General features: G+C 60.2%; 48 protein-coding genes and 1 tRNA gene (1 of these 49 running past the window's edge). 16 read left to right on the top strand and 33 right to left on the bottom strand.

Translation table 11 applies throughout. From position 1 onward, the window contains the following. Positions 1-188 precede the first annotated feature (188 nt). Positions 189-2,366, bottom strand: a complete 2,178-nt coding sequence (locus tag QMX86_RS06815) for a malate synthase G (protein WP_071173836.1) — start codon at positions 2,364-2,366, stop codon at positions 189-191. A 623-nt stretch (positions 2,367-2,989) separates the two neighbouring features. Between QMX86_RS06815 and QMX86_RS06820 the strand changes: the two genes are divergently transcribed. Continuing rightward, entirely contained in the window at positions 2,990-3,508 is a 519-nt protein-coding gene (locus QMX86_RS06820) for a glycine cleavage system protein R (protein ID WP_282387375.1), read from the top strand. A 223-nt stretch (positions 3,509-3,731) separates the two neighbouring features. On the opposite strand, the gene rarD is transcribed toward QMX86_RS06820, so the two are convergent. The 5 genes from rarD to QMX86_RS06845 all read right to left on the bottom strand — a co-directional run bounded on the left by rarD (position 3,732) and on the right by QMX86_RS06845 (position 9,481). After that, complete coding sequence (rarD, locus tag QMX86_RS06825) at positions 3,732-4,619, bottom strand: EamA family transporter RarD (protein WP_041476730.1); 888 nt, start codon at positions 4,617-4,619, stop codon at positions 3,732-3,734. A gap of 160 nt (positions 4,620-4,779) precedes the next feature. After that, positions 4,780-5,754 (bottom strand): serine/threonine protein kinase, encoded by a 975-nt coding sequence (locus QMX86_RS06830; RefSeq protein ID WP_016772856.1) that lies wholly within the window; start codon positions 5,752-5,754, stop codon positions 4,780-4,782. Between the two features lie 165 nt (positions 5,755-5,919). Beyond that, entirely contained in the window at positions 5,920-7,821 is a 1,902-nt protein-coding gene (locus tag QMX86_RS06835; protein WP_024014570.1) for a PhoX family phosphatase, read from the bottom strand. A 69-nt stretch (positions 7,822-7,890) separates the two neighbouring features. Beyond that, the gene (locus QMX86_RS06840) at positions 7,891-8,655 is read right to left on the bottom strand and encodes a TOBE domain-containing protein (RefSeq protein ID WP_282385590.1); all 765 of its coding nucleotides are present in this window, start codon (positions 8,653-8,655) and stop codon (positions 7,891-7,893) included. A 91-nt stretch (positions 8,656-8,746) separates the two neighbouring features. Continuing rightward, the gene (locus QMX86_RS06845) at positions 8,747-9,481 is read right to left on the bottom strand and encodes a ComF family protein (protein ID WP_282385588.1); all 735 of its coding nucleotides are present in this window, start codon (positions 9,479-9,481) and stop codon (positions 8,747-8,749) included. Positions 9,482-9,572: 91 nt separating this feature from the next. On the opposite strand from QMX86_RS06845, the gene bioB reads away from it, so the two are divergent. The 10 genes from bioB to QMX86_RS06895 all read left to right on the top strand — a co-directional run bounded on the left by bioB (position 9,573) and on the right by QMX86_RS06895 (position 21,959). Next, complete coding sequence (gene bioB, locus QMX86_RS06850; protein ID WP_016772860.1) at positions 9,573-10,628, top strand: biotin synthase BioB; 1,056 nt, start codon at positions 9,573-9,575, stop codon at positions 10,626-10,628. Between the two features lie 160 nt (positions 10,629-10,788). Then, positions 10,789-11,967, top strand: a complete 1,179-nt coding sequence (gene bioF, locus QMX86_RS06855; RefSeq protein ID WP_282385586.1) for an 8-amino-7-oxononanoate synthase — start codon at positions 10,789-10,791, stop codon at positions 11,965-11,967. Next, positions 11,960-12,691, top strand: a complete 732-nt coding sequence (locus QMX86_RS06860; protein WP_282385584.1) for an alpha/beta fold hydrolase — start codon at positions 11,960-11,962, stop codon at positions 12,689-12,691. The genes bioF and QMX86_RS06860 overlap by 8 nt, the downstream gene beginning before the upstream one ends. Next, complete coding sequence (bioC, locus tag QMX86_RS06865; RefSeq protein ID WP_282385582.1) at positions 12,684-13,493, top strand: malonyl-ACP O-methyltransferase BioC; 810 nt, start codon at positions 12,684-12,686, stop codon at positions 13,491-13,493. The genes QMX86_RS06860 and bioC overlap by 8 nt, the downstream gene beginning before the upstream one ends. Then, complete coding sequence (bioD, locus tag QMX86_RS06870) at positions 13,490-14,170, top strand: dethiobiotin synthase (RefSeq protein WP_282385580.1); 681 nt, start codon at positions 13,490-13,492, stop codon at positions 14,168-14,170. The genes bioC and bioD overlap by 4 nt, the downstream gene beginning before the upstream one ends. Positions 14,171-14,278: 108 nt before the next feature. Beyond that, positions 14,279-14,575 (top strand): pyrroloquinoline quinone biosynthesis protein PqqE, encoded by a 297-nt coding sequence (locus QMX86_RS06875; RefSeq protein ID WP_243242396.1) that lies wholly within the window; start codon positions 14,279-14,281, stop codon positions 14,573-14,575. Between the two features lie 275 nt (positions 14,576-14,850). Beyond that, positions 14,851-16,656, top strand: a complete 1,806-nt coding sequence (locus QMX86_RS06880) for a phenylacyl-CoA dehydrogenase (protein ID WP_024014564.1) — start codon at positions 14,851-14,853, stop codon at positions 16,654-16,656. A 191-nt stretch (positions 16,657-16,847) separates the two neighbouring features. Then, the gene (locus tag QMX86_RS06885; RefSeq protein WP_039757672.1) at positions 16,848-18,137 is read left to right on the top strand and encodes a GGDEF domain-containing protein; all 1,290 of its coding nucleotides are present in this window, start codon (positions 16,848-16,850) and stop codon (positions 18,135-18,137) included. An 89-nt stretch (positions 18,138-18,226) separates the two neighbouring features. After that, positions 18,227-20,023 carry an acyl-CoA dehydrogenase C-terminal domain-containing protein gene (locus QMX86_RS06890; protein WP_282385577.1) on the top strand — a complete coding sequence of 599 codons (1,797 nt, stop codon included), beginning with the start codon at positions 18,227-18,229 and terminating at the stop codon, positions 20,021-20,023. A gap of 157 nt (positions 20,024-20,180) precedes the next feature. Further along, positions 20,181-21,959, top strand: a complete 1,779-nt coding sequence (locus QMX86_RS06895; protein WP_016772869.1) for an acyl-CoA dehydrogenase C-terminal domain-containing protein — start codon at positions 20,181-20,183, stop codon at positions 21,957-21,959. A gap of 228 nt (positions 21,960-22,187) precedes the next feature. Here QMX86_RS06895 and QMX86_RS06900 read toward each other — a convergent pair whose 3' ends face one another. Beyond that, complete coding sequence (locus QMX86_RS06900; protein WP_282385576.1) at positions 22,188-23,102, bottom strand: LysR family transcriptional regulator; 915 nt, start codon at positions 23,100-23,102, stop codon at positions 22,188-22,190. Between the two features lie 169 nt (positions 23,103-23,271). Between QMX86_RS06900 and QMX86_RS06905 the strand changes: the two genes are divergently transcribed. Then, entirely contained in the window at positions 23,272-24,498 is a 1,227-nt protein-coding gene (locus QMX86_RS06905; RefSeq protein ID WP_282385575.1) for an aminotransferase class III-fold pyridoxal phosphate-dependent enzyme, read from the top strand. Positions 24,499-24,690: 192 nt separating this feature from the next. Further along, positions 24,691-24,849, top strand: coding sequence for a YqaE/Pmp3 family membrane protein (locus QMX86_RS06910; protein WP_003228885.1), 159 nt, complete (start codon positions 24,691-24,693; stop codon positions 24,847-24,849). Positions 24,850-24,991: 142 nt separating this feature from the next. On the opposite strand, the gene QMX86_RS06915 is transcribed toward QMX86_RS06910, so the two are convergent. The 16 genes from QMX86_RS06915 to rpsU all read right to left on the bottom strand — a co-directional run bounded on the left by QMX86_RS06915 (position 24,992) and on the right by rpsU (position 45,475). Continuing rightward, positions 24,992-26,791, bottom strand: a complete 1,800-nt coding sequence (locus QMX86_RS06915; protein WP_282387640.1) for a S9 family peptidase — start codon at positions 26,789-26,791, stop codon at positions 24,992-24,994. Beyond that, positions 26,757-27,917: a pyrroloquinoline quinone biosynthesis protein PqqE gene (gene pqqE / locus QMX86_RS06920; RefSeq protein WP_071173825.1), complete on the bottom strand. Its 1,161-nt coding sequence runs from the start codon at positions 27,915-27,917 to the stop codon at positions 26,757-26,759. Before pqqE ends, QMX86_RS06915 begins: the two co-directional genes overlap by 35 nt. Beyond that, on the bottom strand, positions 27,889-28,164 hold the full coding sequence (gene pqqD, locus QMX86_RS06925) for a pyrroloquinoline quinone biosynthesis peptide chaperone PqqD (protein WP_071173824.1): 276 nt from the start codon (positions 28,162-28,164) through the stop codon (positions 27,889-27,891). Before pqqD ends, pqqE begins: the two co-directional genes overlap by 29 nt. Beyond that, entirely contained in the window at positions 28,161-28,913 is a 753-nt protein-coding gene (gene pqqC / locus QMX86_RS06930) for a pyrroloquinoline-quinone synthase PqqC (RefSeq protein WP_042606685.1), read from the bottom strand. Before pqqC ends, pqqD begins: the two co-directional genes overlap by 4 nt. Before the next feature lie 139 nt (positions 28,914-29,052). Next, positions 29,053-29,964 (bottom strand): pyrroloquinoline quinone biosynthesis protein PqqB, encoded by a 912-nt coding sequence (gene pqqB, locus QMX86_RS06935; RefSeq protein WP_243242401.1) that lies wholly within the window; start codon positions 29,962-29,964, stop codon positions 29,053-29,055. 81 nt (positions 29,965-30,045) lie between these two features. Next, on the bottom strand, positions 30,046-30,120 hold the full coding sequence (gene pqqA / locus QMX86_RS06940; protein WP_003444522.1) for a pyrroloquinoline quinone precursor peptide PqqA: 75 nt from the start codon (positions 30,118-30,120) through the stop codon (positions 30,046-30,048). A gap of 156 nt (positions 30,121-30,276) precedes the next feature. Continuing rightward, the gene (pqqF, locus tag QMX86_RS06945; RefSeq protein WP_282384350.1) at positions 30,277-32,688 is read right to left on the bottom strand and encodes a pyrroloquinoline quinone biosynthesis protein PqqF; all 2,412 of its coding nucleotides are present in this window, start codon (positions 32,686-32,688) and stop codon (positions 30,277-30,279) included. A 38-nt stretch (positions 32,689-32,726) separates the two neighbouring features. Further along, complete coding sequence (locus QMX86_RS06950; protein ID WP_071173821.1) at positions 32,727-33,521, bottom strand: carbon-nitrogen hydrolase family protein; 795 nt, start codon at positions 33,519-33,521, stop codon at positions 32,727-32,729. Between the two features lie 12 nt (positions 33,522-33,533). Beyond that, a complete protein-coding gene (locus tag QMX86_RS06955) occupies positions 33,534-35,216 on the bottom strand; it encodes an NAD(P)/FAD-dependent oxidoreductase (RefSeq protein WP_024014552.1) in 1,683 nt (560 codons plus the stop codon). A 224-nt stretch (positions 35,217-35,440) separates the two neighbouring features. Further along, complete coding sequence (locus tag QMX86_RS06960; RefSeq protein ID WP_073476545.1) at positions 35,441-35,902, bottom strand: Lrp/AsnC family transcriptional regulator; 462 nt, start codon at positions 35,900-35,902, stop codon at positions 35,441-35,443. Positions 35,903-36,208: 306 nt separating this feature from the next. Then, the gene (locus tag QMX86_RS06965; RefSeq protein ID WP_073476547.1) at positions 36,209-36,649 is read right to left on the bottom strand and encodes a hypothetical protein; all 441 of its coding nucleotides are present in this window, start codon (positions 36,647-36,649) and stop codon (positions 36,209-36,211) included. Between the two features lie 279 nt (positions 36,650-36,928). Next, positions 36,929-37,005: transfer RNA gene (locus QMX86_RS06970), tRNA-Ile, on the bottom strand. Between the two features lie 15 nt (positions 37,006-37,020). Further along, on the bottom strand, positions 37,021-40,767 hold the full coding sequence (locus tag QMX86_RS06975) for a bifunctional diguanylate cyclase/phosphodiesterase (RefSeq protein ID WP_282384338.1): 3,747 nt from the start codon (positions 40,765-40,767) through the stop codon (positions 37,021-37,023). A gap of 126 nt (positions 40,768-40,893) precedes the next feature. Then, positions 40,894-42,741, bottom strand: coding sequence for an RNA polymerase sigma factor RpoD (rpoD, locus tag QMX86_RS06980; protein ID WP_282384336.1), 1,848 nt, complete (start codon positions 42,739-42,741; stop codon positions 40,894-40,896). A gap of 67 nt (positions 42,742-42,808) precedes the next feature. After that, positions 42,809-44,773 carry a DNA primase gene (gene dnaG, locus QMX86_RS06985; RefSeq protein WP_122705726.1) on the bottom strand — a complete coding sequence of 655 codons (1,965 nt, stop codon included), beginning with the start codon at positions 44,771-44,773 and terminating at the stop codon, positions 42,809-42,811. Positions 44,774-45,259: 486 nt separating this feature from the next. Beyond that, complete coding sequence (gene rpsU, locus QMX86_RS06990; protein ID WP_002551877.1) at positions 45,260-45,475, bottom strand: 30S ribosomal protein S21; 216 nt, start codon at positions 45,473-45,475, stop codon at positions 45,260-45,262. 199 nt (positions 45,476-45,674) lie between these two features. Here rpsU and tsaD point away from each other — a divergent pair, with 199 nt between their 5' ends. Beyond that, positions 45,675-46,700 carry a tRNA (adenosine(37)-N6)-threonylcarbamoyltransferase complex transferase subunit TsaD gene (gene tsaD, locus QMX86_RS06995; RefSeq protein WP_016772883.1) on the top strand — a complete coding sequence of 342 codons (1,026 nt, stop codon included), beginning with the start codon at positions 45,675-45,677 and terminating at the stop codon, positions 46,698-46,700. A 23-nt stretch (positions 46,701-46,723) separates the two neighbouring features. Here tsaD and plsY read toward each other — a convergent pair whose 3' ends face one another. After that, positions 46,724-47,293 (bottom strand): glycerol-3-phosphate 1-O-acyltransferase PlsY, encoded by a 570-nt coding sequence (gene plsY, locus QMX86_RS07000; protein ID WP_024014548.1) that lies wholly within the window; start codon positions 47,291-47,293, stop codon positions 46,724-46,726. A 74-nt stretch (positions 47,294-47,367) separates the two neighbouring features. Here plsY and folB point away from each other — a divergent pair, with 74 nt between their 5' ends. Both folB and folK read left to right on the top strand, forming a co-directional pair. Then, positions 47,368-47,724 (top strand): dihydroneopterin aldolase, encoded by a 357-nt coding sequence (gene folB, locus QMX86_RS07005; RefSeq protein WP_016772885.1) that lies wholly within the window; start codon positions 47,368-47,370, stop codon positions 47,722-47,724. Then, positions 47,715-48,233, top strand: coding sequence for a 2-amino-4-hydroxy-6-hydroxymethyldihydropteridine diphosphokinase (gene folK / locus QMX86_RS07010; protein WP_110646318.1), 519 nt, complete (start codon positions 47,715-47,717; stop codon positions 48,231-48,233). The genes folB and folK overlap by 10 nt, the downstream gene beginning before the upstream one ends. Positions 48,234-48,318: 85 nt before the next feature. On the opposite strand, the gene QMX86_RS07015 is transcribed toward folK, so the two are convergent. The 9 genes from QMX86_RS07015 to pdxA form a co-directional block, all read right to left on the bottom strand. Then, on the bottom strand, positions 48,319-49,548 hold the full coding sequence (locus tag QMX86_RS07015) for a multifunctional CCA addition/repair protein (protein WP_282384331.1): 1,230 nt from the start codon (positions 49,546-49,548) through the stop codon (positions 48,319-48,321). A 63-nt stretch (positions 49,549-49,611) separates the two neighbouring features. Next, complete coding sequence (locus QMX86_RS07020) at positions 49,612-51,174, bottom strand: SpoVR family protein (RefSeq protein WP_073476558.1); 1,563 nt, start codon at positions 51,172-51,174, stop codon at positions 49,612-49,614. Further along, complete coding sequence (locus QMX86_RS07025) at positions 51,171-52,442, bottom strand: YeaH/YhbH family protein (RefSeq protein ID WP_039757709.1); 1,272 nt, start codon at positions 52,440-52,442, stop codon at positions 51,171-51,173. Before QMX86_RS07025 ends, QMX86_RS07020 begins: the two co-directional genes overlap by 4 nt. 119 nt (positions 52,443-52,561) lie before the next feature. After that, the gene (locus QMX86_RS07030; RefSeq protein ID WP_016772892.1) at positions 52,562-54,484 is read right to left on the bottom strand and encodes a PrkA family serine protein kinase; all 1,923 of its coding nucleotides are present in this window, start codon (positions 54,482-54,484) and stop codon (positions 52,562-52,564) included. 296 nt (positions 54,485-54,780) lie between these two features. Then, the gene (glpE, locus tag QMX86_RS07035) at positions 54,781-55,110 is read right to left on the bottom strand and encodes a thiosulfate sulfurtransferase GlpE (RefSeq protein ID WP_282384328.1); all 330 of its coding nucleotides are present in this window, start codon (positions 55,108-55,110) and stop codon (positions 54,781-54,783) included. Between the two features lie 34 nt (positions 55,111-55,144). Continuing rightward, positions 55,145-56,026: a symmetrical bis(5'-nucleosyl)-tetraphosphatase gene (locus tag QMX86_RS07040; protein ID WP_282384326.1), complete on the bottom strand. Its 882-nt coding sequence runs from the start codon at positions 56,024-56,026 to the stop codon at positions 55,145-55,147. Further along, on the bottom strand, positions 56,026-56,406 hold the full coding sequence (gene apaG, locus QMX86_RS07045; RefSeq protein WP_071173772.1) for a Co2+/Mg2+ efflux protein ApaG: 381 nt from the start codon (positions 56,404-56,406) through the stop codon (positions 56,026-56,028). Before apaG ends, QMX86_RS07040 begins: the two co-directional genes overlap by 1 nt. Positions 56,407-56,519: 113 nt before the next feature. Beyond that, on the bottom strand, positions 56,520-57,338 hold the full coding sequence (rsmA, locus tag QMX86_RS07050) for a 16S rRNA (adenine(1518)-N(6)/adenine(1519)-N(6))-dimethyltransferase RsmA (RefSeq protein WP_041476699.1): 819 nt from the start codon (positions 57,336-57,338) through the stop codon (positions 56,520-56,522). After that, positions 57,335-57,671 carry the end of a 4-hydroxythreonine-4-phosphate dehydrogenase PdxA gene (gene pdxA, locus QMX86_RS07055; RefSeq protein ID WP_282384323.1) on the bottom strand. 653 nt of this gene lie beyond the right edge of the window, so 337 of the gene's 990 nt are visible here — the last part of the coding sequence; its start codon lies beyond the right edge, outside the window; it ends in the stop codon at positions 57,335-57,337. The genes rsmA and pdxA overlap by 4 nt, the downstream gene beginning before the upstream one ends.

The raw sequence follows: 57,671 nt of genomic DNA on the forward strand, positions 1-57,671 counted from the left end.
TTCGTTCCCACGCTCTGCGTGGTAATGCTTCAATGGACGCTCCGCGTCCGCTGTTGTGGGACGCGGAGCGTCCCGGGCTGCATTCCCACGCAGAGCGTGGGAACGATCAAGGAATTCAATCCACCTCAAAAACAAGAAGGCCCTGATCTCTCGATCAGGGCCTTTTTCATTCCAACCATCAACTCAAGTCACAGACCATTCTTGGCCTTGAACTCGCGACGACGGCGGTGCAGCACCGGCTCGGTGTAGCCGTTCGGTTGCTTGGTGCCTTCGATCACCAGTTCGACCGCCGCCTGGAAGGCGATGTTGCTGTCGAAGTCCGGTGCCAGCGGGCGATACAGCGGGTCGTTGGCGTTCTGGCGGTCAACCACCGGCGCCATGCGCTTGAGGCTTTCCATCACTTGCTCTTGGCTGACGATACCGTGGCGCAGCCAGTTGGCGATGTGCTGGCTGGAGATGCGCAGCGTCGCGCGGTCTTCCATCAAACCGACATCGTTGATGTCTGGCACTTTCGAGCAGCCGACACCCTGGTCGATCCAGCGCACCACGTAACCGAGAATGCCCTGGGCGTTGTTGTCCAGTTCGTTCTTGATCTGCTCTGGTGTCCAGCTTGGGTTCACTGCCAATGGAATGGTCAGGATGTCGTCCACCGAGGCGCGCGCACGTTTGGCCAGTTCAGCCTGACGCGCAAACACGTCAACCTTGTGGTAGTGCAGCGCGTGCAACGCAGCGGCGGTCGGCGATGGCACCCAGGCAGTGTTGGCGCCGGCGAGGGGGTGAGCGATTTTCTGCTCGAGCATCGCGGCCATCAGATCCGGCATGGCCCACATGCCTTTGCCGATTTGCGCACGACCTTGCAGGCCGGTGCTCAGACCGATATCGACGTTCCAGTTTTCGTAGGCGCCGATCCACTTCTCGGCCTTCATGTCAGCCTTGCGCACCACTGGGCCGGCTTCCATGGAGGTGTGGATTTCGTCGCCGGTGCGGTCGAGGAAACCGGTGTTGATGAACACCACGCGCTCGCTGGCCGCCTTGATGCAGGCCTTGAGGTTGACCGTGGTGCGGCGCTCCTCGTCCATGATCCCGACTTTCAGGGTGTTGCGCGGCAGGCGCAGGACGTCTTCGATGCGCCCGAACAGCTCGTTGGTGAATGCCGCTTCTTCCGGGCCGTGCATTTTCGGTTTGACGATGTACACCGAACCGGTGCGGGTGTTGCGCCGCGAGGTGTTGCCGTTGAGGTTGTGCATTGCTGCCAGGCAAGTCACCAGACCGTCGAGGATGCCTTCCGGCACTTCGTTGCCTTGGCTGTCGAGGATCGCATCGATGGTCATCAGATGGCCGACGTTGCGCACGAACAACAGCGAACGACCGTGCAGGGTCACTTCTCCGCCATTGGGCGCGGTGTAGGTGCGATCCGGGTTCATGGTGCGGGTGAAGGTCTGGCCGCCCTTGGCGACCTCTTCCGACAGGTCGCCCTTCATCAGGCCGAGCCAGTTGCGGTAGATCACCACTTTGTCGTCGGCATCGACGGCGGCCACGGAATCTTCGCAGTCCATGATCGTGGTCAGCGCCGCTTCCATGAGGATGTCTTTGACCCCGGCGGCATCGGTCTGGCCGACCGGAGTGCTGGCATCGATCTGGATTTCGAAGTGCAGGCCGTTGTGCTTGAGCAGCACCGCGATCGGCGCGTTGGCGTCGCCCTGGAAGCCGATCAACTGAGCATCATCGCGCAGGCCGCTGTTGCTGCCGCCCTTGAGCGTCACGACCAGTTTGCCGTCAGCGATTTTGTAGCCGGTCGAATCGACGTGGGAGCCGGCGGCCAGTGGTGCGGCTTCGTCGAGGAAAGCACGGGCGAAAGCGATGACTTTGTCGCCACGCACCTTGTTGTAGCCTTTGCCTTTTTCCGCGCCACCGTCTTCGCTGATCGCGTCGGTGCCGTAGAGGGCGTCGTACAGCGAGCCCCAGCGGGCGTTCGAGGCGTTGAGCGCAAAGCGCGCATTCATTACTGGCACGACCAGTTGCGGGCCGGCGGTGCGGGCGATTTCATCGTCGACGTTTTGCGTCGTCGCCTGGAAATCAGCCGCTTCTGGCAGCAGATAACCGATCTCTTGCAGGAAAGCTTTGTAGGCCACGGCATCGTGCGCCTGGCCGGCATGCTGCTGATGCCAGGCATCGATGCGCGCCTGGAATTCATCGCGTTTGGCGAGTAGGGCTTTGTTCTTCGGCGCCAGGTCATGAATGACCTTGTCGGCACCTTCCCAGAATTGTTCGGCGGTGAGGCCGGTACCGGGAATGGCTTCGTTGTTCACGAAGTCGAACAGGACTTTGGCGACCTGCAGGCCACCGACTTGAACGTGTTCAGTCATTGCTTGCCTCACTCTGCTCAGCTATTTCGCTTTTCAGCTTGTCAATTTAACAATGAAGCTTCTGGCCATTTAAACCACAAACCTGCCGACCAGTACATGCCATTGCTGGCGGCTGGGCTAGGACCAATCAACGGCTTGGAGGCCTTGCTGACGGGGCTTTCAGGGTTGCGAAGGGCCTTGGGCAGACATCGATCCAGCGTTATGTAGTGCGCGCTGCGGCATACTACATGATGAGTTGCGCTTGTGAAAATCAGACTAATTACGTCGTTCTGCGACCTCATGACGCATTGCGGTCACGTCGCGGAACGGGATGTTCTCAAAAAAGCATTGGATTGTTCCAGCTAAATATCGAAAGTTGTACACATAATTACTGTGGGCCTGCTAAGGAGCAATTTGGGGGTAACGATTTGTGGCGAGGGGATTTATCCCCGTTGGGTGGCGAAGCCGCCCCCTGCGGTCCGGCTGGCAGACCCAATTGGCAGGACTCACGACTGCTGCGCAGCCGGACGGGGATAAATCCCCTCGCCACAGGTCATCATCTGCCAGCACTGGGTCAGGCTGAATCAATCCGCTTGCCTATACTTGCCCTTCGATAACAAAAGTCATGACAAGAGGGCTGCGCCATGGACCATCTCGTACTCACCGTTTTCGCCCCGGACAAGCCCGGGCAGGTCGAGCGCATCGCCCAATGCATCGCCGAGCACGGCGGCAACTGGCTGGAAAGCCGCATGTCACGCATGGCCGGGCAGTTCGCCGGGATTCTGCGCGTGGGTGTGCCGGCGGAGGCTTACGACGAACTGGTCGATGCCCTGCAAGCGCTGTCGGCCCATGGCATTCGGGTACTGATTGCCGAAAGCGGAGTGGAGCAGTCCTGCATGTGGAAACCGATCGCTATGGAACTGGTCGGCAACGACCGACCGGGTATCGTCCGCGATATCACTCGGCTGTTGAGCGAGCAGGGTGTGAACCTGGAGCGGCTGGTAACCGAGGTGCGCCCGGCGCCGATGAGCAGCGAGCCGCTGTTTCACGCTGAGGCGATTCTGGCGGTGCCACTCACCTTGTCGCTCGACGTTCTGCAGGCGCGCCTGGAAACCCTGGCCGATGATCTGATGGTCGAATTGGTGTTACGCACAGAGGTTTAAGCGCAGACAGGGTTATTCAGGTTTAACGTGCACCTGCCTGTGGATAACCTGTAGAGACAGACCGCCACGCCACGCCGGCCGGGGCTTTGCGCCCTTTGATCAAAAAACCGCCAACATTCAGTGACTTGCGCACAAACGGCGGGGATCACGCTGTGGATAAGCTTGGGAAGGAACGATGCAGGCCACGAGGGCCGTGGCCTGCGGAGCTTTGTGCGTTTTTTGATCAGGCGCGCCGGCGCAAACTTATCCACGCATCAACGCTGTAGACCGCCAGACCGGCCCAGATAAACATGAACGCGACCAGCGTGCTCGAAGATAAGTGCTCGCCAAACAGCAGCACGGCTTGCAGCAACACCAGCGTCGGCGCGATGTATTGCAGGAAGCCGATGGTGGTGTAGGGCAGGTGGCGGGTGGCGGCGTTGAAACACACCAATGGCACCAGCGTCACCGGGCCGGCAGCCACCAGCCACCAGGCTTCGGAGGTGGTCCAGAAGGCCGGCTGCACACTCGTGGCAGTCTGGTTGAACAGCAACCATGCGATCGCAATCGGCACCAGCATCCAGGTTTCTACTACCAGCCCCGGCAGCGCTTTGACCGGCGCCTGCTTGCGGATCAGGCCGTAGAAACCAAAGGTCAGCGCCAGCGCCAGCGACACCCACGGCAGACTGCCGACCTGCCACACCTGCTGCGCCACGCCGATGGCAGCGAGACCGACCGCCACCCACTGCATGCGCCGCAGCCGTTCGCCAAGGATCACCATGCCCAACAGCACGTTGACCAGCGGATTGATGTAGTAACCCAGACTCGCCTCGAGCATGCGGCCGTTGTTCACCGACCACACGTAGGTCAGCCAGTTGGCCGCGATCAGCGTGCCGCTCAGAGCCAGAATCGCCAGGCGCTTGGGATTGTCGAGCAACTCGCGCAGCCAGCCCGGGTGTTTCCACACCATCAGCAGCAACGCACCGAACAGCGCCGACCACAGCACCCGATGGATGATGATCTCGACGGCCGGGACTTCGGCGATGGCTTTGAAATAGATCGGGAACAGGCCCCAGATGATGTAGGCGCTCAGGCCCAGAATGTACCCGCGACGCGGGTTGGCGGCTTGCATGCAGAATCCTTGCTCAGGCAGCTGACAAAGGAGGGATTGTAAGGAGGTTGTATAGATGTGTCGTGTCAGAAAGCAAAAAGATCGCAGCCTTCGGCAGCTCCTACAGGGGAATGCGATCCATGTAGGAGCTGCCGAAGGCTGCGATCTTTTGATCTTTAATTCAGAACAACTTCAAAGGTTCTTCGTTAAGCGCGGACAGTTGCTCACGCAACGCCAGCACCTGGTCGCCCCAATACCGCTCCGTGCCAAACCACGGAAAGCTGTGCGGGAACGCCGGGTCGTCCCAGCGCCGTGCCAGCCAGGCGCTGTAGTGCATCAGGCGCAAGGCGCGCAACGGTTCGATCAGCGCCAGCTCGCGCGGGTCGAAATCATGGAATTCGTTGTAGCCGTCCATCAATTCCGACAACTGCCCGAGACATTCCTGGCGATCGCCGGCAAGCATCATCCAGATGTCCTGCACCGCCGGGCCCATGCGGCAGTCGTCGAGGTCGACGATGTGGAACATTTCGTCGCGGCACATCATGTTGCCGGGGTGGCAGTCACCGTGCATGCGGATGTTCTGGTGAGGCGTGGCGGCGTAGACGTCTTCGACGCGTTTGAGCAGGTCGCGGGCAACCGACTCGTACGCCGGCAGCAAACTCTTGGGAATGAAATTGCCTTCGAGCAGGGTGTTCAGCGAGGCATGGCCGAAGTTCTGCACGGCGAGGGCTTCGCGGTGCTCGAACGGCTTGGTGCCGCCCACCGCATGCATGCGCCCGAGCAACTGGCCGAGGCGATACAGTTGATCAAGATTGCCCGGCTCCGGCGCCCGACCACCACGACGCGGGAACAGGGTGAAGCGGAAGCCGGCGTGCTCATGCAGGGTTTCGCCGTTGTGGATCAGCGGCGCTACCACCGGGATGTCGATGTCGGCCAGTTCGAAGGTGAACTGGTGCTCTTCGAGAATGGCCTCGTTGGTCCAGCGCTGCGGACGATAGAACTTGGCAATCAGCGGCTCGGAGTCTTCGATACCGACCTGATACACACGGTTTTCGTAGCTGTTGAGCGCCAGGATGCGCGCGTCGCTGAGGAAACCGATGCTTTCAACGGCATCCAGGACGAGATCGGGGGTGAGGGTTTCAAACGGGTGGGCCATGCTGACTCCTGCGCGCAGCAGGCTGCTGCGTCCGGCTCGGCATGGTAGCGCAGATGGCAGCGGGGGAGGTGGTTGGTGTCCTTGCTGATGCCATCGCTGGCAAGCCAGCTCCCACAGATCTTGCGCAAAACCTGTGGGAGCTGGCTTGCCAGCGATGAGGGATTATCAGGCGCCGACGATCCCACCATCCTCCCGGGTAATCGCCATCACCGAAGACCTTGGCTTGCCATTGGGCAGATGCTCGGGGAAGGTCGAACCGCCGTTCTCGCCTGGATGCTGAATCCCGACAAACAGGGTTTTCTGATCCGGCGAGAAGCTGATCCCGGTCACTTCGCAACCCACCGGCCCGACCATGAAACGGCGAATTTCACCGGTCGCAGGATCGGCGCAGAGCATCTGGTTGTTGCCCATCCCGGCGAAGTCGCCAGCATTGCTCGAATCGCCGTCGGTGAGAATCCACAGGCGTCCGGCCTTGTCGAAACCCAGACCGTCGGGGCTGTTGAACATGTTCTGCGGGGTAATGTTGGATGAGCCACCTTTCGGCGTCCCGGCATGCACGCCCGGATTGCCGGCGACCACAAACAGATCCCAGGCAAACGTCTTCGAGGCGTGATCGTTGCGGTCGGTACGCCAGCGCAGAATCTGCCCGTAGACGTTCTTCTCGCGCGGGTTTGGACCGCCCACCGGTTGCCCGTCTTCACCGCGCTTGGCGTTGTTGGTCAGGGTGCAATAAACCTGGCCGTCCTTGGGGCTGACGACGATCCACTCCGGGCGGTCCATGCGTGTTGCGCCAACCACGCTGGCGGCAAGGCGCGCGTGAATCAGCACTTCCGCCTGATCGGCAAATCCGCTGCTGGCGTCGATGCCGTTCTTGCCGTGGGTCAGTTCGATCCACTGGCCCTGGCCTTTCGGGTGATCAGGGTTGCCGTCGCCGGCATCGAATTTGGCCACATACAACGTGCCGTGATCGAGGATGTCGCGGTTAGCCTTCTGATTGCGATGGTTGATGCGATCACGGCTGACGAATTTGTAAATGAACTCGCCACGCTCGTCATCGCCCATGTACACCACAGCGCGACCATCGTCGGTCTCGGCCAGTGCGGCGTTTTCATGTTTGAAGCGGCCCAGCGCGGTGCGTTTGACCGGAGTCGATTGCGGATCGAATGGGTCGATCTCGACCACCCAGCCGTGACGGTTGAGCTCGTTGGGATTCTTGGCCATGTCGAAGCGCGGGTCGTGCGGGTGCCAGTTGATATCTTTGCTGCTGGCGACAACGCCGTAGCGCTTTTGCGCGGCATCGAACTGCTGCTGGGCGTTGCTGCTGCCGAAGCAGTCGGTGAAGTTTTCTTCGCAGGTCAGGTAGGTGCCCCAGGGTGTCTTGCCGTTGGCGCAGTTCTGGAAGGTGCCGAGGACTTTCTTACCGTGCTTGTCAGCAGCGGTTTTCATCAAGTCGTGGCCGCGGGCCGGACCGCTGATGCGCAGCGGCGAGTTACCGTGAATCCGACGGTTGTAGCGCGAGCCCTGGACGAATTGCCACTGGCCGTTCTTGCGCTGCACTTCGATCACCGACACGCCTTCGCAGGCCAATGCCTTGCGCACGTCTTCAGCCGACTGCGGCATGCCGCCGTGCGGATATAGATAGCGATAGTTGGTGTATTCGTTGTTGATCGCCATCAGCGCGCGGTTCTTGTCGTCCGGGAAGGCGAACAGGCTCATGCCGTCATTGTTGTCGCCGAACTGCACTTCCTGTGCGGCAGCGGTGCCGTTACCGCTCGGATCGAAGGCCGGGCCGTTCTTGTGCAACGGCTGGCCCCAACTGATCAGCACCGAAGACTTGTAGCCCTTGGGCAGGCTGATGGCGTCGGTGGTCGCCGCCGGAATGCTCTCGAAACCGAGCAGGCGGCTGTTGCCGGCGCTGACGCTGGCGGCCATGACGCTGCGGCTCAACAGGTTGCCGCCGAGGAACATCGCCGCGCCGCACAAGGCACCGGCGCTGATGAAACCGCGACGGCTGAGGCCGACCATTTTTTCCAGATCAGTGGATTGGTTTTCTTCTAATAGGCTCACATCAGGCTCCCTGCTTGGTTATGGGCAACACCTTAATGCGGGTCGATGACGCTTTTGTGGCAAGACAAATCAGAGCGGCGTGCCGATCAGCACGTTGGACGGCGCACATTGCACCTGCACCGCAGACCCCACGGCGAGTTGCTGGTTGCGCAAGTGCAGCGGTTCGGCCAAGGCACAAAGTGTCTGGCCGTTGGGCAGGGAAATGCGCACCTCGCTGGGACCGTCCTCAGCATCGAGGATGGCTTCGATGGTGCCGCGCAGGACATTGTGTCCGGGCGTGGCCGGCTGATCGGTGCCGAGCAGTTCAAGCCAGCCAGCCTTGATCAGCGCCATGACTTCGGTACCGATCTGCAATTCCAGATGCACGGTGCTGTCGTGGGTGATCTGTGCCTCCAGAGCAATGCTTTCGGCCAGTTCGAGGTGGATCAGATCGTTGCGCCCCTGCGCCTGAATGGCCGCGACCGTGCCATGCAACTGATTGCGCGCGCTGGTCCTGAGCATCAGCCGCCCAAGCAGGTCGAGATCGCTGGCGTCTTCCGCCGCTTCCAGCACCTGCGTCTGCAATGCCTGCAATTTCTGATACAGGCGCAGCACTCGCTCGCCCTCGCTGGACAGTCTGGCCCCGCCACCACCCTTGCCGCCCACCACGCGCTCGACCAAGGGCTTCTGCGCCAGATTGTTCAATTCATCAATCGCATCCCATGCTGCCTTGTAACTGAGCCCCGCGCTTTTCGCCGCACGGGTGATCGAGCCCTGTTCGGCGATGTGTTGCAGCAGGGCAATGCGCTGCGGACGGCGGACAATGTGCTGGGAGAGCAGGGTGGGCAGGGACATGGCAGAACGCTTCTGGCTCGGGCGATGAGAGGGACGTTGGCCACTTGCAACGCGCGAGTCAAGCCGAACACACAACCTGTAGGAGTTGAGCTCAGGTACCGGGTTTCGGTGTACGAGCCAGGCAATACACATCAACCCGCGCCGCACCTGCATTCATCAACAACCGCGCCAGCGCTTGAGCGGTCGCGCCCGTGGTCAGAACATCATCCACCAGCGCCAGATGTCGGCCCTTAACCTGTGCATCAGGCGTTAGCGCAAAGGCATTGCGCAAGTTGCGTTTGCGCGCCTTGGCGTCGAGATCCTGTTGGGCATCGGTGTCCATGACTCGCCGCAGCAGCTGTTCTTCACACGGCAAATCCAGCGACACACTCAGCCAGCGCGCGAGCATCGCCGCTTGATTGAATCCTCGCCGACGCAGTCGTTTATTCGCCAACGGCACCGGTAGCAACACATCGGGTCGCGGCAAGTCTTCGGCGAAGCGATGCTGCAAGTATTGGCCGAGAACGTCGGCGAGCAGGTGACCAAACGGCCATTTCGCGTTGTGTTTAAACCGTGTAATCAGACTGTCCACGGGGAAGCCATAAACCCAGGGCACGGCGACCTGCTCGAAGGCCGGAGGCTCTAGCAGGCACTCGCCGCAGGTCAGGCCATCCGCCGCCAGCGGCAAAGCGCAGCTCTGACAATGACTGCCGAGCCAGGGCAATTCGGTTTCGCAGGCCTCGCACATTGGCATTTGTGCTTCTGCAGGCTCATCGCACAGCAAACAGGTCTGTACGTTTTTTAAACAGATGTAAACCTGTCCTTGGTATTGCGGTTGACAGCGCATCGCTCTTCCTTAAATATGCCGAACATCCGTGTAGCGCCTGTGGGTATTCCATTTTCCCCGGCGCCAGCCAAGCATAACCAAGGAATTGCCCATGAGCGCGAGCACCACCGCCACCCTGCGTCACGATTGGTCTCTGGCCGAAGTCAAAGCACTCTTCGTACAGCCATTCAACGACTTGCTGTTCCAGGCGCAAACGGTGCACCGCGCGCATTTCAACGCCAACCGCGTGCAGGTCTCGACACTGCTGTCGATCAAGACCGGCGCCTGCCCGGAAGACTGCAAGTACTGCCCGCAGTCCGGGCACTACAACACCGGTCTGGAAAAAGAAAAACTGATGGAAGTGCAGAAGGTCCTCGAAGAAGCGGCCCGCGCCAAAGCCATTGGTTCGACGCGATTCTGCATGGGCGCGGCGTGGAAACATCCGTCGGCCAAAGACATGCCGTATGTGTTGAAGATGGTTGAAGGGGTGAAAGCCTTGGGCCTGGAAACCTGCATGACCCTCGGACGTCTCGATCAGGAGCAGACCGAGGCGCTGGCCAAGGCCGGTCTCGATTACTACAACCACAACCTCGACACCTCGCCGGAGTTCTACGGCAGCATCATCACCACCCGCACTTACAGCGAACGTCTGCAGACGCTGGCTTACGTGCGTGAGTCGGGGATGAAAATCTGCTCCGGCGGCATTCTCGGCATGGGCGAATCGCTGGACGATCGCGCCAATCTGCTGATCCAGCTGGCCAACCTGCCGGAGCACCCGGAGTCGGTGCCAATCAACATGCTGGTAAAAGTCGCCGGCACGCCGCTGGAAAACGCCGAAGACATCGACCCGTTCGACTTCATCCGCATGCTCGCCGTGGCGCGCATCCTCATGCCGCAATCTCACGTACGTCTGTCCGCCGGTCGCGAAGCGATGAACGAGCAGATGCAGGCCCTGGCATTTTTCGCCGGCGCCAACTCGATTTTCTACGGCGACAAATTGCTCACCACCGCCAACCCGCAGGCGGACAAGGACATGCAGCTGTTCGCGCGCCTCGGTATCCAGCCGGAGGCCCGCGAAGAGCATTCCGATGAGGTTCATCAAGCTGCGATCGAGCAGGCACTGGTGGAGCAGAAGAGTAGCGAGCAGTTCTACAACGCTGCGGTGTAATAAACCGCGCGGATTGCCCTGAAGGAATGCAAAACCCCTGTGGGAGCGGGCCTGCTCGCAAAAGCGGTTTGGCCGCCAACATCCCTGTTGGATGTGACGCCCATTCGCGAGCAGGCTCGCTCCCACAAGGGATCTGTGTCATTTGAAAATCGAGGCCTGCATGTCATTCGATCTCGCCGCACGCCTTGTTGCCCGCCGTGCCGACCACCTCTACCGGCAGCGTCCGCTGCTCGACTCGCCGCAAGGCCCGCAAGTCGTGGTCGACGGCCAACCGCTGCTCGCTTTCTGCAACAACGACTATCTGGGCCTGGCCAATCATCCGCAGGTGATCGAAGCCTGGCGCGCCGGTGCCGAGCGCTGGGGTGTCGGCGGTGGTGCGTCGCATCTGGTGATCGGCCACAGCAGCCCGCATCACGCGCTGGAAGAAGCACTCGCCGATCTGACTGGGCGCCCACGTGCACTGCTGTTCACCACCGGCTACATGGCCAACCTCGGCGCGGTCACCGCGCTGGTCGGGCAGGGCGATACGGTGCTCGAAGACCGGCTCAATCACGCCTCGTTGCTGGACGCGGGCCTGTTGTCCGGCGCGCGTTTCAACCGCTATCTGCACAACGACGCCGAGAGTCTGGCAAAGCGCCTGGAGAAAGCCACTGGCAACACACTGGTGGTGACCGATGGCGTATTCAGCATGGACGGTGACATCGCCGACCTGCCGGCGCTGGCCCGCGCGGCCAAGGCCAAAGGCGCGTGGCTCATGGTCGACGATGCCCACGGCTTCGGTCCGTTGGGCGCCAACGGTGGCGGCATCGTCGAGCATTTCGGCTTGAGCCAGGACGATGTGCCGGTGCTGGTCGGCACCCTCGGTAAAGCCTTCGGCACCGCCGGGGCCTTTGTCGCCGGCAGCGAAGAGTTGATCGAAAGCCTGATCCAGTTCGCCCGCCCGTACATCTACACCACCAGCCAACCGCCGGCGCTGGCCTGCGCGACGCTGAAAAGCCTCGAGCTGTTGCGCAGTGAACACTGGCGCCGTGAACACTTGCAGGCGCTGATTCGCCAGTTCCGCCACGGCGCCGAGCAGATCGGGCTGGAGCTGATGGCCAGCTTCACGCCGATCCAGCCGATCATGATCGGCGATGCCGGGCGCGCCGTGCGTTTGTCGCAAATGCTGCGCGAGCGCGGCTTGATGGTGACCGCGATCCGTCCACCGACCGTGCCGGCCGGCAGCGCGCGACTGCGCGTCACGCTGACCGCCGCCCACAGCGAAGCTCAAGTGCAACAGTTGCTGGAAGGATTGGCAGATTGTTTCGCCCGATTGTCGTTGGAGCCAGGCCATGCGTAATCGTCTGATTCTGCTGCCCGGCTGGGGCCTCGGCGTGTCGCCGCTGGAACCGCTGGCCGCAGCATTGCGTGGCCTCAACGAACATCTGCAGGTCGAAATCGAGCCCCTGCCGGAACTGGATTCCGCCGACCTTGAAGACTGGCTCGACGAACTCGACGCGCGCATTCCACAGGAAGTCTGGCTCGGTGGCTGGTCGCTGGGCGGCATGCTCGCCTCTGAGTTGGCGGCACGACGCGGTGAGGCGTGCTGCGGGTTGCTCACGCTGGCAAGCAACCCTGCGTTTGTTGCTCATGAACAGTGGCCGAGCGCGATGCCCGGCGAGACGTTCGATGCGTTTCTTGCCGGTTGCCAGGCCGATCCGCGTACCACGCTCAAGCGCTTCGCTCTGCTATGTGCGCAAGGTTCGCCAGACCCGCGTGGCTTGTCGCGGTTGCTGCTCGGTGGTGCGCCGGCAGCCGCGCCGACTGCGCTGATGGCGGGTCTGGAGCTGCTTGCGCAACTGGATACGCGCCAGGCGTTGCAGGGGTTTCGCGGCCCGCAGTTGCATCTGTTCGGCGGTCAGGACGCTCTGGTCCCGGCGGAAGCGGCCGGCGCATTGTTCGCGCTATTGCCGGATATCGAAATTGGTCTGATCGAACAGGCCAGCCATGCTTTTCTGCTGGAAGACCCGCACGGAGTCGCGGGCGCGATCCAGGCGTTTCTACATGAGTGCGCTGATGACTGATCTGTCCCTTGTGCTGCCTGGGGGCTTGCCCGACAAGCGCCAGGTGGCGGCGTCTTTTTCTCGCGCTGCGGCCAGTTACGACAGCGTCGCCGAGTTTCAGCGTGACGTCGGCACGCAGCTGCTTGAGCGTTTGCCTGGGAGTTTCATGCCGTCGCGGTGGCTTGATCTCGGTTGCGGCACCGGCTATTTCACCCGGGCGCTGGCCTCGCGTTTCACCCAGGGCAGCGGTGTCGCGCTGGACATTGCCGAGGGCATGCTCAATCACGCACGGCCGTTGGGTGGCGCTGAGCATTTCATTGCTGGCGATGCCGAAAGATTGCCGCTGCAGGATGCGAGCTTTGATCTGATTTTCTCCAGCCTTGCAGTGCAGTGGTGCGCCGACTTCGAAACGGTGCTCAGCGAAGCTTTTCGCGTGCTGAAACCGGGCGGGATATTTGCGTTTGCTAGTCTGTGTACAGGGACGCTGTACGAATTGCGGGAGAGTTGGCAGCAGGTCGACGGGCTGGTGCACGTCAATCGCTTCCGCGAGTTCGCCCGCTATGAACAGTTATGTGCTGGCAGTGGCATGCGCATTTTGGCGCTGGAGAATCAGCCGCACGTGTTGCATTACCCGGATGTGCGCAGCCTGACCCATGAGCTGAAGGCATTGGGCGCACACAATCTGAATCCGGGCCGGCCGGGCGGTTTGACCGGACGGGCGCGGATTCTCGGGCTGATCGACGCGTATGAGCGGTTCCGTCAGGCGTCGGGGCTGCCGGCAACGTATCAGGTGGTATACGCCGTGTTGGAGAAACCTCTATGAGCGCAGCCTATTTCATCACCGGTACCGACACCGATGTCGGCAAGACCACCGTTGCTGCCGGATTGCTCCATGCGGCGCGGTCGGCAGGCTTGAGCACGGCGGCGGGCAAACCGGTGGCATCGGGTTGCGACGTCACGTCCAAGGGCTTGCGCAATTCCGACGCCCTGGCGCTGCTGGCCGAATGTTCGTTACCGCTGACTTATCAACAGGTCAACCCGGTGGCGTTCGAGCCAGCGATCGCTCCCCATCTGGCGGCGCGCGAAGCAGGTGTGGCGCTGACGGTGCAATCGCTGCTGGCGCCGATGCGCGGGATTCTGGCGATGAACGCCGATTTCACCCTGATCGAAGGCGCAGGCGGCTGGCGTGTGCCGTTGGCCGATCAGAACAATCTCTCGGACCTGGCGATTGCGCTGCAGCTGCCGGTGATTCTGGTGGTGGGCGTGAGGCTGGGGTGCATCAGTCATGCGTTGCTGACCGCCGAGGCGATTGCCCGCGATGGCCTGCAATTGGCGGGGTGGGTGGCCAATATCATCGATCCGAAAACTTCGCGGCTGGAGGAGAACCTTGCGACCCTGGCCGAGCGCATCCCCGCGCCGTGCCTGGGTCGCGTGCCGAAACTCAAGGCGTTGAGCGCCGAAGCGGTGGCCGAGCATTTGCAACTGGATTTGCTCGATTAAGTTTCTCGCTATGAACAGGCACTGTGCCATTAGTGTTTTTGACGGGTGTTTTGCCGGCGCGTCTGCTTCAATGGCGAGCATTGATCCTTTACAGGGATGAGAGTGACTATGGAAATCTCCGGCAACACAGCTTTCTATGCGGGACTGAGCTCGATTCAGTCCGGGCAGAACCGCGTCGATCAGGCCGCCAGCCAGATCGCCAACAACACTATCGAACGTTCGGTGACCAGCCAGTCGTCCGAAGTGCAGGTAAATCGCCTGCGCGGTTTGGATCGCGCACAAGAATCGGATCTGGCGAGCAATATCGTCGAGCTGTCGCAGGGCAAGATCCAGGCAGAGCTGGGTGTGAAGGTGGCCAAGGCGTCCGACGAAGTGCTCGGGACGATCATCGATACCTTCGCCTGATCGAACTTGTCCTAGACCCCGAAACGCCGCGCCTTGTCGCGGCGTTTTTCGTTTAAGTCCTTCTTGCTCAACTAATCTTTTCTTCTACGCCCGTGGCTTATATGTAGTAGCGGCGATTTGTCGTCTCCGGCATTTGCAAAGGCTGATGACGAACGGCAAAAGAACGATGCTTGACAAGATTTCGGCGTAAACGTATGTTTCAAACAACTGTTTGACCGTCACAACAACTCAACACGGTCGTTCATTCCCGGTTACATCAGCAGAGGTTTATCGCTATGCCTGACTACAAGGCCCCCTTGCGTGATATTCGCTTCGTTCGTGACGAACTGCTCGGCTACGAAGCGCACTATCAGAGCCTGCCAGCGTGCGCAGACGCCACGCCGGACATGGTTGACGCCATCCTCGAGGAAGGCGCCAAGTTTTGTGAGCAGGTACTGGCGCCGCTGAACCGCGTGGGCGACATCGAAGGCTGCACCTGGAGCGAGTCCGGCGTGAAAACCCCGACTGGCTTCAAAGAGGCGTACAAGCAATTCGTCGAAGGCGGCTGGCCAAGCCTGGCCCACGACGTCGAGCACGGCGGTCAGGGTCTGCCTGAGTCGCTGGGCCTGGCAGTGAGCGAAATGGTTGGCGAAGCCAACTGGTCGTGGGGCATGTACCCAGGTCTGTCGCACGGTGCGATGAACACCATCTCCGAGCACGGCACCCCTGAGCAGCAGGAAGCCTATCTGACCAAACTGGTCTCCGGCGAATGGACCGGCACCATGTGCCTGACCGAACCGCACTGCGGCACCGACCTGGGCATGCTGCGCACCAAGGCCGAGCCTCAGGCCGACGGTTCCTACAAAGTTTCCGGCACCAAGATCTTCATCTCGGCCGGTGAACACGACATGGCCGACAACATCGTCCACATCGTACTGGCGCGTCTGCCCGATGCACCGGCTGGCACCAAAGGCATCTCGCTGTTCATCGTTCCAAAGTTCCTGCCAAACGCCGATGGCACCATTGGCGCGCGCAACGCAGTGAGCTGCGGTTCGCTGGAACACAAGATGGGCATCCACGGCAACGCCACTTGCGTGATGAACTTCGATGGCGCCACTGGTTACCTGATCGGCCCGGCGAACAAAGGTCTGAACTGCATGTTCACCTTTATGAACACCGCTCGCCTCGGTACCGCACTGCAAGGTCTGGCTCACGCCGAAATCGGCTTCCAGGGCGGTCTGAAATACGCTCGTGATCGCCTGCAAATGCGCTCGCTGACTGGCCCGAAAGCGCCGGACAAAGCCGCTGACCCGATCATCGTCCACCCTGACGTGCGCCGCATGCTGTTGACCATGAAGGCGTTCGCCGAAGGCAACCGCGCGATGGTCTACTTCACCGCCAAGCAAGTCGACATCGTCAAATACGGCGTCGATGAAGAAGAGAAGAAGAAGGCCGACGCACTGCTGGCGTTCATGACCCCGATCGCCAAAGCGTTCATGACCGAAGTCGGTTTCGAAGCCGCCAACCACGGCGTGCAGATCTACGGCGGCCACGGCTTCATCGCCGAGTGGGGCATGGAGCAGAACGTTCGCGACAGCCGCATTTCGATGCTGTACGAAGGCACCACCGGCATCCAGGCCCTCGACCTGCTCGGCCGCAAAGTGCTGATGACTCAAGGCGAAGCTTTGAAAGGCTTCACCAAGATCGTCCACAAGTTCTGCCAGACCAACGAAGGCAACGAAGCCGTCCAGGAATTCGTCGCGCCGCTGGCTGCACTGAACAAGGAATGGGGCGAGCTGACCATGAAGGTCGGTATGGCCGCCATGAAAGATCGCGAAGAAGTCGGCGCGGCCTCCGTGGACTACCTGATGTACTCCGGTTATGCCTGCCTGGCCTACTTCTGGGCGGACATGGCGCGTCTGGCTGCGGAAAAACTGGCTGCCGGCACTAGCGACGAGGCGTTCTACACCGCCAAGCTGCAAACCGCGCGCTTCTACTTCCAGCGCATCCTGCCGCGTACCCGTACGCACGTGGCCACTATGCTGTCGGGTGCTGGCAACCTGATGGACATGAAGGAAGAAGACTTCGCGCTGGGCTACTAAGCCTTAACGCAGTCTGACGAAAACCGCTGCTCCCGTTAGGGGGCAGCGGTTTTTTTATTGGCGGATCGCTCAGATAGTCGAGCTTCCGGCCGTTACAGAGAGCGTGTGTGATCTGGATCACATTGTGTGGGCTTGGCCGCACTTTGCAGGCACAATGCCATCTCTTTGCTATGACGGGTCGGAGCTTACCCTTGCCGCGTTCTTCCGCTGTACGTTTCAGCCATTTCCTGCCATCACTGCTGTTATTGCTTGCGGGGCTGGCGGCTGCGTACGTCAAAGACCTCAGCGTGTTTTTCACATCGCTGTTCAACGTTCTGCCGACATTGGTTCTGCTCCTCGGTGGCGCGTATTGCGCGGTGTATCGACGTCAGCGCGAACTGTTTCTGATGCTCACGGTGTACATCGCCTACTTTCTGCTGGACACCCAGACCGACTTTTACCGCGACAACGGCAAGGTCCGCGAAGACGCTGCGGTGGTGTTTCATCTGGTCTGCCTGCTGCTGCCGTTGTTGTTCGGATTATTCGCCGCATGGCAGGAACGTACCCATCTGTTTCAGGACATGGTCGCGCGCTTTGCCGTGCTGCTGGCATTTGGCAGCGTGGCGCTGGGACTGGAGCAAAGTTACCCACAGGCGCTGCTGCTGTGGTTGTCGGAGATCCGCTGGCCGGCGCTGCATGGGGCATGGATGAGTCTGATCCAGTTGTCCTATCCGGTGTTCATCTCGGCCTTCCTGCTCCTGGCCTGGCAATACTGGCGCAACCCGCGTCCGTTGCACGCGGCGCAACTGGTCGGCTTGCTCGGGGTGTTCTGGATGCTGCCGAAGACCTTCATTCTGCCGTTCACCCTGAACATCATGTGCAGCCAGGTGATGCTGATGATCGCCGCCGCCGTTGCGCATGAGGCCTATCAAATGGCCTTCCGCGACGAGCTCACCGGCCTGCCGGGACGACGTGCGCTCAACGAACGCATGCAGCGACTGGGGCGCAACTATGTGCTGGCGATGAGCGACGTCGATCACTTCAAGAAATTCAACGACACCCACGGCCACGATGTCGGTGATCAGGTGCTGCGGCTGGTCGCCAGCAAACTGTCGAAAATCAGCGGTGGCGGTAGGGCGTATCGCTACGGCGGTGAGGAATTTGCCTTGGTGTTCGCAGGCAAGACTCTTGAGGAGTGCATGCCGCACCTGGAAGTGATCCGTGAATCGATTGCGTCTTACAGCATTCAGTTACGCAACCAGGAAAACCGCCCGCAGGATGATCAGCAAGGTCGCCAGCGCCGCAGCGGTTCCGGGGCTTCGGCGGTGTCGGTGACGGTAAGTATCGGCGTCGCCGAACGTGTCGAGCAGCGCACCCCTGAAGAAGTGCTCAAGTCCGCCGACCAGGCGTTGTACAGCGCCAAGGGCGCCGGACGTAACTGCGTCATGGCATTCGGGCAGAACCGCCGTGGCGCGGTGCGCATGGACGCTGCTGCGGGTTGAGTGATGACGACGCATTCAGCGCCTGCACGATGATTGCCGCGCGTGGTGGCCAGCAGTAGGTTGGAGGATCTGCTGACGGAGAAGCCACCATGCCCGAGTACAAAGCTCCCCTGCGCGACATGCGCTTTCTGATCGATCACGTCTTCGACTTCCACTCCAGCTACGCCAATCTCGGCGCGCATGACGCCAGCCCGGACATGATCAGCGCGATCCTCGAAGAAGGCGCGAAGTTCTGCGAGAACGTGCTGGCCCCGCTCAATCGCAGCGGCGACGAAGAGGGCTGCCATTTCGACAACGGCGTGGTAACAACGCCTACAGGCTTCAAGCAGGCCTTCGCACAATATGTCGAGGGCGGCTGGCATGGATTGGCGGCCGATCCGGCTTACGGTGGCCAAGGGTTGCCGAGTTCGCTGGGGCTGGTGATCAGCGAGATGGTCGGCTCCAGCAACACGTCCTGGGGCATGTACCCCGGCCTGACCCACGGCGCGATGTCGGCGATCCACGCCCACGGTACCGCCGAGCAGAAAGACACCTACCTGAGCAAACTCACCGCTGGCCAGTGGACCGGCACCATGTGCCTGACCGAAGCCCACTGCGGCACTGATCTGGGCATCATCAAGACTCGCGCGGTGCCCCGGGCCGACGGCAGCTACGCGATCACCGGCAGCAAGATTTTCATTTCCGCCGGCGAGCATGACCTGAGCGACAACATCATCCATCTGGTCCTGGCCAAGCTGCCGGACGCACCGGCCGGAACCAAGGGCATTTCCCTGTTTATCGTGCCCAAGTTCCTGCCCGATGCAGCAGGCGAAGCGGGTGCGCGCAACGGCGTTTCCTGTGGCTCGATCGAGCACAAGATGGGCATCAAGGCTTCAGCCACCTGTGTGCTGAACTTCGATGCTGCCACCGGTTACCTGATCGGCGAGCCGAACAAAGGCCTCAACTGCATGTTCACCATGATGAACCACGCGCGGCTCGGCACCGGCATGCAGGGGCTGTGTCTGGGCGAGGCGAGTTTTCAGGGTGCGATCAAGTACGCCAATGACCGCCTGCAGATGCGCGCGCTGACCGGCGCCAAGGCCCCGGAAAAACCTGCCGATCCGATCATCGTCCACCCCGATGTGCGGCGCATGTTGCTGACCATGAAAGCCTTCAACGAAGGCAACCGCGCGCTGACCTATTTCACCGCGCAGATGCTCGATGTCGCGCACCTGAGCAGCGACGCCGAGGCGCGTCAGGAGGCCGAAGACCTGTTGGCGTTCCTCACGCCGATCTGCAAGGCCTTCATGACCGACACCGGGCTGGAAGTGACCAACCACGGCATGCAGGTGTTTGGCGGCCACGGTTTCATTCGCGAGTGGGGCATGGAGCAACTGGTGCGCGATTGCCGGATTGCGCCGATCTATGAGGGCACCAACGGCATTCAAGCGCTGGACCTGCTTGGGCGCAAGGTGCTGGGCAGTCAGGGCAGGCTGCTGCGCGGCTTTACCAAAATCGTCCACAAATTCTGCGCAGCGAACGCCGACCACGCGCAATTGGGCCGCTTCGTCGCGCAACTTGACGGGCTCAATCAACAGTGGGGCGACCTGACCATGAAGGTCGGCATGGCCGCCATGAAGAACCCGGACGAAGTCGGCGCCGCATCGGTGGATTACCTGATGTACAGCGGCTACATCATCCTGGGCTACCTGTGGCTGCGCATGGCGTTGGTTGCGCAGGCACAGCTGGAGGCGGGCGAGGGTGAGGCTGATTTCCTCAAGGGCAAACTGGCGACGTGCGAGTTCTACTTCAAGCGTTTGTTGCCGCGTACGGCTGCGCATCAGGCGGCGATCGAGGCGGGCAGTGATTGTTTGATGAATTTGCCGGCGCAGGCGTTTGCTTTGTAGGGCAGATCGAAAGATCGCGGCGATCTTTTTCTAGTGACTAAAAATAACAAATCAGTCACCGGCTGACCCTATGTGTCGCAAAAGTTGTTGAGGTACACTCAGGCTCAACGAAAACATCATTCCACGAACCACCTGTTTAGATCTTGCGAGGTTTGCCATGGCTGACTACAAAGCGCCGCTGCGCGATATGCGCTTCGTCCTCAATGAAGTGTTCGAAGTCGCCAAACTCTGGGCCGAGCTGCCGGCGCTGGCCGAGACCGTCGACGCCGAAACCGTTGAAGCGATTCTCGAAGAGGCCGGCAAGGTCACCAGCAAAAGCATCGCGCCACTGAGCCGTGCCGCTGACGAGGAAGGTTGCCATTGGGCGGACGGTGCCGTCACCACGCCGGCCGGTTTCCCACAGGCTTATCAGACTTATGCCGAAGGCGGCTGGGTCGGCGTCGGCGGTGATCCGGCCTACGGCGGCATGGGCATGCCCAAAGCCGTGTCGGCGCAGGTCGAAGAAATGGTCAACTCCGCCAGCCTCGCGTTCGGTCTGTATCCGATGCTGACCGCTGGCGCCTGCCTGTCGATCAATGCCCATGCCAGTGAAGAACTCAAAGCTGCGTACCTGCCGAACATGTACGCCGGCATCTGGGCCGGTTCCATGTGCCTGACCGAGCCGCACGCCGGCACCGATCTGGGGATCATTCGCACCAAAGCCGAACCCCAGGCCGATGGTTCCTACAAGGTCAGCGGCACCAAGATCTTCATCACCGGCGGCGAGCACGACCTCACCGAGAACATCATTCATCTGGTACTGGCCAAGCTGCCGGACGCCCCGGCCGGTCCGAAAGGCATTTCGCTGTTCCTGGTGCCGAAGTTCATGGTCAATGCCGACGGCAGCCTCGGTGCGCGTAACCCGGCCAACTGCGGTTCGATCGAGCACAAGATGGGCATCCAGGCTTCGGCGACCTGCGTGATGAACTTCGACGAAGCCGTCGGCTATCTGGTCGGCGAGCCGAACAAAGGCCTGGCCGCGATGTTCACCATGATGAACTACGAGCGCCTGGGTGTTGGTATTCAAGGCCTGGCCACCGGCGAGCGCTCTTATCAGAACGCTGTTGAATATGCGCGCGATCGTCTGCAGAGCCGTTCGCCGACCGGCGCGCAGAACAAGGACAAAGTTGCTGACCCGATCATCGTCCACCCGGACGTGCGACGCATGCTGCTGACCATGAAAGCCTCGAACGAAGGCGGCCGTGCGTTCTCCACGTATGTGGCGATGCAACTGGACACCGCCAAGTTCAGCGAAGACGCGACCACCCGCAAGCGCGCGGAAGATCTGGTGGCGTTGCTGACGCCGGTAGCGAAAGCCTTCCTGACCGACCTGGGTCTGGAAACCACCGTCCACGGCCAGCAGATTTTCGGCGGCCACGGCTACATCCGCGAGTGGGGGCAGGAGCAACTGGTGCGTGACGTGCGCATCACCCAGATCTACGAAGGCACCAACGGTATTCAGGCGCTGGACCTGGTCGGGCGCAAGATCGTTGGCAGTGGCGGCGCGTTCTACCAGTTGTTCGCTGACGAGATCCGCCATTTCACCGCAACCGCCAGTGCTGATCTGGGCGAGTTCACCAAGCCGCTGAACGATGCCGTCGACACCCTCGACGAGCTGACCGCGTGGCTGCTGGACCGGGCGAAAAACAATCCGAACGAAATCGGCGCGGCCTCGGTCGAATATTTGCAAGCGTTTGGATACACCGCTTACGCCTACATGTGGGCGTTGATGGCCAAAGCCTCGCTGGGCAAGGAAGCGCAAGATGATTTCTATGCGAGCAAGCTGGGCACCGCACGCTTCTATTTTGCCCGTTTGCTGCCGCGTATCCACTCGTTGAGCGCGTCGGTCAAGGCCGGTAGCGAGTCGCTGTTCCTGCTGGATGCGGCACAGTTTTGATCCTGTAGACGTCATGTAAGCATTTGCTTACGTGACGTGCTGCTGTTCTCCCATATCCGTATATTGGATCCACGGCTAATCTACATTTCATGGACGTCGCGCAGGAAGCGCAAAGTAAACAACACGGACACGTAGGATTCTGCCAGGGTGGCGGAGTGAAATGGATGTCAGGGAAACAGTCTGCAAAGCCCCGCTTCGGCGGGGTTTTCTTTTGCCTGAAGAAAAGTTTCAGGCAAGCGGATCGAGGGGCGGCTTCGTTTCGCGATCGATCACCTCTTCAAGCAATGTCCGCAGCAATACCAACGAGGCCTGCTGGCGCTGCACATCACGGCACACCAGGCCAACTTGCAACGGCACCCGTGGCTCGCTCAGCGGTTTCCACAGCAGATCCTCATCGTCGTATTCCTTTTGCGAACGTCCCGGCAGCACCGTTGCCAGCCGGGTGTGCGGCAGGCTATCGAGAATCCCCAGCATAGTGTTCAGCTCGGCCTGCACCTGCGGGCGTCGTCCGAGGCTGGTCAGTTGTGCCTGCCAGATCTGCCGGATCTGGAACTCTTCGCCGAGCAGCAACATGGGCAGCTCAGCAGCCTGGCGCATCGAGACTTTCTTGAACTCGCGCAAGGGATGGTCCGCCGGGATGACCAGCGTCAGTTCATCTTCATACAGCAACACCCCGTGCAGACCGGGTTGGCGCGGCGGCAGATAGCTGATGCCGATGTCCAGGGAACCATTGAGCAGACGCCGTTCGATTTCCAGCCCGGTCAGTTCATAAATTTGTACCACCAGATGCGGCTGCGCCTTGCGCACACGCTCGAGCATCTGCGGCACAAGGCTGGTGTGCACCGTTTGCAACACACCGATCGCCAGTGTGCGCAGTGCCTGACCCTTGAAACTACCCAACGCCTCGCGCGCCCGCTGCAAGCCATCGAGCAATGGCAACGCGTGGTTGTACAGCGTATGCGCAGCGAGGGTCGGCAGCAGGCGTTTGCTGCTGCGTTCGAACAGGGTGACGTCGAGATTCTGCTCCAGCTGACGGATCTGTTGCGACAGCGCCGGTTGCGAGATCGACAAGCGCTCAGCCGCACGGCCGACATGGCCTTCTTCGTAGACCGCGACGAAATAACGCAGTTGTTTGAAATCCATAAGTCGTGCTTATCGAAATGGCTGGGAAATCGAAATGGCCTGAAGCCGTTTGCGCGCCTAGTCTAACCGCATTCACAAGGCTTGCAGGGCCAGAAAGCGTGACGAATTCCATTTGCTTCGTTCGTGATTACATAGGCAGTTCAAAAAACCTCAAGCGAGGTTCTTCCGCATGAATCTGTTCAGTTTGCGGCGCCAGACGCCGAGTCTGGATGACCTCTGCTTCGAGGCGGGGCAATCCGCTATGACCGACCATCTCAATGCCCAACGCCTGATGCCCAGTGTCGAGCGGCCGCATCAAGTGTTCGTTCGCGGCCAGGGTTCATGGCTGTGGGACAGCAACGATCGCGCCTACCTCGACTTTTCCCAGGCCGGCGGCGCCAACAGCCTTGGCCACAGCCCCACGGCGCTGGTCAAAGCCATCGCCAATCAGGCCCAGGCGCTGATCAATCCCGGCTGCAATCTGCAAAATCGCGGCATGCTCAGCCTCGCCGAGCGTCTGTGCGCCAGCACGTCCAGCGATCAGGCATACCTGCTCAACAGTGGCAGCGAGGCTTGTGAGGCGGCGATCAAACTGGCGCGCAAATGGGGGCAACTGCATCGCAGCGGCGCCTCGCGGATCATCGTGGCGCAGCACGGTTGCCATGGCCGCAGTCTGGCGACGGTCGATCAAGTGCCATTCAACGACCTGCCGGCGCTGCATGCGGCGGTGGATGCGCAGACCGTGGCAATCATGCTGGAGCCGATCCAGAGCGATGCCGGGGTTATTCCCGCGACCGAGCACTACCTCAAAGGCGTCGAGCGACTGTGTCGTGACCTGGGCATTCTGCTGATTCTCGACGAAGTGCAGACCGGCATCGGCCGTTGCGGCAGCTTGCTTGCCGAACAGTCCTACGGCATTCGCGCCGATATCGTCGTGCTCGGCAAAGGCCTTGGCGGCGGCTTGCCGCTGGCGGCCTTGCTGGCGCGAGGCAAGGCCTGCTGCTTCGCCACTGGCGAGCTGAGCGGCACCCATCACGGCAACGCCTTGATCACGGCGGCCGGTCTGGTAGTGCTCGACAGCATCCATGACCGCAGCTTCTTTCAGCAGGTCAACGACAACGGCCAGCACCTGCGCGAAGGCCTGGCGCGACTGGCGCACCGCTACGGTCACGGCGAGTTGCGCGGCCAAGGCCTGTTTTACGGGTTGACGCTGTCCGACGAATGCGCCGACGCCGTCGTTCACGCCGCACTTCACGAAGGCCTGATATTGAACGCCGCGCAGCCTGACTGCCTGCGCTTCACCCCGGCACTCACTGTCAGCAAAGCCAACATCGACGAAATGCTCCTGCGCCTGGGCCGCGCCTTCTCGCGAGTGCGCACCGCCCAAGTGCACTGCCGCAAAGGCATTGCCGTCTGAGCCGAGCTGCCCCAACCGATCACCTGAACCGTCTCGCGGTATAACGCACGCCCCACGCCTGATTCTTTTGGCGTGGGGCGTTTTTTTGTGATGCTGGCGGTCAAATAGCAAGCGTAATGAACCCTGACGAACGGCACAGGTCGATTAGCTTGTATGGCTCAAGTGAGCCAACCCCCATTCAGGAGCTGCCCCATGGATTTCATTCGTATCATCATCGCTATTCTGTTGCCGCCACTGGGCGTGTTTCTGCAGGTCGGGTTTGGCGGGGCGTTCTGGCTGAACATTCTGCTGACGCTGTGCGGCTACATTCCAGGGATCGTGCATGCGGTGTATATCATCGCCAAGCGTTGAGTTCAGTGGCGTCTGATCAATAGCTATCGCGGGCAAGCCCGCTCCCACAGTGTCATGAGTGATCACAATTTTTGTGTACACCAAATAACCTGTGGGAGCGGGCTTGCCCGCGATTGGAGCGACGCAGTCTCAAAGTGAGGGCTCAGTCAGTTAGCCCCATCACCCGCCGATAAAACGTCCACTCCCGCTCCAGCGCATGCGCCTGGTTAGCCGCGCGACGAAAGCCGTGGCGTTCGTCAGGGTAGTAATGCGCTTCGACCGGGATGCCGTTGTGCTCCAGCGCCGCGACCATGTCGCGGGTCTGTTGCGGCACGACCACCGCGTCCAGTTCACCCTGGAAGAAAATCACCGGCACGCGAATATTGTCTGCGTGCAGCAATGGCGTGCGGGCGGCATAGCGTTCGGCATCTCGCTCGGGATCGCCGATCAGCCAATCCAGATAATCGCCCTCGAACTTGTGCGTGGCCCGGGCCAGCGCGACCGGGTCGCTGACGCCATAGAGGCTGGCACCTGCGCGGAAAACCTGCCTGAACGCCAGTGCGCACAATGTGGTGTAACCACCTGCACTGCCACCGCGAATGAACGCGCGGTCGCCATCGATCAAGCCTTGATCGGCGAGATAGCTGACCACCGCGCAGGCATCCTCGACATCCACCTCGCCCCAGCGCAGATGCAGCGCTTGCCGATATTCGCGACCATAGCCACTGCTGCCGCGATAGTTGAGGTCGGCGACGGCAAAGCCGCGCTGGGTCCAGTACTGGATACGCGGATCGAGGATCGGATAGCACGCCGAGGTCGGGCCGCCGTGGATAAACACCACCAGCGGCGGTTTCGCTTCACCGCCCATGGCCGGGTAGAAGAAGCCGTGCGCCTCGCCGGAGCCGCTCGGATAACGCAAGGTCTGCGGACGGCTGATGCGTTCGGCAGGCAATGGAGCCACGCCGCCAGCGAGGATTTTCACGGCATGCGAGACACGATCAATGGCGATCACTGCCGACGGGCTGGTCGGCGATGCAGCGATGCAATAGATGAATTGTTGATCCATCGCCAAGTGGCGGAAGCGGCTGTAGTCACCGCTGAAATCTTCATTTCCCAAGGCCAGGCGCCCGAAACCATCCTCGCTCCAGCTGGCTAAGAATTGATCACCGACAGGCAGCCAAGTGCAGCCGCCAAGCTGCCACGGCGCGGGCGCGTGATCGGCCTCGGCACTCGGTAGCGCGTGCAAGCCATCGGACGTTTCGACCCACGGCTGCCAGTAGCCGCCACGATCTGTCAGGCAGTAGAGCCGGCCGTCGGCGTCGAAGCGCGGCTGTTGGATCGACTCCTCGATCTGCGCACCGGCAACACAGCGAGGCGCAGAAAAATCACCTTCCGCGACCATCAACCGCGTCGAGGTCCACGGCTGATGCGGTCGGCTCCACTCGATCCATGCCAAGCGATGGCCGTTCGGGCTCAGCGTTGGCGACGCATAAAAATCCGCACCCTCGGCCAGCACCTGTCGCGTACCGCTCGCCAGATCAATCGCCACCAGGCGATGTCGATCCTGCTGCTCTTCGACCGCCAACACCCGGCCAGCGGCGAATTGCAGATCGCCGTAGCGGCAGTCAGTCGACGTCAGCGCGACCGGCTCGCCATCCAGCGCCTGCCGATACATCTGCTGATCCGCTTCATTGACGAAAACCACCCCGTCAGGCGTCAGACAAAACGCACCACCGCCATATTCGTACACGCGGCTACGCACGCTGAAGCCGTCCGGCGTCAGACGTTTCGCCACGCCATCGCGCCAATGCCAGATTCGGCACGCGGCGTCCTCGGGGCGGTATTCATTCCAGAACACGCCATGGGCGCCGAGCTGCAGTTCGGCGAAGTCGGTCCCGGCGGCGACGGCCTGGGCGGCGCTGAAAGGCTCAGCCCTTGGCGATGAGGCGTGAGTTTCGTTCATTGCGAAAGGCCAATTGTTCGATGGTTTGAGTGGCGCTCTCGGCTTCTTCGCGGGCCTTGAGGATCACGCCGTGATGTTCGGACTTGCTGCACACCGGGTCGGCATTACTGGCGTCGCCGGTGAGCATGAACGCCTGGCAGCGGCAGCCGCCGAAGTCTTTTTCTTTCTCGTCGCAAGAGCGGCACGGCTCGGGCATCCAGTCGTAACCGCGAAAACGGTTGAAGCCGAACGAGTCATACCAGATGTGTTGCATGCTGTGATCGCGCACGTTGGGAAACTGCACCGGCATCTGGCGGGCACCATGGCAGGGCAGGGCGGTGCCGTCCGGGGTGACGGTCAGGAAGATGCTGCCCCAGCCGTTCATGCAGGCTTTCGGGCGTTCTTCGTAATAGTCCGGAGTGACGAAAATCAGCTTGCACGGATGCCCTTCGGCTTCCAACCTGGCCCGGTATTCGTTGGTGATGCGTTCGGCGCGCACCAGTTGCTCCTTGGTCGGCAGCAGGCCAACACGGTTGAGCTGCGCCCAGCCGTAGAACTGGCAAGTGGCGAGTTCGACGAAGTCGGCCTCCAGCGCAATGCACAGTTCGATAATGCGGTCGATCTTGTCGATGTTGTGCCGATGGGTGACGAAGTTCAGCACCATCGGATAGCCGTGGGCCTTGACTGCGCGAGCCATTTCCAGCTTTTGCGCAAAGGCCTTTTTCGAACCGGCGAGCAGGTTGTTCACTTGCTCGTCGCTGGCCTGAAAACTGATCTGGATGTGATCAAGCCCGGCCTTTTTGAAGTCGCTGATTTTCTGCTCGGTCAGGCCAATGCCGGAGGTGATCAGGTTGGTGTAGAAACCCAACTGCCGCGCTTCACGGATAAGTTCGGCCAAGTCCTGACGCACCAGCGGTTCGCCGCCGGAAAAGCCCAATTGCGCCGCGCCCATCTCCCGCGCTTCGCGGAACACCTTGATCCATTGCTCGGTGGTCAGCTCTTTGCCCTGCTCGGCGAAATCCAGCGGATTGGAGCAGTACGGGCATTGCAGCGGGCAGCGGTAGGTCAGCTCGGCGAGCAGCCACAGCGGCAGGCCGACTTGCGGTTTGGCCGGCAGATCAGCCAAGGGTGAGCCAGTGTTGCTCACGGGCAACCTCCATGAATTGCTCGACGTCGTCACCGAGCTCGGGCACGCCGGGGAACTGCTTGTCGAGTTCGGCAATGATTGCCGCGACATCGCGTTCGCCATCAATCAGGCCGCCGATCAGCGCGGCCGTTTCGTTGAGCTTGATCATGCCTTCCGGGTACAGCAACACATGGCCTTTTTGCGCCGGTTCGTACTGGAAGCGATAGCCCGGGCGCCAGCTCGGCACTTTGCTGCGGTCGAAATTCATAAGGTGATTCCTTTATGCCAGACCCGTTGTTCGGTCACGCTGTGATACGGCGGACGGTTCAGTTCATAGGCCATGCTCATGGCATCGAGCATGCTCCAAAGAATGTCCAGTTTGAACTGGAGAATTTCCAGCATGCGCTCCTGGCCTTCGCGGGTCTTGTAATGCTCAAGGGTGATCGCCAGCCCATGCTCGACGTCACGCCGCGCCTGACCGAGACGGGTGCGGAAGTATTCGTAGCCGGCCGGGTCGATCCACGGGTAATGCTGCGGCCAGCTGTCGAGGCGCGACTGGTGAATCTGCGGCGCGAACAATTCGGTCAGCGAACTGCTGGCGGCTTCCTGCCAACTGGCGCGACGGGCGAAGTTGACGTAGGCATCGACGGCGAAACGCACGCCGGGCAGCACCAGTTCCTGGGAGCGCAATTGGTCCGGATCGAGGCCGACAGCTTGGCCCAAACGCAGCCAAGCTTCGATGCCGCCGTCTTCACCGGGTGCGCCGTCGTGATCGAGCAGGCGCTGAATCCACTCGCGGCGGATTTCCCGATCCGGGCAATTGGCAAGGATCGCCGCGTCTTTCAGGGGAATGTTCACCTGATAGTAGAAGCGGTTGGCGACCCAGCCCTGAATCTGCTCGCGGGTCGCGCGGCCTTCGTACATCGCCACGTGGTACGGGTGGTAGATGTGGTAATAGGCGCCTTTGGCGCGCAGGGCCGCTTCGAATTCGGCGGGGGACAGCGGGGTGTCGGTCATGTCTGTTCTCCGGGAACAACCCTGGAAATCTCTGGTGTCTGTGCTGGCCTCTTCGCGAGCAGGCTCGCTCCCACAGTTGATCGCATTCCAATGTGGGAGCGAGCCTGCTCGCGATGGACCGCGCAGCGGTCTCGATTGCTTAAAGCACGATACTCATGCCATCAAACGCCACTTCAACATTACGCCGCACCAGCTCCGCACGCTCCGGGGAATCCTCGTCGAGGATCGGGTTGGTGTTGTTGATGTGGATAAGTACCTTGCGCTGCTCGGGCAACTGCTCCAGCACTTCGAGCATGCCGCCGGGGCCGTTCTGCGCCAGGTGGCCCATCTCGCGACCGGTGCGGGTGCCGACGCCACGGCGCTGCATTTCATCGTCATCCCACAGCGTGCCGTCGACCAGCAGGCAATCGCTGCCCGCCATGATTTCCAGCAGCGGCGCATCGACCTTGCCCAGCCCCGGCGCGTAGAACAGCTTGCCGCCGGTGTTGAGGTCTTCAACGATCAAACCGATGTTGTCGCCCGGATGCGGATCGAAACGGTGCGGCGAATACGGCGGCGCGGCGCTGCGCAATGGCAGCGGGGTGAAACGCAGGTTCGGGCAGGCCGCTACGGTGAAGCTCTGATCGAGCTCGATACGGTTCCAGTCCAGCCCGCCATTCCAGTGGGTGAGCATCTTGAACAGGGGAAAACCGGTGCTCAGGTCTTCGTGAACCATGTCCGTGCACCAGACCTGATGCGGGCAGCCTTCGCGCAGGCTGAGCAGGCCGGTGGTGTGGTCGATCTGGCTGTCCATCAGGATGATCGCGCTGATGCCGGTGTCGCGCAGGGCGCGGCCCGGTTGCAGCGGGGCGAAGCTTTGCAGTTGCGCGCGGATGTCCGGCGAGGCATTGCACAACACCCAGTTCACGCCGTCATCGGAAATGGCGATGGACGATTGGGTGCGGGCCTTGGCGTTCAGGCTGCCGTCGCGAAAACCTGCGCAGTTGACGCAGTTGCAGTTCCACTGCGGAAAACCGCCACCGGCGGCCGAACCCAGAATCTGGACGAACATGAACGCTCCATCATTTCAACGCGGAAAATAAAACGCCTCGGCGAGCCGAGGCGTTGCACTGCGATTCTGCGTAAGCAGAACTCAGCGGCTGGCGAAGTACATGGTGACTTCGAAGCCGATACGCAGGTCGGTGTAAGCAGGTTTGGTCCAGGCCATGAGATGTCTCCTTCTGAGGGTTGGGATAGCGCTATCCATAGTTATAGTCCACGGCAGCGCGGTGATGTTCCAATTAGTTAGGCGGCTATGTTACTCAAAATTTCAACGCCGTGACCCGTGAATCTTTGAGAAAGCTCCTTGCAGCCTCGGTAATGATCAGTTTGCCGCTTGCCACGGTGTGCCCGGCATCGATTCATTGGCCAGGCAATGCCAGCCGCCCTCGGCACTGATCAGACGCTGCGCAGCATCGAGCAAAGCCTGGCGATTCAGCTGCTGGATCGCCGCGACCAACTGCTCACGGTAATCCGACGAATGGCCAGCGAGTTTGCCCTGCCACAGCAGCTCGGCGGCATCCTTGGTGGACAGTGTGGCGTCGTCGAACTGACCGGCGAGGCTTTGGCGCTGCTGCTTGAGGCTTGCGTCATCGAGCGTTTCGATCAACGCGGGGATGTTTTTCAGGAACTCTTGAATGTGTTCGAGCAACTTGGCGGCCGAAGTCGTCGGCGATTGCACGCCAAACACAATCGCGGTCCTGCCGTGCAATTGACGCAGCGCGCTGAACACGGCGTACCCCAATTGCAATTCGACGCGCAGGCGCTGGTAAAAAGGCGTCTGGCACACCTGAGCCAGAAGGCGCCATGCTGCTTCATCAGCGATGTCGCTGCTGGCAGTCGGGCAGATCAGCAGCAAGGCGTGTTCGCTGGAGGCCGTGTTGATCTGGCTCCAGTGGTACTGGGCTTGGGTGATCGGTGTCACCGGTAGCTGATTGTCCGGTGTGCCGGGAATGCGGCTCAGCGCCAAGCCCAAGGCTGACTGGGTGGATTGGTTAAGGCCTAGAGCGAGGCCGTCCCAGCGCGAAGTGGTCCACAGCTGATTGGCCTCATCGCTGGTTTCGATCGTGGGCAGGCATTTCTCTGGCAACGCTTCGAGTAGTTGGCGGATCGGCATCGACGGTATCTGCACCGCGTCGCGCGGCGAATCGGCGTCGATCATCGTCAGACATTTCAGCGCATGCTCGAGGATGCTGGGCATCGGTTCCTGTAGTCCGGTCATTTTCAGCAGGCATTGGTTACCTGCGGCGCTGAAAGACAAGTCCACTCCGGCTTCGGACGCATCCTGTCGGGTCTGGCGCAGACTTCGCTGCAATCTTGCGCGCAGATCGGCGCTGGCCGCCGTCTCGACCTGCCAGCGCAGATAGATCGCGCCCTCATCGCTGTTGTCCGGCAGGGCCAGGCTGAACTGCATTGGCGATCGCTCGCGACGACTGCGTGAGCGATCCTGGGCGAAGGTGCGCAGGCCACGGTGGGCGCTGGTCTGGCCGCGAATCAGCCCGGCGTTGGCCAGCGGTTCACTGGCGCGCAAGAAAGGGTTGGCGGCGGGTAGATGCCAATGATCGCTGAAGTTATCCACAACGCCGATTTCGCGAAGGATGTGCTCAAGTGCGGCAGCGCCGGATTCGGACAGGCCGAATGCTTGCTGCTCGATGTCGGTTCGCGCCAGTTGCAACGCGCCGCTGACTTGCTGCTGGCGCTGAAGCAGGGCGGCGTATTCCTCGCGCAACGGCGTCCAGTCCTGACGGGCGAAGAAGCTCAGCCAATCCAGCAGGCGTTCGCGAATGGTATCCAGGCGGTCGCCGCCAGCATTGAATTGAAGATGCAGCAGCGCTTGGCCGGCGAACTGGTAAAGCGGCGTGGCTTTCAGGCTGTCAGCCAGACTCTGTTGATGCAGGTATGCGAGCAATCCACCAGGTTTTGCGCTATTCAACCAATGACAGAGAAAAGCCATCGCCTCGGCGGATGACTCGGGCAACGCGTCGAAAGCAAATAACAGGTTTGTGTGAGCGCCGACCTGTTGATAACTTTTCACTGCCAACGGTGGCGGTGCGGCCTGGGCAACTTTATCCCCAACCGGCAACACCGCTGCGAATTGCTGCGCCAGCTCCCGAAGCTCATCGATACTTTGCGGCCCGACCAGACTGAGGGTCATTTGCCCGGTTCGATAAAACCGCTGATGGAAGTCTTGCAGCGCCGACTGAAACCCAGGCGATTCGACCTGCAAGCTGTCCCGATTGCCCGCATGAAACCCCCGCAACGGATGCTCCGCTGGCAAACCTTCATACAAGGCAAACTGCTGTTGCGCTGTCTGATCCTGCGACCAGGCGACAAACTCCGCCTGCAGCACTTCCCGTTCACGCAGTTGATCGTCCAGATTCATACGTGGCCGGGCGAGCATGTCTGACAGACGCTCGAGCCCCGCGCTGAAGGACGACACAGGCAACTCGAAGAAAAAGTCCGTGGTGCGCTCACGGGTGCTGGCATTCACTTGGCCGCCGTGACGTTGCACGTAGGCCATCAGCCCTTCGTCTGTGGGAAAACGCTCGGTGCCGAGAAACAGCAAGTGCTCAAGAAAATGCGCCAACCCCGGCCATGCCAATGGCACGTCATGGCTGCCGGCCGCCACGCGCAACGCGGCAGCGCTGCGCTTGAGACCGGGCACGTGGTGCAGGTTCACGCGCAGGCCGTTGGCCAGGGTTTCAGAGTGGGGGCGGAGATGAGTCGGCGCGGGCATGGGCACTTCCAGAACAATGAAGTGCTCATGCTAGCGGATTAGCGGCGGTTGAGCGCGCCGTAAAGCTCCGGGCGGCGATCGCTGAGATAGCGATTGGCCTGACGTGAGTCGTTCATCAATTGGCGGTCCAGTTCACCGACGATCAACGCTTCGTCCAGACCTGCCAGGGCGATGCGGCTGCCGTCCGGCGCGGCAATGCTGCTTTGCCCACAGTACTGAATATCGCCTTCATGGCCGCAGTAATTGGCGTAAGCCACGTAGCACTGATTTTCGAAGGCTCGGGCACGCACGGTGACATCGGCAACGAAATCGAACGGAATCATGTTGGCCGTCGGCACCACAATCAGCTCGGCGCCGGTCAAGGCCAGGCGCCGCGCGTTTTCCGGAAACTCCAGGTCGTAGCAGATCAGGAAGCCGAGCTTCCAGCCGTTCAATTCAACCACCGGCAAGTCGGAGTCACCGGGGCTGAACATCGACCGGTCGAGGTCGCCGAACAGGTGTGACTTGCGGTAATTGCACAGGCGCTCGCCATGGGCGTCGATCAGTTGCACGGCGTTGTAGATCTGACCGTCGGCGGTGCGCTCCGGATAACCGTAAACGATCGCCAGACCCGCAGCCTTGGCAATCCGGCCGATCTGCTGCGCCCATTCACCGTTATAGACCTCGGCCAGCGTGCTCACCGCTTCGGCGCCGATGTTGTAGCCGGTCATGAACATCTCCGGCAGCACCAGCAGGTCGGCGCCCTTGGCCTCCATCGCTACCTGATGCAGGCGCTGCAGGTTGGCGGCGGGGTCCAGTGGCAGCGGTGGACATTGGTAAACGGCTACGCGCATCGGGGAATCCTCTTACTCGGGCAGGGCGATAGGGCCGATGTCTTTGAACACATCACCCGGGCCCGGGTTCTCTTTATGTGTCGAGCCGCCGAAATGTTTCATGATGCCCCACACCGCGTTGAGCGAAGTCTGCACTGCGCCTTCGACCCACGCCGGTGTCCACGACACGTCGTCGCCGGCGATGAAAATCCCGCGCTGCTCGGCCGGCATGTCGTCCTGCATGAAGTGCGCGTACATGCGCTGGTTGTAGCGGTAATGGCCGGGCAGGGCGCCTTTGAAGGCACCGAGGAAATACGGATCGGCTTCCCACGACACGGTGATCGGGTCGCCGATGATCCGCGCGGCGATGTCTACTTTCGGGTAGATCTTTTTCAGCGCGTTCAACGCCAGCTCAACGCGTTTTTCCACCGGATGCGGGAGCATTTTCAACGCGTCGCTCATCCACGAGTAAGACAGGCAGATCACCCCCGGCTTGTCGTCGCCGTTGTCGAACAGATAGGTGCCACGGGTCAGGCGATCGGTGAGGGTCATGCTCATCACGTCGCGGCCGGTCTCCGGATCCTTGTCTTTCCAGAATGGCCGGTCGACCATCACGAAGGTTTTCGACGACTGCATGTAGCGCGTGCGGTCGAGGGCCATCCACATCTTCTGCGAGAACAGGGTCTCGTCGCATTCGATCTGAGTGGTCAGCAGCCAGCTCTGGCAGGTTGTCAGGACGGCGGCGTATTCGCGGGTGTCACCGTTGTTGTCGGTAACGGCGAAACGGCCCTCCGGTGCATGAGCAATTTTCTTCACACCGGAACGCGGCGCGCCACGGTGCAGGGATTTCAGGCTGGTGCCGGCCGGCCAGTGCACGCAGCGCTCCGGCACATGGCGCCAAATGCCCTGTGGCACCTGCTCGACGCCACCGACCACCAGGTGTTGGTGATCGTCGCAATTGGTCATTACCACGCGGAAGATTTCCAGCATCGAATTGGGGAAGTCCGAATCCCAGCCGCCGGTGCCGAAACCGACCTGGCCGAACACTTCGCGGTGCTGGAACGACAATTTGGCGAAGGCTTTCGAGGTGGCGACGAAGTCGTAAAAGGTCCGGTCGTCCCACAGCGGCACCAGCTTGTTCCACAGCTCTTTCAGGCGCGGCACATCGCGATCGCGAATGGCTTGCTGAATATCAGAGAACTGCGAACCGGCTTCCAGCGCATCTGCCCAGGCGTCAGCCACTTCCTGAAACAATGCAGGAAGATCCTTCAGGCTTTCGGCGTAATAGGTTTCGCCTTCCAGATCGATCACGGTGCTACCAGAAGCGCCGGTCAACGGGTTGGGAAAAGGCTTGGTTTCGAGGCCGAGCTTGTCGACGTAGTGGTAGAACGCTGTGGAGGACACCGGAAAGCGCATGCCACCGAGCTCGGCGACGATGGCATCGGTGCCGTTGAAGGCCTGCGAGCGCAGACGACCACCGAGTTTCGACGCCTCGTACACCACCGGCTTCAAACCGAGTTTCATCAGTTCATACGCAGCCACCAGACCGGCAATACCCGCGCCGACAATCGCCACCTCAGCGCCATGGTGCTGCTCGGGAATGCTGCCCAGGCCGGCGGGATGCTCGATCCAGTCGTCAAACGCGAACGGAAAGTCCGGACCGAAAATGGTGACTGGTTTTTTTCCGTCTGCAGGATGGCGATTGTTCTTGTTCATGGCTGACCTTGTTGGCGACCCGACGCAGGATTCGCGTCTGAGTATAGGAAAAGATGCCAGCCATTCTAGGGAGCGTGGAGCGCGTTAATAAGACGCAATGTGTCGTCGTTTTGCCTGATTGTTGTGCAGACTGACGATTGCGGGCTGCATACCGACCAAAAAAGTGGGAGCGAGCCTGCTTGCGAAGCGGCTCTGAAATTCACCCGAGAAGCTCGATCAAAATCTTAAACCGGCTGACCCCGATCTATCTTGCTACTCAGAATGATCGACGTCGTGGTCTTCTCCACCCCATCGACGCTGCCAATCTGATCCAGCAACTGATCGAGCTGCTCCGGCGAGTCGGTGCGCAACCACGCCACATAATCAAACTCGCCACTCACCGCACACAGCTGCTGCACCTGCGCCATCGCACTCAAGCGCCGCAGCACGTCCTTGCCGGAACGCGGCTGCACCTTGATCCCGACGTAGGCTTGCAAGCCACCATCGACCACACGCTGACCCAAGCGCACGCCATAACCGGTGATTACCTTGGCCTTTTCCAGCCGGGCCAGACGCGACGTCACCGTCGTGCGAGCAATGCCTAGCTGACGGGCGAGCATGGCCACGCTTTCGCGGGCGTTGATTTGCAGCGCGGCGATTAGCTGGCGGTCGATTTCGTCGAGGCTGGGGTGGCGAGTGTCTGGCAAGGGGGACTCCGGTGGCGTGGGCGATGAGATTGCCGATGGTACAGGGTCAAGCGCATTGGGGCATATTTGGAACCTATCGCTCGAAGGGAGGGATAACGGCTGTGACGGTTGCTCTTGTCAGGTTCAAGGGCTATGATCGGTACGTCAGCACAGACCGGAACTTTGCAAGCAAAGGGTGTTGATTTCGGTGGCGCAAGCCACTCCTAGCCAGTGAGCGGGATAAGCGGGAAACCGTAAAAGGACAGGCCGATATTTCAGATTTACAGAAAGCCCCGTTGCGCAAGCATCGGGGCTTTTTGCTTTCTCTCACACGGATTTCCCCGCGTTACGCATTTCCAGAATGTAGCGGACGTTATGTGGTTTTCCTTTCGGCAGCTTCGAGCGTCCCCATTCAGCGACCTCGTAGGCGGAAATAATCCGGAGTTTGAGAAAGTTCGTTGTATTTTGCGGCTTGCTGATCGAAAAAAAGACCGCGTAGTCATGCAAATCAAGGCAGTAATAGCGCTGACTGTTTTCGACGTAGAAGGGCACAGCCAAGCCTTTAAAAAAGCGTTTTTGCAGGTAGTCCGTGATCTGGCTGCTGTAGTAGTGGCGGTCTGCACAAAAATACCGGACTTCTCCTCTGTGTCTTAGTGGCAGGCCGTGACCTTTGTCATCGGTAAAACAGTGGAACCCGAATTCAAACCTGACGACAAGCTGCTGCTCCGCCACTTCAAATGTCTGTTCAAAAGGCTGTAGATGCGCCATGCAATATCTGCGTCCGCCAATAATCAGGTCTTTCCATTCCATTGTTACTGTCGCCGGACGTATTGATTTCTAGGGATTTCCAAGCCCGGTCGCTGATAAGCAGCGACGTCTCGAGAGTATCCCTGCGAAGACATCATCAACAGATGTCTAACCGCTCAAAACCGCAGCTTAGGATCTTTCCTACAGCTCTGGTTAGGTCTTCCGAACATTGCGCCCGTCGAGACGAAACCCAGCCACTCGCCCACAAAAAAGCCGCGCATTCAGCGCGGCTTTTCAATTTGGTGGGCCCACACGGACTCGAACCGTGGACCAAAGGATTATGAGTCCTCTGCTCTAACCAACTGAGCTATAGGCCCTCAGTAGGCCGCGGATTATAGCGACGGTTTCGCGGCTGTGCTATCCGAAAAATCCGATACGGTTACATGCAGAAACGTCGCGGCGAATTCCTCCGGGGGCAGCGGCAGGCTGACGATGTAGCCCTGGATCTGTTCACAACCTTCTGCGGCGAGGAATTGTTGTTGCGCCTGTGTTTCCACGCCTTCGGCAATCACGGTGAATTGCATGCTGCGACCGAGCGCGATGATGGCGCGTACGATCGCTGCGTCGTGGGGGTCGTCAGGCAGTCCGCGGACGAAGGATTGATCAATCTTGAGGATGTCCAGCGGCAGGCGTTTGAGGTAGCTGAGCGAGGAGTAGCCGGTGCCGAAGTCGTCGATCGCCAGTTGCACGCCGAGGTGTTTGAGTTGGTGCAGCACCGCCAGCGCCTCTTCGGCCTGACTCATGATGAAATTCTCGGTAATTTCCAGTTGCAGTAAATCCGGCCTGAGGCGGTTGTCCTTGAGCAGTTGTTCGATGCGCACCAACAGGTTGGGCTGACGCAATTGCGCACCGGCGAGGTTTACCGAAAGCGGCCCCAACGGTTGGTAGATCTCGTTCCACTCGAACATCTGCCGGCAAGCAGTCTCCAGCACCCAGTCACCGATCTGCAGGATCATGCCGTTTTCTTCCGCCAACGGAATGAAATGCTCGGGCGGAACGTCGCCGAAGGTCGGGTGGCGCCAGCGAATCAGCGCCTCTGCGCCGACCAGACTGTGATCGACCAGGCTGATTTTCGGTTGGTAATAGAGAAACAGCTCATCGCGCTCGATGGCGCGGCGCAGTTCGTGTTCCAGCGCTATGCGCTCGCTGGCCTGGGCGGTGAGGTCGCGGGTGTAGCTTTCGACGCGGTTGCGTCCTTTGGCTTTGGAGCGGTACATCGCCGCGTCGGCGTTTTTCACCAGCGTGGCCACGTCGCAACCGTCGCGGGGATAGAGGCTGGTGCCGATGCTGGCGCTGATAAAGAACTCGTGTTCGCCGGCCTGGAACGGCGCGCCGAAGCAGTTGAGCAGTTTCGTCGCGATGTTGTCGGCGTCGCTGGCTTGCTGCAAGCCCGGCAACAGGATGATGAACTCGTCGCCGCCCAACCGTGCGACCGTGTCGATATCGCGCAGTTGCTCTTTCAAGCGCACGGCGATGCCCTTGAGCAACAGGTCGCCGACCGGGTGGCCGAGGCTGTCGTTGATATGTTTGAAGCGGTCGAGATCGAGAAACAGCACCGCGCCCTGGCCGCCATTTTCCTGCTGGCTGGTCAGGGCCATTTGCAGGCGGCTCTCGAACAAGGTGCGGTTTGGCAAACCGGTGAGCGGGTCGTGGTGGGCCTGATAATCGAGTTTGGCCTGGGCGTGCTTGAGGCTGGAAATATCGGCGAACACCGCGACGAAGTGAGTGATGAACTTGTCGCGATTGCGCACCGCGCTGATCGTCAGCCAGCTCGGGTACAGCTCGCCGTTCTTGCGCCGGTTGGAAATCTCGCCTTGCCAGTGGCCTTCGTCGGTCAATTGGTGCCACATCGCCGCGTAGAAAGCGCTGTCATGCAACCCGGATGCTAGCAAGCGTGGCGTGTGGCCCAGCGCTTCACTTTCGCTGTAACCGGTGATTTCGGTGAAAGCGCGATTGACGGCGCTGATGTGTTGTTGGGTATCGGTGATCAACACGCCTTCTGCGGTACTCTCGAAAACGGTCGCTGCCTGCTGCAGTTTTTCCTGCATGAGATGGCGTTCGGTGATGTCGCGGGCGATGGTCAGCATGCAATCCTCGTCGCCGATCGGCAGCGGGCGACTGGACACTTCGCACAGGCGAATCTGCCCGTCGCTGCGACGGATGTGGCAAGTGAAGTCGCGGACAAACCCGTCGCGCTTTAACAGATCGAGCATCTGTTTGCGTTCGTTGAGGTTGACCCAGATGCCCAGATCCAGCGTTGAACGATCCACCGACATGGCGCTGTTGAAACCGGTGATGCGGCTGAAGCCCTCGTTGACCTCCAACAGCAGGCCGTCGCTCTGACGCGACAGCAACAGACCGTAGGGCGACGCATGGAAAGCCTTGGCGAATTTTTCTTCAGAAGTTTGCAGTTGCTGTTGGGTTTCCTTGAGCTGGCTGATGTCGCGCACCACGACTACCAGCGCCGGCGTGGTATCGAGGTCGAAAGGCTCGGCGGAAATCAGCCCGGTGAACAACTGGCCGTTGTTGCGGCGAAAGGGCATTTCCAGATTACGGATACTGCCGGCCTGCAAACGCTGCAAGAGGCCCGGCCCGACGCCGGGGATGCCCCAGATATTGAGGTTGGTGGCGGTCTGGCCGATCACGTCCTCGGCCCTGAGGCCGATCTGCTCCTCGAAGGCCTCGTTGACCTCCAGCAGGCAGCCGTCGGACAGGCGTGCAATCACCAGAATGTCCGGGCATTGCTCGAACACCGAAGCGAACTTCTGCTCGGACAGCCGTAGCGCTTCTTCGGTGCGTTTGATTTCGCTGATATCGATCATCAACCCGCGCATCACCGGTTCGTGGCCATGCTCGATCAGGCTGACAATGTCGCGTACCCACAGGCAGCGGCCGTCGGCGGTGATTACGCGATAGTCGACGATGTGATCGCGGCCCTGGCGCAGCGCTTCCCTGCAATAGTTCTGCGTGCGGGTCAGGTCGGCCGGGTGAATGATGTTGTGCCAGAAACCCGGAATCAGCCAGTGAGACTGTGGATACCCGAGCAAGTCTTCAGCATGGGGCGAAACATAGCTGTAGGTGAAGTCGCTCATCCGCGCTTCCCAGGCGATGGCTGACAAGCTCTCCACCAGGCCGCGGTAGTGATATTCGCTGCTGCGCAGCTCTTGTTCGAGGTCGATGCGCCGGCTGATTTCCGAGCTCAGGCGGCGGTTGATGCGAATCACCACGGCGAGGATCGTCATCAGCAGCAACAGACCGGGCAGACCGTACATCAGCAGGTCCGACCAGAATGTGCGGTGGTCGAGCACATTACCGACCCAATGTTCCTGGATGCTACTGATTTCCGCCGGGGACATGTCGGCGAGGACTTTATCAAGTATCCCGACCAGCACCTTGTTGTCGCGGGGCACGGCCATCGCCAATTGATAGCGATATGGGGTTTCGCCGCTGACGTAGAGGCCGTCGAGCTTGAGTTGGCGCAGGCTCCAGACGCTGGAAGCGAGATCGCCGACCACCGCGTCCACTTCATCGGTCGCCAAAGCTTGCAGCGCCGAGCTGACATTGGGCATGGCGACCAGATTCAGATCGGGGTGGTGAGTACGCAGCAGTTCGTGGGGGGCGTAGTTTTCCACCACGGCGATTTTCAGACCGTACAGGTCGTCGAGTTTGCGCGGCTGGGCGCCGCCGACATGGGCAAGGATGACGATCGGGAAGTCGAGGTACGGCCGGGTAAATGCCAGGTAATTCTGGCGCTCCGGCGTGGACATGATCCCTGGCAGCAAATCGATCTTGCCTTTTTTCACCTGCTCCAGCACCACCGTCCAGCTTGCCGGTTCGATCGGCGTCAGCTTGATCGCCAGGCGCTGGCGAATCACGTCGATATAGTCAGCGGCCAGACCCTGATAGCGGTTCTGATCGTCTCGAAATTCGAAAGGCGGCCACGACGCGTCGACACCCAGGCGCAAGTCAGGGTGAGCCGCCAGCCAGCTGCGTTCTTCATCGGTGAGAGTCAGCGCGTCAGCCGTGGCGGTGCAGATCATCAATGACAGCAGAAAAAGCACGGGCGCCAGTCTGGGCATAACGCTCTCGTCACGGCTTGGGGATGATTGTTTCGAGTGTAGACGGGGTACGCGGTGGGGAGGGCGGAGCGGGGCATTTAATCTGCCATAAAACAAAACCCCCGGCCTGGGCCGGGGGTTCTGGTATCACTCGTCGAGGAAGGAGCGCAGATGCTCGCTTCGCGTCGGATGGCGCAGCTTGCGCAGCGCCTTGGCTTCGATCTGACGGATCCGCTCACGCGTTACGTCAAACTGTTTGCCTACTTCTTCGAGCGTGTGGTCGGTGTTCATGTCAATACCGAAACGCATGCGCAGTACCTTGGCTTCACGGGCAGTGAGGCCGGACAGCACTTCGCGAGTCGCTTCCTTCAGACTTTCCACCGTGGCGACATCGATTGGCGACTGCATGGTCGAGTCTTCGATGAAGTCGCCCAGATGGGAGTCTTCGTCATCACCGATCGGGGTTTCCATGGAGATCGGCTCTTTGGCGATCTTCAGTACCTTGCGGATCTTGTCCTCAGGCATTTCCATGCGTTCGCCCAGCTCTTCCGGAGTCGGTTCGCGACCCATTTCCTGCAACATCTGCCGGGAAATACGGTTGAGCTTGTTGATCGTCTCGATCATGTGCACCGGAATACGGATGGTGCGCGCCTGGTCGGCGATCGAGCGAGTGATCGCCTGACGGATCCACCAGGTGGCATAAGTCGAGAACTTGTAACCGCGACGGTATTCGAACTTGTCCACCGCCTTCATCAGACCGATGTTGCCTTCCTGGATCAGATCGAGGAATTGCAGGCCGCGGTTGGTGTACTTCTTGGCGATCGAGATCACCAGACGCAGGTTGGCTTCAACCATCTCTTTCTTCGCGCGGCGGGCCTTGGCCTCACCGATCGACATGCGACGGTTGATGTCCTTGATTTCCGCGATGGCCAGGCCGGTCTCGGTTTCCAGCGCAATCAGCTTCTGCTGGCAACGGATGATGTCCGGCTGCACGCGACCGATGGCTTCGGCGTACTTGCTCTTGCCTTTGGCCAGGGCGTCGGACCAGCTTTCGTCGACTTCGTTGCCCGGGAACTGACGCAGGAAATCGGCGCGCGGCATACGTGCATCACGTACGCACAGCTGCATGATCGCGCGCTCTTGCTGACGCAGACGATCCAGGGCACTGCGCACACGCTCGACCAGGGCTTCGAATTGCTTCGGCACCAGTTTGATCGGCATGAACAGCTCGGCCAGGGCCAGCAACTCGGCAACCGCTGCCTTGTTGTGACGACCGTGCTTTTTCAGGGCCTTGCGGGTGATTTCCATCTGGTCGGCGACGGCGCCGAAGCGCTGTGCAGCGATGACCGGATCCGGACCGCTTTCGGCTTCTTCTTCGTCATCGGAAGATTCGGCATCATCGTCATCGGTATCGTCGTCGGCCTTGACGGCTTTCGGGTCAACCGGCGGCGGCACTTCTGCCGCAGGCGGCGCGATGCCGTCGTCCGGGTCGATATAACCGCTCAGGACGTCGGACAGGCGACCACCTTCGGTGGTGACGCGGGTGTACTCGGAGAGAATGTGGTCAACCGTGCCAGGGAAGTGCGCAATTGCGCTCATCACTTCACGAATGCCTTCTTCGATCCGCTTGGCGATTTCGATTTCGCCTTCACGGGTCAGAAGCTCGACCGTACCCATTTCACGCATGTACATGCGCACCGGGTCAGTGGTGCGACCGATATCGGTCTCCACCGCCGCCAACGCAGCGGCTGCTTCTTCCGCAGCGGCCTCGTCGGTATCGGCGTCGGCCAACATAAGGGCGTCCGCATCCGGAGCACTCTCGTGTACGGGGATCCCCATGTCGTTAATCATGCGGATGATGTCTTCCACCTGCTCCGGATCTGAAATATCCTCGGGCAGGTGGTCGTTGACCTCGGCGTAAGTCAGATACTTCTGCTCACGACCCAGTTTGATCAACTCAATAATACGAGACTGCTGTTGCGCTTTTCCGGACATAACACCCTATCCACTGAAGGTCTTGGCGGGCAAAAAACAAGCCGAGGATTATACCTGAGCTATGACCTCACGCGCCAGTTGAGGTCGGGTTTGATGCGGAAACATTGCGACTTAAAAGGTCGCGCAGTTGATTTTTCTCTTCGACGCTCAGTTCGCTTTGCCGCGCTTTCCTGAGTAACTGTTCGAGATTTCGCTCGCGTTGGCGGGCGGACAAGCTAGTAATGGTGTCGAAAAACTGTTGTTCAAGGTTATCTCCGTCAATCAGCCATTCCTTTTCTGCCAGCGCCTTGAGCAAGCGACCCTGTTCAGTGCCGTGCCATCGCGCGATCAACTGAAATGAGTTTAGCTTGGGATTCTTCTGTACGGCTTCGAGCAGCGCCACAAGCAACTGGGCGTTGGTCTGATTTTCATCGGCAATATGCCCGGCGTCCTCGACGCGCTTGGCTAGTTGCGGATGATGGAGCAATGTTCTCAATGCCGTCAGGGTCGGCGATTCAACGCCAATCGGCGTGCGCGGGCGCTGCTGTTCGCGATCGCCACCACGCTTGCCGTTCTTGTCCCACGGTTTCTTGTCCCACTTCTTGCCGCCGGCGCCGGGTTTCTTCGGCGTCCATTCCTGCTGCGGCGCGTACATGTCCTGTGCCTGCGGCTGATGGTAGTCGCTGTAGTCCGGCATGGCGTCGTAATCGAAGCCCGGATCGTAGGCGGGCGGTGCTTCCTGCGGCGCACTCTGAACCAATTGGCTGACGGTTTCGCTGCTCAGGCCGGTAATCTCGGTCAGGCGCTGACGCATGAGGATGCGCAGGTTCGCGCCCGGCACCTTGTCGATCAATGGTGCGGCGAGGGTGGCCATGTGCGCCTTGCCCTCAAGAGAGCGCGGGTCGGATTCTTCGGTCAGTTGCTGGAAAAAATAATCGGCCAGCGGCTGCGCGTGCTGATTGATGCGCGCCATGAATGCGTCGGTGCCTTCGGCGCGAACCAGGGTGTCCGGGTCTTCGCCTTCGGGCAAAAACAGGAACCGCGCGCGACGACCGTCCTGCAGGCACGGCAGGGTCGCTTCCAGTGCACGCCAGGCTGCGTTGCGGCCGGCCTGGTCGCCGTCGAAGCAGAACAATACGTTCGGGACGACGCGGAACAGGCGTTTCAAATGTTCTTCGCTGGTCGCGGTACCCAGTGTGGCGACGGCATTGCGCAAGCCTTGCTGGGCGAGGGCGATGACGTCCATATAACCCTCGACGACGATGATTTCGTCGAGGTTGCGATTGTTCTTGCGTGCTTCATAAAGGCCGTAGAGTTCCTGGCCTTTATGGAATACCGGGGTTTCCGGTGAGTTCAGGTACTTGGGCTTGTCGTCGCCCAGTACGCGACCGCCGAAGGCGATGATCCGTCCACGGGTGTCGCGGATCGGGAACATCACGCGATCGCGGAAGCGATCATAGCGCTTGCCGGTTTCGGCGTTCTCGATCAGCAGGCCGGCTTCGATCATGGCCTTCTGTTGCAGCGTGTCGCTGCTCAGATGCTTGAGCAGGTTGTCCCAGCCTGGCGGCGCAAAGCCGAGGCCGAAATCCCGAGCGATCTCGCCGGTCAGGCCGCGGCCCTTGAGGTAATCCACCGCAGCCTTGCGCGACGGATGACTCTTGAGTGCCTGCCGGTAAAAATCAGCGGCGGCGGTGAGCAGCGGGTACAGCGGCGAATCGGTCGGCTGACGCGGCTTGCGCTCGCGGCCGCTTTCTTCGCGGGGGATTTCCATGCCGGCGGCTTTGGCCAGATCTTCGACGGCCTGGGGGAAGTCCAGGTTGTCGTGATCCATGAGAAAGCCGAGGGCGTTGCCGCCGGCGCCGCAACCGAAGCAGTAATAGAACTGCTTGTCGGGGCTGACGCTGAACGACGGGGTTTTCTCTTTGTGGAACGGGCAGCAGGCGGTGTAGTTCTTGCCGGCCTTCTTCAATTGCACGCGCGAGCTGACCACGTCGACGATGTCGGTGCGGTTCAGCAGGTCGTCAATGAAGCTCTGGGGAATCAGCCCGGCCATGGCGTTCTCGTTGTCTGCGCTGCAATAAATCCGTTGCGACAGGCTGTCGGACGCGGGCCATTGCTGGAAACGCACAAAAAGTGCGGCTCGACCGGTGTCGTCTGCGTGATCGCTGTCGGGAAGTGTATCTGCCGAAAATCCACTGACGTTAGTACCTATCAGTCTTCGACTATTTGAAAGTGTTGCGCTGAATCCGCTGACGGCCGGTTGTCGGCCTCGGATAGCTCAATAAAGCGGGCACGCATGCAGGTGCCTTGGGCTGATCGTCGTAAGAGGAATCAGTGGGTGTGCTCGTCAGTAGCCTTGAAAGGCTCGTCAGAAAAGACGTGCACCGCTGGCAAAAGAGCCAGGCCTGACGCGGTGAAGCAGATTTGTCTCGGTCGCATCGGCGGCGTCGACGGTGAAGCATCAAGCGTTTTACGCAAATGCCATTAGCCCGGCTGAGGGCCGGGCTTAGGCAAGAAGCTTGCTACGAACGTCTGTGGATTAGTACAGACGAACGGCGCGGCGCTGTTCGCGCTGAACTTTCTTGGCGTGACGCTTAACAGCGGCTGCTGCTTTGCGCTTACGCTCAGAAGTTGGCTTCTCGTAAAATTCGCGGCTACGAACTTCAGCCAGTACACCGGCTTTTTCGCAGGAGCGCTTGAAACGACGCAGAGCTACGTCGAAGGGTTCGTTCTCTTTTACTTTGACGGCTGGCATCCAGAGCTACCTTCATTCATTACCGGGGTCAACATCCTCGCGGCAAAAGAGCACTTGAAGACGTCGGTTTTTAAGGGTTGCGGATGTTAACCCCTCATCGCTCGGAATGCAAAGCCTCTGATCGAAAACCGCTGGTCGGGGCATCACGTGGCGACTATTATGCGCGCCTTCGAATTCAGCCTAAACAAGGCGCAAACCCATGCTAGTACTGGGATTAGAAACCTCCTGCGACGAAACCGGCGTCGCATTGTATGACAGTGAACGCGGTCTGCTGGCCGACGCGCTGTTCAGTCAGATCGACCTGCACCGAGTCTATGGCGGTGTGGTGCCGGAGCTGGCCTCGCGTGACCATGTCAAACGCATGCTGCCCTTGATCCGTCAGGTGTTGGCCGAGGCCGACTGTGTGCCGACCGAGATCGACGCAATCGCCTACACCGCAGGTCCTGGCCTGGTCGGCGCGCTGCTGGTCGGTGCCTCCTGCGCGCAGGCGCTGGCGTTTGCCTGGGGCATTCCGGCGCTTGGCGTGCACCATATGGAGGGCCACTTGCTGGCTCCGATGCTGGAGCCGAAACCGCCGCAATTCCCGTTCGTCGCTTTGTTGGTGTCCGGTGGCCATACGCAGTTGGTTCAGGTCGACGGCATTGGCCAATACAGCCTGCTCGGCGAGACGCTCGACGATGCGGCCGGTGAAGCCTTCGACAAAACCGCAAAGATGATGGGCCTCAATTACCCCGGTGGGCCGGAAATCGCCAAACTGGCCGAGAAGGGCGTCGCAGGACGTTTCACTTTTCCGCGTCCGATGTGTGATCGCCCAGGTCTGGACTTCAGCTTCAGCGGCTTGAAAACCTTCGCCCTCAACACGTGGCAGCAATGCGTCAGCGCCGGGGACGACGGCGAGCAAGCCCGTTGCGACATCGCGCTGGCATTCCAGCAGGCCGTGGTGGAGACTTTGACCATCAAGTGTAAGCGCGCCCTGAAACAGGCAGGCATGAAGCGGCTGGTGATTGCCGGCGGCGTCAGCGCCAACAAGGCGTTGCGGGTTTCGCTGGAAAAGATGCTCGGCGATATGAAGGGCGATGTGTTCTATGCGCGCCCGGAGTTCTGCACCGACAATGGCGCGATGATCGCGTTTGCCGGTTGTCAGCGCCTGAAGGCTGGTCAGCAGGAAAGTCTGGCAATCACCGTGCAGGCACGCTGGCCAATGGAGCAGTTGTCGGCGCTGTAATGAGCGGCGCTCATGAACGGCAGTCAGAAATGCCGTTCGCGCCCGGCAAACAGGTCGCGTAGATTGCCGCGATGGCGCCAGACAATCAGCAAGGTCAGCGCGCTCATTGGCAGCAAGGCTTCCGGCTCTTGCCAGGCCAGCAACGGCAGGGTCAGTGGCGTGGCAATCAGCGCCGCCAGCGAGCTGGTGCGGGTCAGGTAGAACGTCAGTAGCCAGGCACACACGGCCAGCAGTGCGGCGGGTGGATACAGGCCGAGCAGCATGCCGGCGGCAGTGGCAACGCCTTTGCCGCCGCGGAAGCGAAAGTACAAAGGGAACAGGTGACCGATCACGGCGCACACGCCAATCCACGCCTGATCCTGCAGTGAGAGGCCCGCGCTCGAGGCGATCAGCACCGGCAGCAGGCCTTTGCACAGATCACCGAGCAGGGTCAGGATCGCCAGTTTGCGACCGGCCAGGCGCAGCATGTTGGTGGCGCCGGCATTACCCGAGCCACTCATTCGCGGATCCGGATTTCCGGTCAGGCGGCTGAGCAAAATGGCGAAGGACAGCGAGCCGAGCAGGTAGGCGAGAATCGCCAGTAACCAAAACATGCTAACTATTCCGGGCGAGGACGCCCTGATTCTAACGGCGCATCGCGCCCTTGTCGTGCAGCGGAGAGAAGTGCTTGGACAGAGTGTTTATCGAGGGCCTGGAAGTTGACACCGTGATCGGTGCCTACGACTGGGAGCGGGGCATCCGTCAGTGCCTGCGTCTTGATCTGAGCTTCGCCTGGGACAATCGCCCGGCCGCCGCCGGTGACGACCTGACCCTGGCGCTCGATTACGCCAGTGTTTCCACGCGCATTCAGGCCTTTGCCGAGCAGGCGCAGTTCCAACTGGTCGAAACCTTTGCCGAGCGTCTGGTTGAAGTGCTGATGGCCGAATTCAAGATCACCTGGGTGCGACTGAAACTGACCAAGCCGGGCGCGGTGCCGGCGGCCAAGGGTGGTGTGGGTGTGGAGATCGAGCGCGGATGTCGCTGACTCAGGTCTATCTCGGGCTCGGTAGCAATATCGAGCGCGAAACCCATTTGCGCGCAGGTCTCGATGCGCTGGCCACGTTCCTGGTGGATATCCGTTGTTCGGCGGTGTTCGAGAGCCAGCCGGTGGGCATCAAGAGCGGGCCGTTCTTCAATTTCGTGGTCTCGGCCTACACCGATCTGCCGTTGATGGAGCTTGATCGCCGCTTGAAATTCATCGAGGCAGACAACGGTCGCTATGCACCGGATCGCAAGGGCTTGCCGCTGGATATCGACGTGCTGCTGTATGGCGATCTGGTCGGTAACTTCGACGGATTGGTACTGCCGCGTGCGGAAATTTTGAAAAATGCCTTTGTGCTGTGGCCGTTGTCGTTGATTGCGCCGGAGCGGGTGCATCCGGGGGTGGGCAAGAGCTTTGCGATGTTGTGGGCTGAGGCGCAGATTGATCAGGTGTTGGCGCCGGTTGCGTTCGAATGGCGGGGGGAGCAGCTCACGCCTTCGGATTTGCGGTGATATCAAATTCGCTTTCGCGAGCAGGCTCGCTCCCACATTGGATCGAGGTCTCCGGTGGGAGCGAGCCTGCTCGCAAAGTTTTTTATCAGGCTGTCGCCGCCTCTTTGTAGGCTTTCAACGCCTTCAGTCGTTCCCGCTTCAGCGCTTCGCCCAGTTCAGGCCCCTTGAATCCCTGCTCCAGCAACGGCTGCACGGCCACTTCTCGTGCAGCTTTCGCCGCTCCGCGCAAATAATCTGCCTGTGGATAACTGCGCTGCTCCAGGCCCTTGCGGCCACGGGCATCCATCTCGCACGCGGCGATAAACTCTTCGAATCGTTGCGGCCGGCGATAGATATCGAAACTCTGCAGCAACTCCAGCAGCGTCGAGGCTTTCAGCTCCAGCGCCCGGTGCCCATGGGTGTGGTATTGCCCGACCAGCAGCGCCAGTTCCTGACAGTCTTTGGGGACTTTGAAGCGCTCGTTGACCGCTTTGATCAGCTTCAGCCCGGTGTGCTCATGGGCGATATGCCTGGGCCATTCTTCTTCCGGCGTCAGGCCTTTGCCCAAGTCGTGCAGGAGGCAGGCCCAGCGCACTGTCAGTGGTTGTTTGTACAGGGATGATTGCTCCAGCACGCTCAGAGTGTGCAGGCCCGTGTCGATTTCCGGGTGATGGGTCTCTGGCTGCGGCACGCCGAACAAGGCGTCGACTTCCGGCATTAGCTCTTTGAGTGCGCCACAGTCGCGCAAGACCTGGATGAACACCTGCGGGTGGTCTTCCATCAATGCTCGAGAAATCTCCTTCCAGCTACGTTCGGCAGTCAGCGCTTGTAGTTCGCCGGACTCACTGAGCTGGCGCATCAAGTCCATGGTCTCATCGGCGACCGTAAAGCCCAATCCTGCGTAGCGCGCAGCAAAACGGGCAACACGCAGGACACGGAGCGGATCTTCGGCGAATGCCGGGGATACATGGCGCAGGATTCGTGCTTCGAGGTCGCGTTGACCATGATACGGATCGGTCAGGTTGAGCTGATCGTCCTCGGCCATGGCATTGATCGTCAGGTCGCGTCGAATCAGGTCTTCTTCGAGCGTGACTTCGGGACTTGCGTAGAAAGTGAAACCGCCGTAACCGCGACCGCTTTTGCGCTCGGTGCGGGCGAGGGCGTATTCCTCACCGGTTTTCGGGTGCAGAAACACCGGGAAATCCGCGCCGACCGGGCGGAATCCCTGGGCGAGCATTTCTTCAGTGGTCGCACCGACCACGACCCGGTCGACATCAGTGACCGGCAACCCTAACAGGCGATCACGTACCGCGCCGCCAACCTTGTAAACCTGCATAAAAAACCTCCGTCAGTCCGACAGGATAACCCTTGCGTCAGACTTTCGGAGGCCAGAATCGGATCAAAGATGAATCACGGCCAGATCGAGCCGGCCGTAATCGCCCTCGCTGTGTTCACTGCGCGGCGGCACGTGATGGGTTTTCATGATCTGGTCGCCTTGCAGGGTTTCCAGATGAATGTCGAAGCCCCAGAGCCGGTGCAGGTGCTTGAGCACTTCCTCGGTGGAGTCGCCCAATGGTTTGCGGTCGTGCTGCTGATGGCGCAGGGTCAGCGAGCGATCACCGCGCCGGTCGATGCTGTAGATCTGCACGTTCGGCTCACGATTGCCGAGGTTGTACTGCGCTGCCAGGGTTTCCCGGATGATGCGGTAGCCGCCCTCATCATGAATGGCCGGCACCAGCAGATCGTCTTTCTGGTCATCATCGAGAATGCTGAACAGCTTCAGATCGCGGATCACCTTCGGCGACAGGTACTGCAGGATGAAGCTCTCATCCTTGAAACTGCTCATGGCGAACTTGATGGTCGACAGCCAGTCGGAACCGGCGATGTCCGGGAACCAGCGGCGATCCTCTTCGGTAGGCTCTTCGCACATGCGCCGAATGTCGCGGTACATGGCGAAACCCAAGGCATAGGGGTTGATGCCGCTGTAGTACGGACTGTCGAAACCCGGTTGGAATACCACGCTGGTGTGCGAGGTGAGGAATTCCATCATGAAGCCGTCGGTGACCAGGCCTTCGTCGTACAAATCATTCATCAGCGTGTAATGCCAGAACGTTGCCCAGCCTTCGTTCATGACCTGGGTCTGGCGCTGTGGATAGAAATACTGGGCGATCTTGCGCACGATGCGCACGATCTCGCGCTGCCACGGCTCCAGCAGCGGTGCGTGTTTCTCAATGAAATAAAGGATGTTTTCCTGCGGCTCGGCTGGGAAGCGGGCGTTGTCCTTGTCGCTGTATTTGTCCGCGCCTTTGGGAATGGTGCGCCACAGATCATTGATCTGCTTTTGCAGGTGCTCTTCACGATCCTTTTGCCGCCGGCGCTCTTCTTCGGCGGAGATCGGATACGGACGCTTGTAGCGGTCGACGCCGTAATTCATCAAGGCATGGCAGGAATCGAGCAGATCTTCCACGGCGTCGATGCCGTGGCGTTCCTCGCACTGCATGATGTACTGCTTGGCGAACACCAGGTAATCAATGATCGAACTGGCATCGGTCCAGGTGCGGAACAGGTAGTTGCCCTTGAAGAAGCTGTTGTGGCCATAGCAGGCATGGGCCACTACCAGCGCCTGCATGCAGATGGTGTTTTCTTCCATCAGATAGGCGATGCACGGATCCGAGTTGATCACGATCTCGTAAGCCAGGCCCATCTGTCCGCGACTGTAGGATTTCTCTGTGCTGAGGAAGTGTTTGCCGTAGGACCAGTGGTGATAACCCAGCGGCATGCCCACCGAGGCATAGGCGTCCATCATCTGCTCGGCGGTGATCACTTCGATCTGGTTGGGATAGGTGTCCAGAGCATAGCGGGCCGCGATCCGGGCGATTTCGCGGTCGTAGGTCTGGATCAGCTCGAATGTCCATTCGGAGCCGGTGGAAATGGGTTGGCGTTTCTGCTCTTTGGCGGTCATGTCACTAACCTGCGCTGGAAGAGTTCACGGAAGACCGGATAGATATCTCCGGCCGAGACCAGTTGCTGCTGGGCAAACGTGTCAGAGAAGGCTTCGGCGATGCGTTCGTATTCGTACCACAGGGCCTGATGTTCGCGCGGGGTGATCTCCACATAAGTGTAGTACTGCACAAACGGCATGATCTGGTTGATCAGGATGTCGCGGCAGATCGGCGAATCGTCGTTCCAGTTGTCGCCGTCGGAGGCCTGAGCGGCGTAGATGTTCCACTCGTTGCTCGGATAGCGCTCGGCCATGATTTCCTGCATCAGCTTCAGGGCGCTGGAAACGATGGTGCCGCCGGTCTCGCGAGAATAGAAAAACTCCTCCTCATCCACCTCTCGGGCGCTGGTGTGGTGACGGATGAACACCACGTCAATCTTGTCGTAGTTACGCTTGAGAAACAGGTACAGCAAGATGAAAAAGCGCTTGGCGATGTCCTTGGTCGCCTGCGTCATCGAACCGGAAACGTCCATCAGGCAGAACATCACTGCTTTGGAACTGGGGTTGGGTTGCTTGACCAGCAGGTTGTATTTCAAGTCGAAGGTATCTAGGAACGGCACGCGGTGAATGCGTGCGCTGAGTTTCTCGATTTCAGCCTCGAGTTCCTGGATATCGCCGAAGTTGTCCGGTTCTTCGCGCTTGAGCCGTGCCAGCTCTTCCTTGGCTTCGCGCAATTTCGCGCGGCTGCTGCCAGACAGGGCGATACGACGCGCATGCGCTGAGCGCAGGGTGCGGATGATGTTGATCCGCGACGGATTGCCCTCGTTGCTGATCCCGGCGCGTACGGTTTTGAATGTGTCGGTGCCGGTCAGGTTGCGTTTGACCAGGTTCGGCAGTTCCAGGTCTTCGAACATGAATTCGAGAAACTCTTCCTGCGTGATCTGGAAGACGAACTCGTCCATGCCTTCGCCGGAATTCCCCGCCTTGCCCGGACCGCGTCCACCGCCGCCTCCCGGTGGACGAGCGATATGTTCACCGGCCGTGAACTCTTTGTTACCGGGGTGCACCACGGTTTGCTTGCCGCCGCGTCCATGATGAAGCACCGGTTCGTCGATATCGCGGCCGGGAATGCTGATCTGTTCACCGTGCTCCATATCCGTGATGGAACGGCGACTGACTGCCTCTTCGACAGCCTTCTTGATGTGGTCACGGTAGCGTCGCAGAAAACGCTGGCGGTTCACCGTGCTCTTGTTCTTGCCATTGAGGCGTCGGTCGATCACATAGCTCATAAGGCCCCTCCGGGGAGCTTCAAGTTTTGAGCTGCAAGCTGCAAGTAGAAGCGAATGCCCGTGTTTTCGGGTTCACGCGCTTTGTTCTTGCAGCTTGTGGCTTATAGCTTGCAGCTGCCTCACTGCGACTTGCGGACCCGCAGGTACCATTCGGACAGCAGGCGTACCTGTTTATCGGTGTAGCCACGTTCAACCATTCGCGTAACGAAGTCGTTGTGTTTCTGCTGATCCTCCTTGCTGGCCTTGGCGTTGAAACTGATGACGGGCAGCAGGTCTTCGGTGTTGGAGAACATTTTCTTCTCGATGACCACCCGCAGTTTTTCGTAGCTGAGCCACGTCGGGTTCTTGCCGTTGTTGTTGGCCCGGGCGCGCAGGACGAAGTTGACGATTTCGTTGCGGAAATCCTTCGGATTGCTGATCCCGGCCGGTTTTTCGATTTTCTCCAGTTCTTCGTTCAGCGCCACGCGGTTGAGAATCTCGCCGGTTTCCGGGTCGCGATACTCCTGATCCTGAATCCAGAAATCCGCATACAGCACGTAGCGGTCGAAGATGTTCTGACCGTATTCGCTGTAGGACTCCAGATAAGCGGTCTGGATTTCCTTGCCGATGAATTCGATGTAGCGTGGCGCCAGGTATTCCTTCAGATAGCGCAGGTAACGTTCGCGGGTTTCGGCCTGGAACTGTTCCTGTTCGATCTGCTGCTCCAGCACGTAGAGCAGGTGCACCGGGTTGGCGGCGATTTCATGCGGATCGAAGTTGAACACCTTGGAGAGGATCTTGAAGGCGAAGCGGGTCGACAGGCCGTTCATGCCTTCGTCGACACCGGCCGAATCGCGATACTCCTGAATCGACTTGGCTTTTGGATCGGTATCCTTGAGGTTTTCACCGTCGTAGACGCGCATCTTCGAATAGATGTTGGAGTTTTCCGGCTCCTTGAGGCGCGACAGCACGGTGAATTGCGCAAGCATTTTCAAGGTGTCCGGTGCGCAGTGCGCCTTGGACAAGGAACTGTTGAACAGGAGTTTGTCGTAGATCTTCACTTCATCGCTGACGCGCAGGCAGTACGGCACTTTGACGATGTAGATCCGGTCGATGAACGCCTCGTTGTTCTTGTTGTTGCGGAAGGTGTGCCACTCCGACTCGTTGGAGTGAGCCAGCAAGATCCCGGTGAACGGAATCGCGCCGAGGCCTTCGGTACTGTTGTAGTTGCCCTCCTGAGTAGCGGTCAGCAATGGGTGCAGCACCTTGATCGGCGCCTTGAACATTTCGACGAATTCCATCAGGCCCTGGTTGGCCCGGCACAGCGCACCGGAGTAGCTGTAAGCGTCGGCGTCGTTCTGCGGAAACTCTTCAAGCTTGCGGATATCGACTTTGCCGACCAGCGCCGAGATGTCCTGGTTGTTCTCGTCACCGGGTTCGGTCTTGGCAACCGCAATCTGATTGAGGATCGACGGGTACAGCTTGACCACGCGGAACTGGCTGATGTCGCCGCCGAATTCGGCCAGTCGCTTGGTCGCCCAGGGCGACATGATGGTGTTCAGATAGCGACGTGGGATACCGAAGTCTTCCTCGAGGATCGCGCCATCTTCAGTGGCGTTGAACAGACCCAGAGGTGATTCGAAGACCGGCGAGCCCTTGATGGCGTAGAAGGGCACTTTTTCCATCAGCTGTTTCAGCTTCTCGGCCAGGGACGATTTACCGCCGCCAACGGGGCCGAGCAGATAAAGAATCTGTTTCTTCTCTTCCAGGCCTTGGGCGGCGTGGCGGAAATACGAGACGATCTGGTCGATGCATTCTTCCATCCCGTGGAAGTCTTCAAAGGCCGGATAGCGGCGGATCACCTTGTTGGAGAAGATGCGCGACAGCCTCGAATTGGTCGAAGTGTCGAGCAGTTCCGGTTCGCCGATCGCCATCAATAGACGTTCGGCGGCGGAAACGTAGGCGCTGCGATCGTTTTTGCACAACTCCAGGTACTCCTGCAGAGAGAGTTCTTCCTGGCGTGTGGATTCGAAGCGTTGTTGGAAGTGGCTAAAGATACTCATGACGTCACCTCGCTCGATACGTGGAGCCGACGCCGGATCACTCAGTCGATGCTGGCAGCAGTCGCTGTGGCAGCTGCTGTTTACCCCCCAGAATTCTCCCACGGTCGACAAACCGCGAAAGCTACTCCCGATGATCCGCGCGCCGGTGTACCGGCTCTCCCCTGATTTGGATGGCCTGCGCTTAAGGATAGTTGGGAATTCGAGAGGTAAAGGCGAGATACGTAATTAGTTGTGGCAGACCGTTCGTCTGCCGCGCGCAGGCCCACGGCAGCCGGGGCCTGCGCGGCGCAAAAAATTTATTCGTCGGTGCCTTGCGCGGTTTCCGACGGATAAGTCGTACGCCACAGCTCAAAGCCGCCGTCCATGCTGTAAACGTCGGAGAAGCCTTGGCTGACAAGATAGGCGGCTGCGCCCTGACTGGAATTGCCGTGGTAGCAAACCACGACGGTCGGTGCATCAAGGTCGGCGCGTTGAATGAAAGCGTGCAGCGAATGGTTGTCGAGATGCTTCGAACCGCTGATGTGCAGCGCGGCGAAGGTCGCTGGATCGCGTACGTCAACCACGACGGCGCCTTGTTCACGCAGGGCCTGCGCCTGTTCCGGGGGGATTCGTTTGAATTCGGTCATGACAAAGTTCCTGTTGCTCAGCTGAAGGCGCAGTCTAACGCGAGGCGTTGACGGGCGAATCGTTAGGGGAAAGTGGGGCGACTGATGGCGCAAGCCCGCCGTGCTCGTCGCATTTGCATGACAGACGTTCGCCGCTGTCGACGTTCATCAGCGTCAGGCTGCCGCCCCATACGCATCCGGTGTCCAGCGCGGAAATGCCCGGCTCGTGGATATTGCCCTCGAGCGCAGCCCAGTGACCGAAGATGATGCGCAGGCCTTTGGTCTTGCGCTCCTTGTGCTGAAACCACGGCTTGTAGCCGGGCGGGGCGCTGTCGAGGCCTTCCTTGCTCTTGAGGTCGAGCTTGCCCTCAGCGGTGCAAAAGCGCATGCGCGTGAAGTAATTGGTGATCACCCGCAGGCGATCAATGCCTTTGAGATCGTTGTCCCATTTTGCCGGTTCGTTGCCGTACATGCCGTCAAGGTAGGCGGGGAACACGTTGTCGTCACACAGGGCGGTCTCGACTTCGGCGGCGCACTTCAACGCACGGCGCAGCGACCATTGCGGTGGGATGCCAGCATGGACCATCGCAACATCGCGTGTTTCGTCGTAATGCATCAGCTTCTGCTGGCGCAGCCATTCCATCAATCGCGGGCCGTCGGGGGCCTCGATGATTTCGCGCAAGGTGTCGCTTTTCTTCAAACGCTCGATCTTTTTCGCGGCGGCCAGCAGATGCAAATCGTGATTGCCGAGGACACAGACCAGCGACTCGCGCATCTCGTAGAGAAAGCGCAGGGTTTCCAGCGACTGCGGGCCGCGGTTGACCAGATCGCCGACCAGCCATAGCCGATCCAGCACCGGGTCGAAGGCAACTTGCTTGAGCAGGCACTTGAGCGGTTCGAGGCAGCCTTGCAGGTCACCGACGGCGTAAGTCGTCATCAGTGCAGGGCTCCGGGTACGGCGAGGCGAAACGGTTTGATGACGGCATCGAAATGTTTGCCGTCATCGGCGCGCATTTGATAAGTGCCCTGCATGGTGCCGACCTTGGTGGTCATCACCGTGCCGCTGGTATACGTGTGGCTCTTGCCTGCATCGATCAACGGTTGCTGGCCGACGACGCCTTCACCGCGCACGTGTTCGACATGGCCGTCACCATCGGTAATCACCCAGTGCCGGGACAGAAGCTTGGCCGCAATCTCGCCGTTGTTCTGTACGGTGATGGTGTAGGCGAAGGCGAAACGGTCGTGCTCGGGTTGCGATTGGTCTGCCAGATAGTGGGTGACGACGCTGACATCGACCTGATAACGGGAATCGGACATGCAAGAGGGCCTTAACGAAGCGGAACGCGGGGCGTAGCTGATGGGGAATCAGTCTAGGCAAGTATCGGGCAGTAAACCAGAGTGGTGTGCTGCCCGATAGCGTTCATCGCGGGTCAGTCGGCGGCGGGAGCTGCCGGGACCTGTATCGCGAGCTGGTCGGCCAGACGCACGAATGCGGCCAGATCCAGTTGCTCGGGACGCAGGCTGCCATCAACGCCAGCGGCTTCGATCTCGGCGTTGCTGAGCAATTGCTTGAGGGTATTGCGCAAGGTTTTGCGGCGCTGGTTGAAGGCTTCGCGCACCACGCGCTCCAGCAGCTTGTGATCCTTGGCCGGGTGCGGCAGAACCGCGTGGGGCACCAGACGAACGATTGCCGAGTCGACTTTCGGCGGTGGATTGAATGCGCCCGGGCCGACGTTGAACAGATGTTCCACGCGGCAATGGTACTGAACCATGATCGACAGACGACCCCAGTCGCCGCCACCCGGGCCTGCGGCCAGGCGCTCGACCACTTCTTTCTGCAACATGAAGTGCATGTCACGAATGATGCCGGCGTTGTTCAGCAGGTGAAAAATCAACGGCGTGGAGATGTTGTACGGCAGGTTGCCGACCACCCGCAGGCTGTTTGGCGCGGCGTTCAGTGTATTGAAGTCGAACTTCAGCGCATCGCCCTGATGCAGGTTGAAATTACTCATGCCGGCAAACTGCTGATTGAGGATCGGGATCAGATCCTTGTCCAGCTCCACCACGTCGAGTTGCGCGCCGGAGCCCAGCAAACCTTGGGTCAGCGCACCCTGACCGGGGCCGATTTCCAGCAGGCGGTCGTCAGGCTTGGCGTGAATGGAGCGCAGAATGCGGTCGATAACGCCGGCATCGTGGAGGAAGTTCTGACCAAAGCGTTTGCGCGCCTTGTGTTGGTATTGCTCGTTCATAAACGGGTCTCGGCCATCTGGTAGGCGGTTTCCAGGGCGACTTGCAGGCTGCCGGTGTCGATCCTGCCGCTGCCGGCCAGATCCAGGGCGGTGCCATGGTCGACCGAGGTGCGGATGATCGGCAGGCCCAGCGTCACGTTGACGGCAGCGCCGAAGCCTTTGTACTTGAGCACGGGCAAGCCCTGGTCGTGGTACATCGCCAGCACTGCGTCGCAGTGCTCCAGATATTTGGGGGTAAACAGAGTGTCGGCAGGCAGCGGGCCACGAAGGTCCATGCCCTCGCCGCGCAGGCGCTCTAATGTCGGTTCGATGATGTCGATTTCTTCATGGCCC

The sequence above is a fragment of the Pseudomonas sp. PS01270 genome (genome assembly GCF_029959775.1).
Lineage (GTDB): Bacteria > Pseudomonadota > Gammaproteobacteria > Pseudomonadales > Pseudomonadaceae > Aquipseudomonas > Aquipseudomonas atacamensis.

Bases quoted from the DNA above. Each gene is read 5' to 3' on its own strand.
- QMX86_RS06815 (WP_071173836.1), bottom strand. From the start codon at position 2,366: ATGACTGAACACGTTCAAGTCGGTGGCCTGCAGGTCGCCAAAGTCCTG.
- QMX86_RS06820 (WP_282387375.1), top strand. From the start codon at position 2,990: ATGGACCATCTCGTACTCACCGTTTTCGCCCCGGACAAGCCCGGGCAG.
- rarD (WP_041476730.1), bottom strand. From the start codon at position 4,619: ATGCAAGCCGCCAACCCGCGTCGCGGGTACATTCTGGGCCTGAGCGCC.
- QMX86_RS06830 (WP_016772856.1), bottom strand. From the start codon at position 5,754: ATGGCCCACCCGTTTGAAACCCTCACCCCCGATCTCGTCCTGGATGCC.
- QMX86_RS06840 (WP_282385590.1), bottom strand. From the start codon at position 8,655: ATGTCCCTGCCCACCCTGCTCTCCCAGCACATTGTCCGCCGTCCGCAG.
- QMX86_RS06845 (WP_282385588.1), bottom strand. From the start codon at position 9,481: ATGCGCTGTCAACCGCAATACCAAGGACAGGTTTACATCTGTTTAAAA.
- bioB (WP_016772860.1), top strand. From the start codon at position 9,573: ATGAGCGCGAGCACCACCGCCACCCTGCGTCACGATTGGTCTCTGGCC.
- bioF (WP_282385586.1), top strand. From the start codon at position 10,789: ATGTCATTCGATCTCGCCGCACGCCTTGTTGCCCGCCGTGCCGACCAC.
- QMX86_RS06860 (WP_282385584.1), top strand. From the start codon at position 11,960: ATGCGTAATCGTCTGATTCTGCTGCCCGGCTGGGGCCTCGGCGTGTCG.
- bioC (WP_282385582.1), top strand. From the start codon at position 12,684: ATGACTGATCTGTCCCTTGTGCTGCCTGGGGGCTTGCCCGACAAGCGC.
- bioD (WP_282385580.1), top strand. From the start codon at position 13,490: ATGAGCGCAGCCTATTTCATCACCGGTACCGACACCGATGTCGGCAAG.
- QMX86_RS06875 (WP_243242396.1), top strand. From the start codon at position 14,279: ATGGAAATCTCCGGCAACACAGCTTTCTATGCGGGACTGAGCTCGATT.
- QMX86_RS06880 (WP_024014564.1), top strand. From the start codon at position 14,851: ATGCCTGACTACAAGGCCCCCTTGCGTGATATTCGCTTCGTTCGTGAC.
- QMX86_RS06890 (WP_282385577.1), top strand. From the start codon at position 18,227: ATGCCCGAGTACAAAGCTCCCCTGCGCGACATGCGCTTTCTGATCGAT.
- QMX86_RS06895 (WP_016772869.1), top strand. From the start codon at position 20,181: ATGGCTGACTACAAAGCGCCGCTGCGCGATATGCGCTTCGTCCTCAAT.
- QMX86_RS06900 (WP_282385576.1), bottom strand. From the start codon at position 23,102: ATGGATTTCAAACAACTGCGTTATTTCGTCGCGGTCTACGAAGAAGGC.
- QMX86_RS06905 (WP_282385575.1), top strand. From the start codon at position 23,272: ATGAATCTGTTCAGTTTGCGGCGCCAGACGCCGAGTCTGGATGACCTC.
- QMX86_RS06910 (WP_003228885.1), top strand. From the start codon at position 24,691: ATGGATTTCATTCGTATCATCATCGCTATTCTGTTGCCGCCACTGGGC.
- QMX86_RS06915 (WP_282387640.1), bottom strand. From the start codon at position 26,791: ATGAACGAAACTCACGCCTCATCGCCAAGGGCTGAGCCTTTCAGCGCC.
- pqqD (WP_071173824.1), bottom strand. From the start codon at position 28,164: ATGAATTTCGACCGCAGCAAAGTGCCGAGCTGGCGCCCGGGCTATCGC.
- pqqC (WP_042606685.1), bottom strand. From the start codon at position 28,913: ATGACCGACACCCCGCTGTCCCCCGCCGAATTCGAAGCGGCCCTGCGC.
- pqqB (WP_243242401.1), bottom strand. From the start codon at position 29,964: ATGTTCGTCCAGATTCTGGGTTCGGCCGCCGGTGGCGGTTTTCCGCAG.
- pqqF (WP_282384350.1), bottom strand. From the start codon at position 32,688: ATGCCCGCGCCGACTCATCTCCGCCCCCACTCTGAAACCCTGGCCAAC.
- QMX86_RS06950 (WP_071173821.1), bottom strand. From the start codon at position 33,521: ATGCGCGTAGCCGTTTACCAATGTCCACCGCTGCCACTGGACCCCGCC.
- QMX86_RS06955 (WP_024014552.1), bottom strand. From the start codon at position 35,216: ATGAACAAGAACAATCGCCATCCTGCAGACGGAAAAAAACCAGTCACC.
- QMX86_RS06965 (WP_073476547.1), bottom strand. From the start codon at position 36,649: ATGGCGCATCTACAGCCTTTTGAACAGACATTTGAAGTGGCGGAGCAG.
- QMX86_RS06975 (WP_282384338.1), bottom strand. From the start codon at position 40,767: ATGCCCAGACTGGCGCCCGTGCTTTTTCTGCTGTCATTGATGATCTGC.
- rpoD (WP_282384336.1), bottom strand. From the start codon at position 42,741: ATGTCCGGAAAAGCGCAACAGCAGTCTCGTATTATTGAGTTGATCAAA.
- dnaG (WP_122705726.1), bottom strand. From the start codon at position 44,773: ATGGCCGGGCTGATTCCCCAGAGCTTCATTGACGACCTGCTGAACCGC.
- rpsU (WP_002551877.1), bottom strand. From the start codon at position 45,475: ATGCCAGCCGTCAAAGTAAAAGAGAACGAACCCTTCGACGTAGCTCTG.
- tsaD (WP_016772883.1), top strand. From the start codon at position 45,675: ATGCTAGTACTGGGATTAGAAACCTCCTGCGACGAAACCGGCGTCGCA.
- plsY (WP_024014548.1), bottom strand. From the start codon at position 47,293: ATGTTTTGGTTACTGGCGATTCTCGCCTACCTGCTCGGCTCGCTGTCC.
- folK (WP_110646318.1), top strand. From the start codon at position 47,715: ATGTCGCTGACTCAGGTCTATCTCGGGCTCGGTAGCAATATCGAGCGC.
- QMX86_RS07015 (WP_282384331.1), bottom strand. From the start codon at position 49,548: ATGCAGGTTTACAAGGTTGGCGGCGCGGTACGTGATCGCCTGTTAGGG.
- QMX86_RS07020 (WP_073476558.1), bottom strand. From the start codon at position 51,174: ATGACCGCCAAAGAGCAGAAACGCCAACCCATTTCCACCGGCTCCGAA.
- QMX86_RS07025 (WP_039757709.1), bottom strand. From the start codon at position 52,442: ATGAGCTATGTGATCGACCGACGCCTCAATGGCAAGAACAAGAGCACG.
- QMX86_RS07030 (WP_016772892.1), bottom strand. From the start codon at position 54,484: ATGAGTATCTTTAGCCACTTCCAACAACGCTTCGAATCCACACGCCAG.
- glpE (WP_282384328.1), bottom strand. From the start codon at position 55,110: ATGACCGAATTCAAACGAATCCCCCCGGAACAGGCGCAGGCCCTGCGT.
- QMX86_RS07040 (WP_282384326.1), bottom strand. From the start codon at position 56,026: ATGACGACTTACGCCGTCGGTGACCTGCAAGGCTGCCTCGAACCGCTC.
- apaG (WP_071173772.1), bottom strand. From the start codon at position 56,406: ATGTCCGATTCCCGTTATCAGGTCGATGTCAGCGTCGTCACCCACTAT.
- rsmA (WP_041476699.1), bottom strand. From the start codon at position 57,338: ATGAACGAGCAATACCAACACAAGGCGCGCAAACGCTTTGGTCAGAAC.